The sequence below is a fragment of the Halobacillus dabanensis genome (genome assembly GCF_900114165.1).
In the GTDB taxonomy this organism is placed as follows: Bacteria; Bacillota; Bacilli; order Bacillales; family Halobacillaceae; genus Halobacillus; species Halobacillus dabanensis.
Genome location: NZ_FOSB01000011.1, coordinates 57,672 through 115,342, shown reverse-complemented (window position 1 = coordinate 115,342; position 57,671 = coordinate 57,672). Strand labels below are relative to the sequence as shown.

The 57,671-nt window shown below is 41.4% G+C and carries 58 protein-coding genes and 1 riboswitch (2 of these 59 cut by a window edge); of the genes, 13 read left to right on the top strand and 45 right to left on the bottom strand.

Features of this window, described 5'->3' with window-relative positions; genetic code table 11:
* The 9 genes from BMZ58_RS16985 to BMZ58_RS16945 form a co-directional block, all read right to left on the bottom strand.
* A protein-coding gene (locus BMZ58_RS16985; RefSeq protein ID WP_075037758.1) for a Ger(x)C family spore germination protein crosses the window boundary here: on the bottom strand, window positions 1-742 show its 5' portion. The gene continues 338 nt to the left of window position 1, outside the view; only the first 742 of its 1,080 coding nucleotides appear in the window; the start codon lies at window positions 740-742; the stop codon falls past the left edge of the window.
* Window positions 739-1,836 carry a GerAB/ArcD/ProY family transporter gene (locus BMZ58_RS16980; protein ID WP_075037757.1) on the bottom strand — a complete coding sequence of 366 codons (1,098 nt, stop codon included), beginning with the start codon at window positions 1,834-1,836 and terminating at the stop codon, window positions 739-741. Before BMZ58_RS16980 ends, BMZ58_RS16985 begins: the two co-directional genes overlap by 4 nt.
* Before the next feature lie 12 nt (window positions 1,837-1,848).
* The gene (locus tag BMZ58_RS16975; protein WP_075037756.1) at window positions 1,849-3,333 is read right to left on the bottom strand and encodes a spore germination protein; all 1,485 of its coding nucleotides are present in this window, start codon (window positions 3,331-3,333) and stop codon (window positions 1,849-1,851) included.
* 206 nt (window positions 3,334-3,539) lie between these two features.
* Window positions 3,540-6,128 (bottom strand): YfhO family protein, encoded by a 2,589-nt coding sequence (locus BMZ58_RS16970; RefSeq protein ID WP_075037755.1) that lies wholly within the window; start codon window positions 6,126-6,128, stop codon window positions 3,540-3,542.
* A gap of 13 nt (window positions 6,129-6,141) precedes the next feature.
* Window positions 6,142-6,516, bottom strand: coding sequence for a GtrA family protein (locus tag BMZ58_RS16965; RefSeq protein WP_208601435.1), 375 nt, complete (start codon window positions 6,514-6,516; stop codon window positions 6,142-6,144).
* Window positions 6,497-7,453, bottom strand: coding sequence for a glycosyltransferase family 2 protein (locus tag BMZ58_RS16960; protein ID WP_075037753.1), 957 nt, complete (start codon window positions 7,451-7,453; stop codon window positions 6,497-6,499). Before BMZ58_RS16960 ends, BMZ58_RS16965 begins: the two co-directional genes overlap by 20 nt.
* Before the next feature lie 223 nt (window positions 7,454-7,676).
* A complete protein-coding gene (locus tag BMZ58_RS16955; protein WP_075037752.1) occupies window positions 7,677-8,099 on the bottom strand; it encodes a cytidine deaminase in 423 nt (140 codons plus the stop codon).
* A gap of 415 nt (window positions 8,100-8,514) precedes the next feature.
* On the bottom strand, window positions 8,515-9,945 hold the full coding sequence (locus BMZ58_RS16950; RefSeq protein WP_075037751.1) for a DUF2254 domain-containing protein: 1,431 nt from the start codon (window positions 9,943-9,945) through the stop codon (window positions 8,515-8,517).
* Window positions 9,946-10,154: 209 nt separating this feature from the next.
* Window positions 10,155-11,774, bottom strand: a complete 1,620-nt coding sequence (locus BMZ58_RS16945; protein WP_075037750.1) for an amidohydrolase — start codon at window positions 11,772-11,774, stop codon at window positions 10,155-10,157.
* Window positions 11,775-12,269: 495 nt separating this feature from the next.
* On the opposite strand from BMZ58_RS16945, the gene BMZ58_RS16940 reads away from it, so the two are divergent.
* The 4 genes from BMZ58_RS16940 to BMZ58_RS16925 are packed head-to-tail and all read left to right on the top strand — an operon-like array spanning window position 12,270 to window position 16,519.
* Complete coding sequence (locus tag BMZ58_RS16940; protein ID WP_075037749.1) at window positions 12,270-14,024, top strand: alkaline phosphatase D family protein; 1,755 nt, start codon at window positions 12,270-12,272, stop codon at window positions 14,022-14,024.
* A 30-nt stretch (window positions 14,025-14,054) separates the two neighbouring features.
* The gene (tatC, locus tag BMZ58_RS16935) at window positions 14,055-14,789 is read left to right on the top strand and encodes a twin-arginine translocase subunit TatC (protein ID WP_075037748.1); all 735 of its coding nucleotides are present in this window, start codon (window positions 14,055-14,057) and stop codon (window positions 14,787-14,789) included.
* 37 nt (window positions 14,790-14,826) lie between these two features.
* On the top strand, window positions 14,827-16,260 hold the full coding sequence (locus BMZ58_RS16930; RefSeq protein ID WP_075037747.1) for an alkaline phosphatase PhoX: 1,434 nt from the start codon (window positions 14,827-14,829) through the stop codon (window positions 16,258-16,260).
* A 25-nt stretch (window positions 16,261-16,285) separates the two neighbouring features.
* Window positions 16,286-16,519: a twin-arginine translocase TatA/TatE family subunit gene (locus BMZ58_RS16925; protein ID WP_075037746.1), complete on the top strand. Its 234-nt coding sequence runs from the start codon at window positions 16,286-16,288 to the stop codon at window positions 16,517-16,519.
* Window positions 16,520-16,652: 133 nt separating this feature from the next.
* Here the strand turns inward: BMZ58_RS16925 and alsE are convergent, their stop codons facing one another.
* From alsE to BMZ58_RS16895, 6 genes are all read right to left on the bottom strand, one after another.
* On the bottom strand, window positions 16,653-17,348 hold the full coding sequence (gene alsE, locus BMZ58_RS16920) for a D-allulose 6-phosphate 3-epimerase (RefSeq protein ID WP_075037745.1): 696 nt from the start codon (window positions 17,346-17,348) through the stop codon (window positions 16,653-16,655).
* Between the two features lie 158 nt (window positions 17,349-17,506).
* The gene (locus BMZ58_RS16915; RefSeq protein ID WP_075037744.1) at window positions 17,507-18,616 is read right to left on the bottom strand and encodes a PTS fructose transporter subunit IIC; all 1,110 of its coding nucleotides are present in this window, start codon (window positions 18,614-18,616) and stop codon (window positions 17,507-17,509) included.
* Between the two features lie 201 nt (window positions 18,617-18,817).
* Entirely contained in the window at window positions 18,818-19,270 is a 453-nt protein-coding gene (locus BMZ58_RS16910) for a fructose PTS transporter subunit IIA (protein ID WP_075037743.1), read from the bottom strand.
* 27 nt (window positions 19,271-19,297) lie between these two features.
* Window positions 19,298-19,621: a PTS fructose transporter subunit IIB gene (locus BMZ58_RS16905; protein WP_075037742.1), complete on the bottom strand. Its 324-nt coding sequence runs from the start codon at window positions 19,619-19,621 to the stop codon at window positions 19,298-19,300.
* Complete coding sequence (locus BMZ58_RS16900; protein ID WP_075037741.1) at window positions 19,621-20,067, bottom strand: PTS sugar transporter subunit IIA; 447 nt, start codon at window positions 20,065-20,067, stop codon at window positions 19,621-19,623. Before BMZ58_RS16900 ends, BMZ58_RS16905 begins: the two co-directional genes overlap by 1 nt.
* A complete protein-coding gene (locus tag BMZ58_RS16895; protein WP_075037740.1) occupies window positions 20,057-21,550 on the bottom strand; it encodes a BglG family transcription antiterminator in 1,494 nt (497 codons plus the stop codon). The genes BMZ58_RS16900 and BMZ58_RS16895 overlap by 11 nt, the downstream gene beginning before the upstream one ends.
* 513 nt (window positions 21,551-22,063) lie before the next feature.
* Here BMZ58_RS16895 and BMZ58_RS16890 point away from each other — a divergent pair.
* A complete protein-coding gene (locus tag BMZ58_RS16890) occupies window positions 22,064-22,969 on the top strand; it encodes an EamA family transporter (RefSeq protein WP_075037739.1) in 906 nt (301 codons plus the stop codon).
* Window positions 22,970-23,067: 98 nt separating this feature from the next.
* On the opposite strand, the gene BMZ58_RS16885 is transcribed toward BMZ58_RS16890, so the two are convergent.
* From BMZ58_RS16885 to BMZ58_RS16870, 4 genes are all read right to left on the bottom strand, one after another.
* Window positions 23,068-23,247: a hypothetical protein gene (locus BMZ58_RS16885; RefSeq protein ID WP_208601434.1), complete on the bottom strand. Its 180-nt coding sequence runs from the start codon at window positions 23,245-23,247 to the stop codon at window positions 23,068-23,070.
* A 291-nt stretch (window positions 23,248-23,538) separates the two neighbouring features.
* Window positions 23,539-24,117, bottom strand: coding sequence for a GNAT family N-acetyltransferase (locus BMZ58_RS16880; RefSeq protein WP_075037737.1), 579 nt, complete (start codon window positions 24,115-24,117; stop codon window positions 23,539-23,541).
* 114 nt (window positions 24,118-24,231) lie between these two features.
* Complete coding sequence (locus BMZ58_RS16875; protein WP_075037736.1) at window positions 24,232-24,543, bottom strand: hypothetical protein; 312 nt, start codon at window positions 24,541-24,543, stop codon at window positions 24,232-24,234.
* 70 nt (window positions 24,544-24,613) lie between these two features.
* Window positions 24,614-25,288, bottom strand: coding sequence for a hypothetical protein (locus tag BMZ58_RS16870; protein WP_075037735.1), 675 nt, complete (start codon window positions 25,286-25,288; stop codon window positions 24,614-24,616).
* A gap of 700 nt (window positions 25,289-25,988) precedes the next feature.
* Between BMZ58_RS16870 and BMZ58_RS16860 the strand changes: the two genes are divergently transcribed.
* Both BMZ58_RS16860 and BMZ58_RS21480 read left to right on the top strand, forming a co-directional pair.
* Complete coding sequence (locus tag BMZ58_RS16860; protein ID WP_075037733.1) at window positions 25,989-26,834, top strand: protein-glutamine gamma-glutamyltransferase; 846 nt, start codon at window positions 25,989-25,991, stop codon at window positions 26,832-26,834.
* Between the two features lie 116 nt (window positions 26,835-26,950).
* Complete coding sequence (locus tag BMZ58_RS21480) at window positions 26,951-27,139, top strand: YjcZ family sporulation protein (protein WP_075037732.1); 189 nt, start codon at window positions 26,951-26,953, stop codon at window positions 27,137-27,139.
* Between the two features lie 296 nt (window positions 27,140-27,435).
* On the opposite strand, the gene BMZ58_RS16850 is transcribed toward BMZ58_RS21480, so the two are convergent.
* The 8 genes from BMZ58_RS16850 to BMZ58_RS16820 all read right to left on the bottom strand — a co-directional run bounded on the left by BMZ58_RS16850 (window position 27,436) and on the right by BMZ58_RS16820 (window position 33,181).
* Window positions 27,436-28,995, bottom strand: a complete 1,560-nt coding sequence (locus BMZ58_RS16850; RefSeq protein ID WP_075037731.1) for a sodium:solute symporter family protein — start codon at window positions 28,993-28,995, stop codon at window positions 27,436-27,438.
* Between the two features lie 86 nt (window positions 28,996-29,081).
* Entirely contained in the window at window positions 29,082-29,300 is a 219-nt protein-coding gene (locus tag BMZ58_RS21230) for a hypothetical protein (protein ID WP_208601433.1), read from the bottom strand.
* 4 nt (window positions 29,301-29,304) lie between these two features.
* Window positions 29,305-29,413: riboswitch (SAM riboswitch) on the bottom strand.
* A 250-nt stretch (window positions 29,414-29,663) separates the two neighbouring features.
* Complete coding sequence (gene fosB / locus BMZ58_RS16845; RefSeq protein WP_075037730.1) at window positions 29,664-30,086, bottom strand: metallothiol transferase FosB; 423 nt, start codon at window positions 30,084-30,086, stop codon at window positions 29,664-29,666.
* An 84-nt stretch (window positions 30,087-30,170) separates the two neighbouring features.
* Window positions 30,171-30,476: a DUF5316 family protein gene (locus tag BMZ58_RS16840; RefSeq protein WP_139207368.1), complete on the bottom strand. Its 306-nt coding sequence runs from the start codon at window positions 30,474-30,476 to the stop codon at window positions 30,171-30,173.
* 234 nt (window positions 30,477-30,710) lie between these two features.
* Window positions 30,711-30,977 (bottom strand): hypothetical protein, encoded by a 267-nt coding sequence (locus BMZ58_RS16835; protein WP_075037728.1) that lies wholly within the window; start codon window positions 30,975-30,977, stop codon window positions 30,711-30,713.
* A 446-nt stretch (window positions 30,978-31,423) separates the two neighbouring features.
* Complete coding sequence (locus tag BMZ58_RS16830) at window positions 31,424-31,867, bottom strand: SgcJ/EcaC family oxidoreductase (protein WP_075037727.1); 444 nt, start codon at window positions 31,865-31,867, stop codon at window positions 31,424-31,426.
* A 101-nt stretch (window positions 31,868-31,968) separates the two neighbouring features.
* On the bottom strand, window positions 31,969-32,319 hold the full coding sequence (locus tag BMZ58_RS16825) for a DUF2200 domain-containing protein (protein ID WP_075037726.1): 351 nt from the start codon (window positions 32,317-32,319) through the stop codon (window positions 31,969-31,971).
* 109 nt (window positions 32,320-32,428) lie between these two features.
* Window positions 32,429-33,181, bottom strand: a complete 753-nt coding sequence (locus BMZ58_RS16820; protein WP_244151628.1) for a hypothetical protein — start codon at window positions 33,179-33,181, stop codon at window positions 32,429-32,431.
* 126 nt (window positions 33,182-33,307) lie between these two features.
* Between BMZ58_RS16820 and BMZ58_RS16815 the strand changes: the two genes are divergently transcribed.
* Window positions 33,308-33,700, top strand: a complete 393-nt coding sequence (locus BMZ58_RS16815; protein WP_075037724.1) for a DUF1259 domain-containing protein — start codon at window positions 33,308-33,310, stop codon at window positions 33,698-33,700.
* A gap of 114 nt (window positions 33,701-33,814) precedes the next feature.
* Complete coding sequence (locus BMZ58_RS16810) at window positions 33,815-34,102, top strand: KGG domain-containing protein (protein WP_279626142.1); 288 nt, start codon at window positions 33,815-33,817, stop codon at window positions 34,100-34,102.
* A 616-nt stretch (window positions 34,103-34,718) separates the two neighbouring features.
* On the opposite strand, the gene BMZ58_RS16805 is transcribed toward BMZ58_RS16810, so the two are convergent.
* The 8 genes from BMZ58_RS16805 to BMZ58_RS21225 form a co-directional block, all read right to left on the bottom strand.
* Window positions 34,719-35,234, bottom strand: a complete 516-nt coding sequence (locus BMZ58_RS16805) for a pyridoxamine 5'-phosphate oxidase family protein (RefSeq protein ID WP_075037723.1) — start codon at window positions 35,232-35,234, stop codon at window positions 34,719-34,721.
* Between the two features lie 223 nt (window positions 35,235-35,457).
* A complete protein-coding gene (locus BMZ58_RS16800; RefSeq protein WP_075037722.1) occupies window positions 35,458-35,916 on the bottom strand; it encodes a DinB family protein in 459 nt (152 codons plus the stop codon).
* Between the two features lie 206 nt (window positions 35,917-36,122).
* Window positions 36,123-37,184, bottom strand: a complete 1,062-nt coding sequence (locus tag BMZ58_RS16795) for an NAD(P)H-dependent flavin oxidoreductase (RefSeq protein ID WP_075037721.1) — start codon at window positions 37,182-37,184, stop codon at window positions 36,123-36,125.
* 24 nt (window positions 37,185-37,208) lie between these two features.
* Window positions 37,209-37,586, bottom strand: coding sequence for a hotdog family protein (locus BMZ58_RS16790; protein WP_075037720.1), 378 nt, complete (start codon window positions 37,584-37,586; stop codon window positions 37,209-37,211).
* 187 nt (window positions 37,587-37,773) lie between these two features.
* Window positions 37,774-38,151, bottom strand: coding sequence for a DUF4440 domain-containing protein (locus tag BMZ58_RS16785; RefSeq protein WP_075037719.1), 378 nt, complete (start codon window positions 38,149-38,151; stop codon window positions 37,774-37,776).
* A gap of 199 nt (window positions 38,152-38,350) precedes the next feature.
* Window positions 38,351-38,782 carry an SRPBCC domain-containing protein gene (locus BMZ58_RS16780; protein WP_075037718.1) on the bottom strand — a complete coding sequence of 144 codons (432 nt, stop codon included), beginning with the start codon at window positions 38,780-38,782 and terminating at the stop codon, window positions 38,351-38,353.
* Between the two features lie 90 nt (window positions 38,783-38,872).
* Entirely contained in the window at window positions 38,873-40,807 is a 1,935-nt protein-coding gene (gene fbp, locus BMZ58_RS16775) for a fructose-1,6-bisphosphatase (RefSeq protein WP_075037717.1), read from the bottom strand.
* A 216-nt stretch (window positions 40,808-41,023) separates the two neighbouring features.
* Window positions 41,024-41,170 (bottom strand): hypothetical protein, encoded by a 147-nt coding sequence (locus BMZ58_RS21225; protein ID WP_167360104.1) that lies wholly within the window; start codon window positions 41,168-41,170, stop codon window positions 41,024-41,026.
* A gap of 165 nt (window positions 41,171-41,335) precedes the next feature.
* Between BMZ58_RS21225 and BMZ58_RS16770 the strand changes: the two genes are divergently transcribed.
* The 3 genes from BMZ58_RS16770 to BMZ58_RS16760 all read left to right on the top strand — a co-directional run bounded on the left by BMZ58_RS16770 (window position 41,336) and on the right by BMZ58_RS16760 (window position 44,088).
* The gene (locus BMZ58_RS16770) at window positions 41,336-41,515 is read left to right on the top strand and encodes a hypothetical protein (RefSeq protein WP_075037716.1); all 180 of its coding nucleotides are present in this window, start codon (window positions 41,336-41,338) and stop codon (window positions 41,513-41,515) included.
* A gap of 267 nt (window positions 41,516-41,782) precedes the next feature.
* Complete coding sequence (gene brnQ / locus BMZ58_RS16765) at window positions 41,783-43,165, top strand: branched-chain amino acid transport system II carrier protein (RefSeq protein WP_075037715.1); 1,383 nt, start codon at window positions 41,783-41,785, stop codon at window positions 43,163-43,165.
* Window positions 43,166-43,356: 191 nt separating this feature from the next.
* Window positions 43,357-44,088 (top strand): poly-gamma-glutamate hydrolase family protein, encoded by a 732-nt coding sequence (locus BMZ58_RS16760; RefSeq protein WP_075037714.1) that lies wholly within the window; start codon window positions 43,357-43,359, stop codon window positions 44,086-44,088.
* 176 nt (window positions 44,089-44,264) lie between these two features.
* Here the strand turns inward: BMZ58_RS16760 and BMZ58_RS16755 are convergent, their stop codons facing one another.
* From BMZ58_RS16755 to BMZ58_RS16725, 7 genes are all read right to left on the bottom strand, one after another.
* Window positions 44,265-44,699 carry a cell wall hydrolase gene (locus BMZ58_RS16755; protein WP_083412858.1) on the bottom strand — a complete coding sequence of 145 codons (435 nt, stop codon included), beginning with the start codon at window positions 44,697-44,699 and terminating at the stop codon, window positions 44,265-44,267.
* 187 nt (window positions 44,700-44,886) lie between these two features.
* Window positions 44,887-46,215 (bottom strand): 2-hydroxycarboxylate transporter family protein, encoded by a 1,329-nt coding sequence (locus BMZ58_RS16750; protein ID WP_075037712.1) that lies wholly within the window; start codon window positions 46,213-46,215, stop codon window positions 44,887-44,889.
* Window positions 46,216-46,254: 39 nt separating this feature from the next.
* Entirely contained in the window at window positions 46,255-47,436 is a 1,182-nt protein-coding gene (locus BMZ58_RS16745; RefSeq protein ID WP_075037711.1) for an NAD(P)-dependent malic enzyme, read from the bottom strand.
* A 134-nt stretch (window positions 47,437-47,570) separates the two neighbouring features.
* Entirely contained in the window at window positions 47,571-48,281 is a 711-nt protein-coding gene (locus BMZ58_RS16740) for a response regulator (protein WP_075037710.1), read from the bottom strand.
* Between the two features lie 2 nt (window positions 48,282-48,283).
* Window positions 48,284-49,882 (bottom strand): DcuS/MalK family sensor histidine kinase, encoded by a 1,599-nt coding sequence (gene dcuS, locus BMZ58_RS16735; RefSeq protein WP_075037709.1) that lies wholly within the window; start codon window positions 49,880-49,882, stop codon window positions 48,284-48,286.
* Between the two features lie 50 nt (window positions 49,883-49,932).
* Window positions 49,933-50,751, bottom strand: coding sequence for a DUF817 domain-containing protein (locus tag BMZ58_RS16730; RefSeq protein ID WP_083412854.1), 819 nt, complete (start codon window positions 50,749-50,751; stop codon window positions 49,933-49,935).
* Window positions 50,752-50,935: 184 nt separating this feature from the next.
* Window positions 50,936-52,057, bottom strand: coding sequence for a M14 family metallopeptidase (locus tag BMZ58_RS16725; RefSeq protein ID WP_083412852.1), 1,122 nt, complete (start codon window positions 52,055-52,057; stop codon window positions 50,936-50,938).
* Between the two features lie 286 nt (window positions 52,058-52,343).
* Here BMZ58_RS16725 and BMZ58_RS16720 point away from each other — a divergent pair, with 286 nt between their 5' ends.
* Window positions 52,344-52,976 carry a phosphatase PAP2 family protein gene (locus BMZ58_RS16720; protein ID WP_075037707.1) on the top strand — a complete coding sequence of 211 codons (633 nt, stop codon included), beginning with the start codon at window positions 52,344-52,346 and terminating at the stop codon, window positions 52,974-52,976.
* Window positions 52,977-53,076: 100 nt separating this feature from the next.
* On the opposite strand, the gene BMZ58_RS16715 is transcribed toward BMZ58_RS16720, so the two are convergent.
* From BMZ58_RS16715 to BMZ58_RS16705, 3 genes are all read right to left on the bottom strand, one after another.
* On the bottom strand, window positions 53,077-56,244 hold the full coding sequence (locus tag BMZ58_RS16715) for a bifunctional cytochrome P450/NADPH--P450 reductase (protein WP_075037706.1): 3,168 nt from the start codon (window positions 56,242-56,244) through the stop codon (window positions 53,077-53,079).
* An 80-nt stretch (window positions 56,245-56,324) separates the two neighbouring features.
* The gene (locus BMZ58_RS16710) at window positions 56,325-56,900 is read right to left on the bottom strand and encodes a TetR/AcrR family transcriptional regulator (RefSeq protein ID WP_075037705.1); all 576 of its coding nucleotides are present in this window, start codon (window positions 56,898-56,900) and stop codon (window positions 56,325-56,327) included.
* A gap of 175 nt (window positions 56,901-57,075) precedes the next feature.
* On the bottom strand, window positions 57,076-57,671 hold the 3' portion of the coding sequence (locus BMZ58_RS16705; protein WP_139207367.1) for a hypothetical protein. The gene runs 43 nt beyond the window's last position; only the last 596 of its 639 coding nucleotides appear in the window; its start codon lies beyond the right edge, outside the window — the gene reads right to left on this strand; it ends in the stop codon at window positions 57,076-57,078.

Below are 57,671 nucleotides of genomic sequence, written 5' to 3'. Positions count from 1 at the left end.
ATGATACATTTTGAATCGATGCCCACTCTTGATCTTTTGTCTCAAAAGTATAGGCGCCATGGCTAAAAGACTCTCTTAGCTGCCGAAATACCATTGTCTCGTACCCAAATTCTATTTCACCTTTGTATGTCGCACCCTTAAAGAAACTGATCCCCTTTACTTGATACTGCTCTTCATCTTTGGAAATGATCGGTAGAAAGGGATCTCTCCCTGGTTGGTAATAGTCATATAAAAATAGATGGAGATTTGTCTGGGGTAAAAAGTTCCTCTCAATATTGTTTCTGAACATTTTCCCTATCAGCACACCTATATCCTGGTTTATGGAGTTATTCCTAGCAATTAATGGGGCACTTTTATCTTCAGCAACCGCGACGAATAACCGAGTACTAATACTTGGGTCTCTTTGATAGGAATCCAGATAATCCATAAGGTTCTCTTCGGCTAACTCTTTGCTGAAAATCAACACTTCATTTTGGGCGATCACCATCGGAGTGTCCGATTTACTCGTTCCGATGTCTGTCGCATCCTTTGTGAAAACAGCTTCGGTTTGATATGTTTTATTTATGACTTCTATATTGGACTGATGAAAAGGGACATTTATGGTAGCCAATATTTTCTCTCCCTCCCCTTTATCAAATCCAATCACTGTCACCATACTTATGTCATCGACTATTTCTTCTTGTAAAAAACAGGAGGTTAAGAACAGAAGCGTGGAAATCGATAGTATAGCTAACCGTTTCATGATTTCCTCACTTCCTTCTTAACTAACATAATTATATATAGGAGAGGAATATAGAAGCCTAAAAAATAAAACCCCACCCGTGAGGAGAGGGTATTTAAAAAACTGATTTCCTCTCTTGTTTGAAACAATCCTGAACTCACTAAAATAACAGCTACCATAATATACAGTATTCTCTTTTGTTTTAATTTTGGAATCATGTGTTTCACTCCCCTGCTTGCTGCCCATAACCATAGACAAAGAATCGGGAGGATAATGAATAACCAGGTAGTCACCCCTATATATTCAAACCTTGCCAAAAAAGGTAATTCTACGACTTTCCAGAGGGTGAGCGTCGCCCATTCTGCTTCTTTTATGTACGGCTCAGCAAAATAAGCGAATGAAACAATACCTATAACCAGATATATGGATACGGTGACAAAATTACCCAGGTGGGCCCACTTTTGAGATTTCTCTCCATTCTTTATAAATGGGTAGAAGAAAAATAACAACTCAAACCCAAGATAACTCAAAACCATATTGCGAGTAGAAATCACCAACTCTTTCATTGTGAAATCTCCTATAGGCAATAAATTTCCGAAATGAGCAAATTGTAATGGAAAATAAAGAGTCAAGATTAAAAAAGAAGGTAATAGAACACTTAAAAAACATATCCCTACTACGGATCTGAATCCACCTTTTATTACGAAGAGCACCAGAAGTAGAATGAAAAAAGCAATGATCCAAGTGTTCAGATTCCTAAACATCCAAACTTGTACAACCTCTATATACGTCCTTAAAACAGTTAAGGAAAGAATAAGCAGATAGAGGATGAATACAAGGTTGATCAAGTTTCCAATCCACTTCCCAAATAAAACATGATTAAGCTCTATAATGTCCATGTCCGCTTTGCGCATGATAGAATAAATCATATAAATATACAGATGGACAATCAGCCCCGCTAAAATGATAGCCATCCAGGCGTCATAACCCATGCCTTCTACAATATATTTTTGGAACCCCAGTACCCCGACCCCTACTTGTGTGGATACGATGAGATAAAGAACTAGAAAAGGGGAAATCTTTGAACTGTCTTGAACGGTTGTCATTCCTTTCATGGCGAGGCCCCCTTATTCATATATATCTGTAGATTTATTGTCTTTTTCAGGCTCAGGGAAACGGATAGGCTTCTGTGTCCTTAAATAGACTGGACGGGTGTTACGCTCTCTTAACGTTAACCGGACGATCGCATCCCTGAAATCCCCAAAACGAAAAGGATAGATGGGTTCCATATAAGGTCTTCCCAGTGAAGTGAGTTGAATTAAGTGAGCTAATATGAACACCACACAAATCACTACTCCCAATAAACCGAAGAGACTGCCAAATATGAGTAACGGAAAACGTATCAAACGGATCGTATTACCGATATTATAAATCGGTGTAGTGAAGGAACCTAGTGCACTGAGGGCTACGATAATTAACAAAATATTACTCGTTAATCCCGCTTGGACCGCAGCTGTCCCGATTACGATACCTCCTACGATACCGATCGTCTGACCGATTTTTGTCGGAAGCCTTGCTCCAGCTTCCCGCAGTAATTCGATCGTCAATTCTAAAATGATGGCTTCTAAAATAGGTGGAAAAGGAACGTTTCTCCGGGAAGTCACTAATGTCCCTATTAAGTCTTGCGGAAGAACTTCATGATGATAAGTGAGGACAGCCACATAAATGGGAGTCGCCACAATGGAAAGAATGACGGCAACCAGACGGATCAAGCGAAACATGGAAGCCAAAATCCAATGAATATAATAATCCTCAAAGGAAGAAAAGAATTCAATTAAACTGGTCGGCCCCAATAAAACGTGTGGGGAGCGATCCATTAGGATGACCACCTTCCCTTCCGCTAATGCAGCGCATGTCCGGTCAGGCCTTTCTGTGTCCAATAGCTGAGGAAAAGGAGAAAGTTGGCTATCGCTGATTAATTCCGCGATATTAGAAATATCATTCAACATGTCAATATCGATATCTTCCAGTCTTTGATTTACTGTTTCGACATTCTCCTGGTTGGTTAATCCATCCATATACAAAAGTCCCACTTTTGAGCGGGACAGAGAACCAATTTTATATTGTTTCAATCTCAATTGAGAATCAGGCAAACGGCTCCTAATCAAGTTTAAGTTTACTTCGTAAGATTCCACAAAAGATTCTTTCGGCCCGATTACACTATACTCGACCTCTGGAATGGTGACATCCCTTACAGAATGCTTCTCCGCTCTGATTAATAACCCGTTACTTAAATCATTTTCCAACTGAACGAAAACAAATCCTCGGAAAATCTTATCCGTGATAAATTCAACGTCCGAAGTTTCCATCACTACTTCAATAGGCAATTCATTTTTTAACTCGCTTAGTTTTTTGGTTGTGCTTTTGGAGACATAACGAAGAATATCCCGGTGTAAAATATCTACGTCAATAAGACTTTTAAAATAATTGACGTAAAAACCAGGGTTCCCATCATTTTTATAGTGTATAAAATCCGCAGATTCTTTGAGTTTTTCCAGCCCTGGTAAGATGTTTATCTTATTATTTGAGCCCTTTCCTCTTTTTTTCAGCATTATGCATCAACCTTTTATATACTAATTATTGTTATTTTGTGTAAAAAAGGCTGATTTATTCTGTGGAGATTAATTTTAAGAAATTATGTTAAGGAATAGACAATAACGGTATGTGAATTTTTTTGGGATTTTTTAGATTTAACAGAATTCCCCCTCTGATCCCATCTGCTAAATTGGCACCAGAGGGTGGACAGGTAATGACACACCTATCTCTTTCCCTTTCTCTTTCTTACCCATATCATCGCTAGAATCAGTGACACCCCAGCGGTTATCAAAGTAATTCTGAAATATGGAGGATAATAGATGAATTCTACCCTTTCATCTCCTTGTTGGATTGAGGTACCGAGCATAGCGTAGTTGACTTGTTCCAAATCCCTTTTCTCTCCGTCTACCTTCACCTGCCAGCCTTTCTCATAAGGGACAGGAATGGTTAGGTAGCCCTCCGTATCAGCTGCGAGATGATCAATGGTAATCTGGTTTCCATCGATTGTTATATCCTGCTCCTGTTTATTTTCTGCTGCCTTTTCAAGAGCCTGATAATCTTCCGTATAAATCTCGAGATCTTTTAAGGTATAATCTCCTTCCCGCATCCGGATGGAGACTATTTCCTCTTTCGGAATGCGGATCGTAATATCATTTACATTCGTTTTATAAATCGATTCCCTGGATTTTCTACTCGTCCAGAAGTCATTTACGCTTAGAGCGAATAGTGGTGCGTCTTTTACGTTGTTCAACAGATAAAAAGAAACATAGATATCCTCGGCATCCGAATCCATCACAGATGCAGGAAGAGAGATGTCTATCCCTCCTTTTTCTTCTGTAATTACAAGCCTTTCATTGGAATAACTGCCGCCGACGCTTTCTACGCTTGCCTTATCCATCAAGTTTTCTTTTTGTGGAATCCCCTTCTCTTTCGTTTTCGGATTTTCTACGACAAGCCCCTGCAGCATCGCTTGCTCACGAGTGAGAGGATGATGATTTTTTAGGGACTCCTCGCTGTAGATTTGATCCGATATCCGAACGAATGGGAGAGGATTGGCATTTTCATAGATGATAAAATCTCCTTTTTCTCTATAAGGGGAGAAACCGTATGGAACATTCTTTTCTTCCCCTTTTTCATACATCACATAGTTGGCCTGCCATAAACTATGCAGATTGGCACGATCCCCGAATCCCGAGTACCGGCTGACACTTTCCCGCTTCATATCAATTTCCAGGTCATGATAATAGTAATTCAACAGATGCCCGTTAAGGATGCTGGAATAAGCACTTGTTCCAGGAAAACCCTGAATGATCGGTGTATTATATCTGCCACCTTCCTTCCATGTGATCCGGGAAAGAGGCCTGGTATCAGAATCCAGGACATCATCAATCAATGCTTGTTGTTCTTCTGCCATATATTTTTCACTCTTTATGTATTCCACCGTGCTCTCATGCACACTACCCCTTGAATATAGATTGTCATATTGGTAATGATTGATCACTACAAGCTGGGAAAGCACGATGATGGCGAACAGGCTATACAACGCTGGTTTCCCACCCTTGATGAGCAAGAAAGCGTTCAGCAGGACAAGCCCAGCAAAAATAAGGATAGCCATTGACCGTATACTGTCGATTTCTATGGTTGGATCTGTCCACTGAAAAACCGTATAAACAATGACGATCCCGATACTTGCAACCGTCATCTGTTTATACGTCACCTGCTTCAATGCGGGCAGTCCGGCCGCAACTGTAGCTCCAATCGTAAACGCCGCCAGGTATTCATAGCGGTGCTGTGGAGCAGACAGGCCATTGAAAAAACTGGCTGCCCACGGAATGAAATGCAGGGCGGTCAATATCAGGCTCAATAGGCTGAAAAACCGGAACTGTGGCTTCCTGTACAGATGTCGAAGGCCTAGCAATAGCACAAACACAGCAGGGACGATCAGATAATAGCTATCAAAAAGAATGTTGCTTGTATTAGCAACAAGCGGAATTTCCTGCTCATAGGGAGGCCGTATGTTTTGCTGAAAACTCCAGACAGCAGGAACGAATCCGACAGACCCGATCCCTAACGCAAGCAGGACAGAAGAACAATAAAATTTGAGTTGGATACGTTTGGGCGTTTCTTTTGCCTCCAAGGGAAATATCCATCTGGATAATATATACAGTCCGGTAAAAATGCCGTTGATGTAAGCGAAATAAAAATTGTCAAAAAAAGAAATTGCAGCAGCTGCAATCAGCCAGCCCGGCTTTTTCTCCCTGATGATTTTTTCGACTCCGAGGATCAAAAGCGGCAGCCAGAGAAAGGCATCCCCGAAGAATTCCCAATAAGTGACATGCAAAAAATACATGGCGGAGGTTCCGTAAAGGACAGCGCCAATGAAGGATGGGAGCAACCTTCCGTTCAGATAACGGAAAACATATGTAGTGATGACTAGAATAAACGTCATTCTTACAACACTGATGAAAACGGTAGCCTGTGCCCAGAACAACACATCCGGCTCGCTGATGACCGAAAGCGATTCCAGGATAAATAGCCCCATGACAGTCAGGAAGAAAAAGATATTGATACCGTAATAGTAGGCAAGCTGGCTGAGAGTACCTCCGCCGAGCCCGAATTCATAGGAATAGAAAAAATCCCCACTCGTGAATCGGTCGTAAAGCATCTCACGAAAAGGAACCATCTGGGATAGCCCGTCATTCGGCCCTGTCATATATACTCCCTGTGTCCATTGGTAAAGGAAAAAGGCATGCGCCAGAAGAGCAGTGAGAAGACTGCCACTGATAAGCAAAATCCATTGTTTCTTTGTCATGATTATTCACGCCTTACCTCTTCAAAATTTTACTAGTAACAAAAAAGGTGATCGGTACAGTGAAAACGACTGCAGCTAGTGGAGCAATATTGCCATTCCAATGCAATAGGTCGACGAACAGGTAGATTAAAAGGGAAGAAACCGACATATTGACAACTTGAGTGAATGGGAACATAAGGAATTTTCCCAACGTGGGCTTTACCTTATAAGTGAAATAGACATTCAGGAAAAAGGAAATGACCATGCTGATGAAAAAGGCAAGAATGTGGGAGAGAAGATAATACCACCCCAGCAAATTATAAAAAAGAACATAAAAAAAATAATAATTCGCTGTATTCAATCCGCCTACAATGACGAACCGGGTGAATTCATTGTTCCACTTTCTCATAGGAATCCCTTTCTACATTACTTTCCTGCACAAGATAGTGCGGCCGTTTCTTTGTTTCCATATAGATTCTTCCGACATATTCACCAATCACCCCGAGACTTACCAGTTGTACACCTCCAAGGAACAAGACAGAAGATATGATCGTGAAGTAGCCAGGCTCTCCCACTCCTCTCATTAGTGTCATCACGAAAATGAACGAGATGTAAAGGAGACTGAGGGCCATGATTACCAAACCCGTATACATCACGAAGCGGAGCGGCCGCTGGTTAAAGGAGACGATTCCTTCGATCCCATATTCCAGTAGCTGCTTCATCGACCATTGGGAATGGCCATTCTGCCGTTCGACATTGTCATAATGGACTGTCTTCTGCTCGAACCCTATCCAGGAAAACAATCCCTTGGAAAACCGGTTTCCCTCACTCATTGTCAAGATAGCCTCCAAAGCCCGTCTTCCCAAGAGGCGGAAATCTCCTTCCCCATCATGCAAGTCCACCTGAATGAGGCGATTGACAGCTTTATAGTATACGGAGGAAAGAAAGGATCGGGATTTAGCCTCCCCTTCCCGGTTTCGCTTGGCCACCACTTGTTGATAGCCTTCCTTGTAACCCTCCAGTAAATCAGGGATCAATTCAGGAGGATGCTGCAAATCAGCATCCATAATAATCACTGCATCACCTCTGGCGTGCTGAAGCCCCGCGAACAGAGCAGACTCTTTACCGAAATTGCGGCTGAAAGACACATACTTCACTTCTGGATATATATCTACCAATGTGTGGATATTATTCAGTGTATCATCACTGCTTCCATCGTTTACAAACACCACTTCCCAAGAACAGGAAAGCATTGCAAATTCTTTTTGCAGTGCTTCATGTAACAGCCCAATATTTTTGCCTTCATTAAAAGCAGGAATGACCACTGAAACCAATAAATTATTCATACTGCACCTCCGTGCAAGCGTCTTTACTATAACCTGATATCCCCATACCCTTCCGGAAAGAGATCGAAACTAAAAGCTCGGTGCAAGACCTCGTGCCGTTAATATGGTAACAGACAGAGGGTCAGGCACCGAAAAGGGCAATAAAAGGGACAAATCCACTTTTCCAGATTTGCCCCTTTATCCGAAAATTCACCCTAAGATATAGTAACCTCTTTCCCCACAACTAGTCGAATAACTCTTCGTTTTTGTAGGAATAAGACCAATGGTATGGCTGGACTTCATCCAATGTCTTAAAAATCAATGAACCATCCCCATGTAAGGAGGATATTCCAACCTTTACGTCTCCTCCCCAGTAAAACAGCCTCTCCTGACAAACCCCGCAAGGAGATAATATTTTAAATGGGTCATTTTCATCCTCTCTCACCACACAAATGGAATATGTAATTCGTGTATTTAGTTTATGGGCTTCCAGGATAGCACCTGTTTCTATACATAACTCTGTCGAAGCATTTATTACCTCTGGTGCAACACTTGTCAAGATATGACCATCACTTGTATGCATGGCTGCTGCCCCACCCCACCCATCAGGGTACCTTTCCTCTATAAGTTCCGTTGCTGCTTGATATAATTTCTGCTCGATATCCATCTCAATCACTCCTTTCGTTTTTTAAAAAAAGTCGATGATCTTCTAAAAGAAAATTACCATCGATTGTTGAAGATTTGAATCTAAGACAACTATCCCCACCATCTAACCCTTAAGCGGAAACTTAGAACCCCTTTCTGCAGTACTGACTATGGTCATTTGGTTAAAAGAACTTTTTGGATCATTTCAGTGGTTGGGGATGGCTTGTATCATCGGTATGACTCTATTACTAGCTTTTAATAAAAATGCATCCTGAATCGGTGCCTGCCCCTGATCTGCTAAAAGGCAAGCGCAGCGGGGATCAGGCACTGATATGGTAAAGTAAAAAAACAGGAGGCATGGGAAGATATAGATCTTACTATAAAAAAGAGACAGCATTAGTCCCACTTCAACAGAAAGATCCAGAGAGTGGAACTGTTTACTTTGTCTCACCTTTCGGATAAGCTACTGTTTTCGCCTCTTCTAATTCATCTTTATCAGAAATCTGGGATAACGTTTTTTCAACTAAATTATAGTAACCTGCTTTATTATCCGTGATAGAAGCAATTTCCCATAAGATATGATAAAACTGTTTACGATCCAAATCATGCAAATACTCCTGTTCAAAACCTTTTACCGTATAAACAACAAACTCCCAAACAGGATCATAATCTCTTTCACACACACCTTGTGCAATCGCATGGAGAACATTCAATATATCCATAGTTATCACAATATTCTTCCTCGAATAATGTCGGATAGAAGCAAAGCTGACATACAAATAATCCTCGAACTTTAAACTCTTTAATATAACTCTCAAATTATTCTGTTTATCTGCCAAGTAGGGAGTAAAGTGCGAATTCTGTGATATATTTATCAACAAGTCTCCAAGTTGGTAGATTGTACCAGACGCTGTTTTAGGATCATGGTTACCTAAAGCTCGTATGGCAATTTCCACAAATTTATTCAGACTGAATTCGATATCCTGAATTTCTGTTTGCCCTTTTCCAAAGTGAAACATACTCTTGTATTTTTCGATATCCACATTTCCACTTGATGAGTTGTTCTTCCAGTAGGTGAATAATGGGGTTGAATAATAAACGAAATTCCCCACTTTGTATTCTAACCTTAAGACTATGCCGTCCTTTTGTGCTTCCTCAAGAAGACCAATAAAATTAACCTTTTGCAAATATCCGGAACTTTGTATTCTCACCTGGTAACCTTCAGATTCTGGAAGATCCTCTTTCACTGCACTTTCGTTTTCGACGCGGTAAGGATTCAATTCTTTAATCAAAGAATCATCCATAATATTGATCGATTCTGTTTTCATATCTAATGTCATGTTTGTTATTTGTAACCATGTGATTATATGGTTGATGAAGACCACAAAAGCTCCGAGTGAAGTCACAGCTAGAAAAGTTGCAGAAGTAGGGATAAAGAAGTAACTTGCTTCTTTATTGAGAAATAGTAAGCTCAGTAGTACAAATAAGAAACTTCCAATAAAAATTCCTAAGGTGTGCTGTGTCTTCCTGGTAATCATAAAGTTCTTCAATATACGAGGGGAAAACTGACCGGAAAAGGTAGTAAGGGCAGTCAACACCCCGTAAAAAGTGAAAGAAGTCAGGGAAAGAAGCCCTGCCGTCAATGTAGCTAAGATATTGCGGGTTAAATCGTAACTTGGGTCCAAAAATGAAGGAACCACAGAGCCGAAATCCATCCAAAGATCTGCCCATGACGTGCAAAGAAATAGGGTGAAAGCCAATATTGAATAAATAAGGGGCGTCATCCAAAGGTTTGAAAACTTATAAATCCATCTTTCTCTTTTGGACATGCTGTAATATTTTTTTATTTCTTGTGTTATTGCTCCCATTATTACATTCCTCCCTATTGCGCATTCCTTAAATTAAATCAGGTAACTATGATACTTAGGCAAATTAAAGTTAGGGATTAAAATTATTCTAATTAAAAGGAAGATGGAATAGGAAGCGACTCTAAGACAGAAGGTATTTACATGGCTTTTCCTACGGTTCCCAATGCCAAGCTCCCAAAAAGATTATTATTTTTATTTTCTGTAATTCTCTATCTGGTTCCTTTTTGCTCCTTTGCATACACCTTTTCTCCCTGGCTCCATGTTTCCACCACTTCTAAATCCTTAATATCAAAAGCATTTATCTCTTTAGGATGATTGGAAAGCAAAATAAAGTCCGCTAAGAACCCTTCCTGTACTTTCCCTTTCACTTCTTCTCGGAATTCCAGTTGTGCTGGGATTACAGTATAAGCGTTATAAATGGTGTCGATACTGACTTTTTCTTCTGGCATCCATCCCCCAGATGGGTTGCCTTCCTTGTCTGTTCGATTTACTGCAGCAAACATTTCAACCATTGGAGACAACGGACCAATTGGACAATCGGAACTGCACGTATATGGAATCTCTTTTTGATTGACCGTGTTCCAAATATTGCAATAATTCACCCGATCTTCTCCCACCCATTTCGCTGTTTCTTTATATTCACTCATCATAAAGCCCGGTTGTATCTCTAAATATGGCTTAATTTCCGCCATCCTTTCGAGTAGATCCGGACCAAGAACCTGTGCATGGATGATTCGGTGACGCATATGTGTCTCGCCCACCTGTTCAATAGCATGAAGGGCTGCTTCTACTGCCCCATCCCCTATTGCATGCATCGTTACCTGAAGATCATTTTCATCTGCCAACTGTAAAATATCGTTCAATTCACTTTGAGAATAATTTAGGACGCCATACTTTTCAGGAGCATCTGTATATGGTTTCCTTAACGCACTTGTATGGAGACGCTGGGTCCCATCAAGAAATATCTTAATCGCTCCCACTTTCACCCGATGTGTTCCATCTCCGGTTCGCATATTTGATTCCTCAATAAAATTTTTCACATCTTCTATGCTGAAAATATAATGATGAAGGTGGACATCTATCGGCAGTTTTCCCTCTTTCTCGAGTTCTGTATAGGCATTCCATAAAGTCTGATATGAACCCACATAGTTTAAATCGTCGGTGTGAACGGAAGTGATCCCATGTTTCAGTAAATCCTGCACCCCATCTTCAACCGCTTCTTTCACTTCGACCTTTGATTTTTGCCTGAAGTGGAATTTAATGAAATGTACAACCGTATCCTTAAACCTTCCCGTCCAATTCCCTTCTTCATCTGTTTCGATGAACTCAGAAGGAAATCCACTTAAATCATCTTTCTCTTCAATGATTTTCATTGCTTCCTCATTCACGATACACTCGTGACCATCTTCATGGAGGAAGAACACCGGATTTTGATAATCCAGCTCTTCTAAATCTCTCGCATCCAGCATGTGGTCCAAATCTTCCAGCTGGGAATCATCTAATCCTCTTCCAACTATCCATTCATTCTCCTCCATTTTTTCATGATTGTATTTCTCCTTGACCAGCTTTTTCATTTCTTCCCAGGACGTAACTTCTCTAAAATCCAATTCCTTATCCATCAACCCAAACCTAAGTAAATGAAGATGGGAGTCATTAAATGAAGGAGCCAGTGTATTACCTTCTCCGTTAATTACTTCCGTGTGATTAGTTTCATCATAGAGACCTTTCTTAATTTCTTTGAACCTGCCATTTTCTATGACAGCATGATAAAGCCCATCGTCATGCTCGCTAAATGGTTTGTATAACCGGACATTATTCATTACCTTCATCTCTTTTTCCTCCTTATCATTCTATTCTGTTAACCATTTCCCCTTACCTAGTGGCATAAACGTAAACAGTAAAGTAATGAACACCAGAAGAAATAAAGGATAGGAACTTTAACCAATACCGTGCCTCTTTTTTATAGAAAAAAGAAAACCTTCTCCCAGCTACTTTGCATCCATCTACTTTCACCTGTTTCCTATCACCTTTTATAGGAATCGGGGTCAGACACCGAAATTAAGTTATAATCCAATATTTATTTATGAAGTTTTCATTTTCCAAATGTTAAAAAAAATGAGTCTCACCGACTGCTGAAAAATGGTGGAATCCGCAATAATATGTCCTATTTTTTTACTGTTAAGCCAATAAACATTCTTTTTTCCTAGTCATTTCCACCCCTATCTTCTATTCTCCGATTTACATCTATTTACAATAAATTAAAAGAGTCTCTCTATAATGAGGGATGTTTCATTTGATAAAGATCCAGAAAGGAGCATCCTTCCATGACAAAAGAAAAAGCATTGCAAGATTGGATTCAGAAACTCGATGAAGAAACCTTACATAAAGGTGTCGACCGGAGAGGGTTTCTTCAAGGTGCAGGTAAAATCGCCGGCCTTTCTTTAGGCTTGGCCATCACTCAATCGATGGACGGACTGGCTGTTCATGCGGATGAAGTCGAATTCCACAACTATCCGTTTTCCCTCGGGGTCGCTTCTGGAGACCCGCTTTCAGACAGCGTAGTGCTTTGGACGCGTCTGGCGACTGACCCACTGAATGGCGGTGGCATGGCGGACCGGAAGATCGCTGTTAAATGGGAAATAGCCAAAGATCAACACTTCCGCCACATCGTCCAGCGCGGGACGGAAAAGGCAAGCCCGTCCCTCGCCCATTCGGTTCATGCAGAAGTTTGGAATCTTGAAGCCAATACAGAGTATTACTACCGCTTCAAAGTCGGAAAAGATTTCAGCCCGATCGGGAAAACGAAAACGCTCCCTCATCCGGATGCGGAAGTTTCAAGTTTAGCTTTTGCTTTTGCTTCCTGCCAGCAGTATGAGCATGGCTACTATACTGCTTATAAACACATGGCCAATGAAGATCTTGATCTTGTTTTTCATCTAGGGGATTACATTTATGAATACGGCCCCGATGAGTACGTAGCGAGTACAGGTAACGTACGGACGCACAAGGGACCAGAAATCCAAACTCTGGAAGACTATCGTAACCGACATGCCCAATACCGCACGGATCAGGATTTGCAATCGGCCCATGCGGCATTTCCCTGGGTTGTTACATGGGATGACCACGAAGTAGAGAACAACTATGCAGACCGAATCCCTGAAAAAGGACAATCCGTTGAGGAGTTTGTCAAACGCCGGGTGGCCGCTTATCAAGCCTATTATGAACACATGCCTTTAAGGCAATCCTCCATGCCTCATGGAGCAGACATGCAGTTGTATCGTCAGTTTTCCTATGGAAATTTAGCTAATTTCTTAGTTTTGGACACACGCCAATATCGTTCGGACCAGGCGAATGGAGATAAGAGCTCGCCACAAACGGAAGAATCTCTATCCCCAGAGCGCACTCTATTGGGGGAGGAACAGGAAAAATGGCTGTACGACCACCTTGAACGTTCGAACTCATCCTGGAATGTACTCGCCCAGCAAATTTTCTTCGCCAAAAGAAATTATGGACCTAGTCCGGACCAGCCATTGTACAGCATGGACAGTTGGGATGGATACACACCTGCAAGAGAACGGGTCATTGATTTTATCCGTAATAAAAACCAAAATAACTTAATCGTATTGACAGGGGATGTACATGCCAACTGGGGATCCAATCTCCTTGCAGATTTTGATGAACTGACTTCTCAGGTACTGGGAGCTGAGTTTGTTGGAACGTCGATCACTTCAGGTGGAAACGGATCGGATAAACGCGCCGACACTGATCGCATCCTTGCCATGAATAATCATATTAAATTTTTCAATGATTACAGAGGATATGTCCGGTGTCATGTCACTCCCACCCAGTGGAAGACTGATTATCGAGTGGTTCCTTATGTAACCCAACCGGGAGCTGATATTTCCACACGAGCCTCTCTTGTCTATGAAAAAGATGCAGAAGGATTGAAAGAAGTAGCGGCAACCGTTATCCCCCAAGGGAGACAAAAATCTTCCGAGGTGGAAGAAGACCGTCATAAAGCTCACTCCCGAGCCCATGAGAAACAAGCCCAAAAAGGGAAAAAGAAACAACTCCACTAGCATGGTTCGCCGTCAAAGGAGGCTGATGAAATGGAAGATCGCCATGTGGAGATCATCGGTCATTTGGATGAACTGCGGGGACGTGCCATCAAAACGGCCCTCGCCTTTATCAGCTTTCTAATCGCGGGGCTCGCATTCGTCAAACCTATTTACGAGTGGCTGATCAGAGATTTAGAGATGAAGCTTGCAATTCTTGGGCCAAGTGACATTCTATGGGTCTATTTGATGATTGCTGCAGTATTTTCCTTAGCAGCAACCATCCCCGTCGCCGCCTATCAAATCTGGCGCTTCGTGTCACCAGGCTTGAGTCAAAAAGAAAGAACGATAACAATGCGGTTCATCCCGGCTTTATTCTTTTTGTTCCTTTTCGGAATTGCATTCGGGTATTTCTTACTGTTTCCGATTGTCCTTAACTTTTTGACTGCCCTGTCTGAAGGTCAATTCCAAATGATGTTCACAGCGGAAAAATACTTCCGCTTCCTATTGAATATGACCGTCCCTTTCGGTCTATTGTTTGAGATGCCTTTAGTTCTTGTATTCTTGACTGTACTCGGAATATTGAATCCAACCAATCTAAAAAAATCAAGGAAGATCTCTTATTTTCTTTTGATCGTGATTTCCGTATTGATTACACCACCAGATTTCCTTTCCGATGTACTCGTCATTGTTCCCTTACTCGTTTTATATGAAATCAGTGTCACCTGTTCCGTAATAGCGTATAAAAAGCGTCAGACATTACAGGACACTGATTCAAGTGTTGCGTAACCATCATTTTTCCGAACACCTGGAGGAGGTTGTAAGAATGAATAAAAATCCTATGAACCGAAGAGATTTCCTTAAAGCAAGCGGAATCAGCACTGCAGCTCTTGCCCTTAGCACTACTGGATTAATGTCATTTAGCGAAAGCAAAGCCTTTGCCGGCACAGCAGAAAACAATCATACAACAGGAGGTTATGGTCCCCTTGTCAAAGATCCAGGCGGCGTGATGGACCTCCCCCGCGGCTTTCAGTACCGCATCATTTCAGAAGAAGGCGGGAAACTTTCTGATGGCCGCCCGATCCCTGAGAAGTTCGATGGGATGGCTGCCTTTTCAGGGCCCGGCAATTCTACAGTCCTAGTAAGAAACCACGAATTGAGCGGGAACACCAAATACCCCGTCATCGGCAAAAACCCATATCGGAAGGAAGAGACGGGTGGTACGACATCCTTGGTGGTCGGTCCTGATCGTAAAGTTACCAAGGAATATGTCTCTTCATCCGGCACCATCCGAAACTGCGCAGGTGGCTCAACACCTTGGGGTACATGGCTTACTTGTGAAGAAACACTCGAAGAAGGGCATGGCTACGTGTTTGAAGTCGATCCGAAAGATCCTGAAAACAAAATTTCCAAAACTCCAATCCGGGATATGGGCGCTTTTTCCCATGAGGCGACAGCGATCGATCCCGCGACTGGCATCGTTTACCTGACAGAAGACGCTGGTCCGAGCTACCTGTACCGTTTCCTACCGAACGACCGCAGTCAAAGAATCGGTGCCTTGCAAAAAGGAGGTACACTGCAAGGTGCTGCCATCGAAGAATTGAGTACAGACGAAAGGAGTGAATTTTATACCGGACAAAAGTTCGGCATCGTTTGGAAAAATGTCGATCCTGAAAAGCCCACATTGGATGCTGGTAACAAAGGATGTATCGCCTTCAGCCGTTTGGAGGGAGCTTATTTTGAAGGCGGCGTTTTCTGGTTTGATGATACATCTGCCGGAGATAAAAACCTCGGCCGAGTCTACCGTTATATCCCGGCGTCCAATACTCTTGAATTATTCTATGAATCTACCTCTCAAAACGATTTGGAAATGCCGGATAACATTTGCATTACTCCATGGGGAGACTTATGGATTGCGGAAGATGGTGGTGGTGTCGACCGGGTGATCGGCATGACCCCTGAAGGAGAAACATATGTGTTTGCTGAAAACAAAGTGAACAGCTCAGAACTTGCAGGGCCTACGTTTTCTACCGATGGAAAAACCTTTTTCATCAACATCCAGTCTCCCGGTATGACATTTGCGATCTGGGGACCATTTGCAAGAAAGAATGCGAGGCGCAAGAGACTGATGGGACATGCCGCTCCCCCTGCCCCTTATGCACCGAAAGTGTCCGACAAGCTATCGGCCTTTGCGGAGGTTCAAGGGATGTCTGATTTAGAAGCAGCTGCGTTCGCACGTCACGGCATGCCAATCTTATAAAAAAGAGGAAAGAAGAGGTGAAGATATGTTATCGAATATAGGAATTCCAGGTTTGATACTTGTACTGGTGATCGCGTTGATCATTTTCGGACCATCCAAACTACCGGAAATCGGCCGCGCTTTTGGAAGCACATTAAAAGAATTCAAGAATGCCACTAGTGATTTGATGCATAGCAACGACCAGGAAAAGAGCCAGCCTGCTGAGCAAGACCAAAATCTGAAAGCGGAGGAAAAAGAAAAGCAGCATACAGGGAGTTAAAATCAGTCCCCCACTCAAATCGTCCCTGCCCTGTTAAAGCGGTAACGGAGCAGGGGTCAGGCACTTATTTCTTATTATTACCAAACCAAAGCCATGAGACATTGTCTCATGGCTTTAGTCACTCAGAAGTACATTAAGAGTATGAAATTACTTTCCCGGTCATTTCCTCGTAATCTTTATTCATGATCTCCCACGACTTTTCAATATCTTCCTCTAGACCGAACAAACCGCTGCGACCTACGATATAAATATCGGGACCTGCTGCATCAATCCTTTTAAATGATTTGCGATTGGAGGATCCGTCCATTTCAATGACGTATGGATACCCCTTTTCTTCTCGTAAATTTCTTAGGTCTACAATTTTATCCAATGTACTCTCGATAAAACGTTGCCCGGCGAACCCTGGATCAATTGTCATTATTGTAATTTTATCAACTAAATCAATATAAGGGAAAATCGTCTCAATAGGAGTTTCCGGATTTAAAACAACTCCTGCTTTTAACCCGGCGTCATGTATTTGATCGATCAACCGAAAAGCGAGGCCATCAAGTACCTCTGCATGCATGCAAATCCATTCGCATTTTATATCAATTAGTTTCTGGACCCATAAACTTGGATCCGTCACCATAAGATGAGCAGAAATAGGTAAGTCACTTATTTTTCTGACTTCTTCGATAAACCACGGAGATAAAGTAATATTGGGAACATAATGCCCATCCATAATATCTATATGATAAGAATCTACATGATTATTTAAAAAAGTAATCTGCTCTTTGAATTTATCTAAGTCCATTGTCATCAATGATGGGGAAAATTCTACTTTTCTCATAATTGTTTATTCTCCTTCTGTTTATTTCTGTCTTTCTGATTGTAAGTCGACATCACATCTATCAGCTCTAAATCGTTCATGAGATTAATGAGCTCTCCACTCCTCCATTTGCTGCTGTACCTCAGCAGGTTTTCATTTCATTGAACTCGCCATTGAACCTACATCACTTTAATATCATCTAAATCAATATCTTCTTCATCATCTTCATCATCTTCTGTAACCAAGCTGAGTTCCTCTTCAGACTTATGTTTCTTAATTAAAGCTAATGTAAATCCTGTTACAAGAATGTTCACTACTAGTGCTGCCACACCTGTCCATGGATTGGTCATCGTCGGTAACATTAATACGCCACCAAACGGTACAGTTGCATCCGCTCCAAGCACCATCGATACCGCTCCACCGGCAGCTCCACCAACAGCTGTTGCAATCAAACAACGGACGATATCATTCATTACGATTGGAATTACACCTTCTACAATGTTAATGAAGCCCATCGGTACAGCTGATTTCAATGCTTCCGTTTCTACCGGTGTATAGATATTCTTTCTGAACAGCTTTGCTATAAAGAAGGCTAAACCAAAACCGATCGGTGTCGCTGTATTTACTAACTGTAAAGCTGTGATTGGTCCATTGATACCTTCTGCCTGTAATGTCAACACAAAGGCAAACACCGTTTTGTTAATGGGGCCGCCATAGTCGATTCCACTTAATAGACCGACAACTCCACCGAACATTAACAAGGAAGAAGATCCTAAACTCTCTAATGCATTCGTTAATAATGAAGTAAAAGCAGCAATTGGAGCACCAATGATGTAGACCATGATTAAACCGCCAATTAAGGAAGTAAAAAATGGAATAACTAAAGTCGGCATGAGTCCTTTAGCCCATTTAGGGACTTTGAAGTATTTAATAAGAGATATAGCAAGATAACCGGATAAGAAACCTCCTAAAATTCCCCCAATGAAACCGGCACCGATTGCGTTAGCAGTTAAACCGATAATAAAACCTGGAGCTATCCCTGGTTTTCCTGCAATGGAGTAAGATATCCCTGTAGCTATAACGACAGGCAGTAAACCGAGTCCAGCGCCTCCCATTGTCGCTAAAACATCCCAGATAGAAAATTCACCTGGCACTAATTGATCCGTACTAGTACCGCCGAAGCCCATACCAATTGCAATTAAAAAACCGGCTCCGCAAACAATTGGAATTAAATAGGAAATCGCTGTCAATAAATGACCTTTAAGGTTTAATTCCTTAAGTTTATTCATTTTTCATCCCCCTACCCAGTTCTTATTTGTTGAATGAACAGCCATTGATCCAGCTGTTCATTCATTCATTGTTCCTTGTGGTGCTAGGCAATCCCGTTTGAATTATATAAATTTTCAATCATTTAAAAATATATGGCTGTGAGCCCTCAATAGTCTATACTGCGCATAACGCTATATTTTTCAGTGTTTTTTGCAATCCTGCTAATTACAAAAAGCTTTTTTTACGTCTTCCGTTTTTTCTGACTGTAACAATTTCTCTATCACTTCATCATTGCCTAACTTTCTTGCAAATAAGGATAATAATTTCAGATGGTTTTGCGCCCCTTCATTGTCATTACCGACAGCAAAAAGAATAATACCTTTGACTCCATTGCCATCCAGGGATTCCCATGGGATTTCGCTCTTATTTATCCCAATTGCAACTCCTATTTCTTTCACGAAATTACTTTTACCATGAGGGATAGCAATGTAATTTCCTATGCCTGTTTGTCCCTCCTCTTCCCTTGCATAAATATCCTTCATAAAACTTTTAACATCGGTGATATACTCATTTTCCAGAAGTAAATTCGCCAGCTCATTTAAAGCTTCATCTTTACTTTGGGCATCCATATTTGTTTTGATTGTATGATCATTCAAAATCTCACTTATCTCCATTGTTTGCACCTCGACATGGCTAGATTTTTATTGTGCCTGTTTCTGTTTCAGTACTTCTTCTGCTTTTTTGATCAGCTTATTAGGTGACTTCACCGCAACATCTGTTGGCACTTGGATGATACGCTTTCCTTCAAACCGTTCACGCCCTGCTATTTTCACATCCGCTGCCAGGATAACAATGTCGGCTTCCTGGATTTGCTGAGAAGAAAGTTCATTCTCTGTCCCGATCGTCCCTTGTGTTTCTATGGCAATCTCGTGACCTGCTTTTTTCCCTGCATTTTCCATTTTTTCCTGGGCAATGTACGTATGTGCTATTCCTACCGTGCATGCTGCAACTCCAACTATTTTCATTATGATTCCTCCCGAATTTTGATTATTTCCTTGTGAAATTCTATTTCTTCTACATTTAATAATCGCTCCACATAATCTTCATCTGCTAAAGACCTTGTAAATCCAGCCATTTTTTTCTTTATTGCTTCTTCTTCACCCTTCTTAAGTAAAATAGCAATAATCATTCGAATGTCTTCTATAGTCTCATCCCAATGCATGGGCTTTGCTAACCGGAACAAAATTATTTGGCTTTCTATTACATGCTCACTTTCGATATGTGGCAGCAAAACATGTTCCGCTATTAAGGGACTTCCAGCTTTTTCCCGTTCGTTAAGTTGATGGATAATATCCTGTTTTTGTTGAAAAGAAGCATGGGCACAAGCGATTTCTGAGATAAAGTCATATACTTGCTCTTTTGTTTCTAAATCGCTGTCAAAATAAATTTGAAATAAAGAATTATCGTTCATGATAAATCTCCTCTATCTTTCTCTGAAGTCTCTTCTGATCATCAATGGTGAACATGGCGCTCACTAATAAATATGGGATCGATATATTGTCTTCGATGTGAACAGTGCTCAGGATTAATTCAATATTTGAGTATTTTTCTTTATATGCCTGCATATTCCGTGATGCTACTACGTCCACAATTTCTAACTCAGGGAACTTTTTTGATGCCTTTGCTTTCAAAAGTTCTGATGTTCCAATCCCTGTCGTACACATGATAAGTGTTTTGATAGGGTGCTGATGCTGGCTCGTTTCAATCATTTTTGCGAAGTAGAGTGTAATGAAGCCATTCTCATCATCATTGATTGCTGGTAGATTAAATTCTTCACTAATAAACTCAGATACGTTTTTCACGCTGGAAAATATCTCTTCATAAGTCACCTTGATTTGGCTTAACAAACTGTTTTTAACTCGAATGCTATGTTCTAATCTATTGAGCATCGGTTTAATGTGGTTGGCCAAATCGACAAAAATAGATTGATTGTCTATATTTATTCCTATTCTTGTGCTCATCCCATTAATGTAAGCTTTAGTCACCTGGATCACTCTTGAAGATAAGGTCGAAGTTGTATCAAGAGTTCCTTGCATCCTTGAGGACACTAAGTATTGATAAAGAAAATAAATCTCAATTTCTGGTAATGCATTATTTAAATATTTCTCTATATTATGGATGGTAGATTTAGCAACCTGATAGAAATCAAAGTCTTTTTTCATATTCTCCGTTTTTTCATTAGACACTTTATCTGTAAATATAAAAGCTGGATTTTTCCTCGAACGACTTAACAATATATACAAGTGGGAAAAGATGTTTACGTTATACGGATAAGGAATCGTTATATTTAAATCTTTTTCAATGTTTCTTAATTGATCCAATATAACCAAAACATCATACTTATTGAAATTAAGCTCTTGATTCGATTTCAAATCGTCAATATCGATGATGTTAAATATTTCTATTATTTCTTTGATTGCCTTCCTGATATTAACCTCTTCACCCAATATAGCCAGTGTTCGCTTTTTTCTCTCCAGAATTAAATTATGCTTTTTAAGCTCTTCGCTCATGAGCTGCTCGTCCTTAAAAATAACGGACTCCCCTACATAATAGTCATTGAATAAGTAATGGATATTCATAGGTTTAGGTGAGGATAACAATAATTCTTCCATGATTCTTTTACGTCTCTCATCAGGAGAAAAATCGTCTTCTTTGTATTTCTTATTGCTTTTTTGATAGTGAATAAATTTTTCGTAATCTAGTTTGTAACCCCGTCCTTTTTCAGAGACAATCAGTGAGTCATCTAGACTCTCATCGTTAATTTTCTTTATTAACCGGTATACTGTCTTTTTAGAAGTTTGGAGTATTTCTGCTAAATCCTCTGCTGTAACATAATCTTGATTTTTTGAAAGAAACAGTAGCAGCTTCTGTTCACGATTATCTTTGGAACTCACATCATCCCTCCTTGCTATTTCTATATTAACTCAGGTTTAAGAAAGCGCTTCCCTTATAAATGTCCGTTGCAACGGACATTTTTTTGATATTTTATACTATTTCTCTAAAGGGAACCAACAAAATCGGTGCCTGCCCCCCTCCCTCTGCAATAGAGGTTACGAAATAGGGGGCAGGCACCTGCATAAGTTCTATCACAGAGAGATACAACTAATATTCTTATTTAGTATATAGTAAAGCAACATTAATTGGCCTACTGATCTAAAAGTATTATTTTCCAATCGGTGCCTTACCCCCACTCTGTTAAAGCGGTAACGGAGCGGAAGATCTGGCACCGATTATGTCCACTCTTGCACACTATATGGTTATATGTAAAAATAAAAACGTACATAAACAGCCACATAACACAAAATTCCTGTATGGAACGTGGATTTTTGTAGAGGAAACTCTATTTTCGCCACACAATTGTCACTCGACAATTGTGTGGCTTTTTGTTTTTAGAAAGGAGAATGAGAATGAAGACTTGGCAATATGCATGGATCGTTTTTTTGGGCGGAGGATGTCTTGGAGTCCTATCTACTGTTGTAAAACTCGGGTACTCGGCAGGTTTTTCAGCAGCTGAAGTTACAGGGAGTCAGTTTTTATTTGGTGCAGCCCTTATATGGATGGTTGTTCTCTTTACAAAAAAGAAAAAAACAGAGCCTATTCAAGCTCTGAAGATTTCGTTATCCGGTATTCCTATGGGGATGACGGGAATCTTTTATTATAAGTCCTTACAAACACTAGATGTATCACTAGCTATTATTTTTCTATTCCAATTCATCTGGATCGGTACCTTGTTTGAATGGATGCTATATAAAAAGAAACCGACAAGGAACAAAGTCGTTTCCATAACGGTTCTATTAGTAGGATCTATTCTTGCTGTGGGAACTATAACCAATGGTATGGCGGTTATAACATGGCAGGGGGCCATTTGGGGAATGCTGGCTGCTTTTACCTTTTCAACTTTCCTATTTTTCAGTGGTACAGTCGGAAAGCATACCCCTCCTATCTTAAAGAGTGCGCTCATCTCCATAGGAAGTTTGTTCATCGCTTTTTTATTGTTTCCTCCTGTCTTCTTGTTCCATGGGCCTGCGTTCGCAGGGATCGCTCCTTATGGATTGCTTTTAGGGTTGTTCGGTGTAGCTTTACCACCTTTGTTATTTTCAATCGGAATGCCTCATGTGGGTACGGGATATGGAACGATTCTAGCAGCTTCTGAATTACCGGTTGCTATAATCCTATCCGCTCTGATATTGAAGGAAAGTGTTACGATTATCCAATGGTTTGGAGTCATCCTTATTTTAGGAGGGATTATCATTGGTAATCTCACCTTCGCCAGGCACAAAATAAGCAAGAAGACGGAAACGATGATTTCATGAGAAAATTTATGAACTCAAAAAAAGCCAATAGGTTTATTCGAAACTCCATCAAAAAAAGGGAGAAAATCAAATGTTTTTTCTCCCTTTTTCACGAACAGCTAAACATGGCTTTTCACATTTTCCAAGGCCATAAAATAATTGAGGACAAATTGCCTGACTTCCCATTCCTGCACTTCTTTGACCCCATCCGTAAAAGCTGATTCATGATAAGAAAAATTACCGAAGTGGGAGCGTTTGCCTGAAACCAAATCTGCCATCACTTTATTCGTCTTTTCCATGTAATGCATGCTCTTCACCCTTTCTATCACTAGGATAGACAGAATGATAGATTTCTATACGTATGAGGGACATACACCGTGACTTTTCTTAATAGGATTCCTTGATTATCGTTCCTTTAACTGCTCTGATTCTTTTAATTTTTCTTCTAGCTCATCAATTCTTTTCTCTAATCGTTTGAATTTCTCGGAAAAAATCCCTATAACTAATAGGAAAAGAAATACAAAAGCAACGAGTGCCTGGATAATGGCCCCCTCCTCTACAACGGACTTGAAAGCTGATAAAGCCCTATCTTACAAAACAAAGGATAACTTGGAAAACTCACTGGCTAATATCGAATACATTTGGGTATCTCGGAATTCTCCTTTGATCCATTCATTTTTCCTCAACGTTCCTTCATATCTCATCCCCAATTTTTTCATCACCTTTTGAGAACCTATATTATCTGTATCACATCTGCCTTCGATTCTATTACAATCCAGTTCATGAAACCCGTATGTAATAAGGTTCTTCAATGCTTCTGGAGCTATCCCTCTTCCCCAGTAATCCTCAGAAAGAAAATATCCGATTTCCAAACATTTATGTTTATTGCTCCAATCCAGAAAAGATACAATCCCAATGACCTTTCCTGTTTCTTTCCACTGTATCGCCCATTCTGCAGACTCTCCTTTGGCATAACCTGCAATGACAGACTGGAGGAATTCATTTGTCATTTCTTTTGAATCATTGACTTCCCATGTCATCGGATGTGCTACTTTCGGGTTCGAACAAAACGCGTATACATCGTCTAAGTCAGAAAGAGTCAATTTTCTCAGCACTAATCGTTCTGTTTCAAATACGGGGATATTCTTTAAATGTTTTTCAAAACCCATCGTTATCGCTCCAATTTCCCAACATTATTTAAGTATAGAAGGCATTCCGAGGATGGCTTTTCTCTCCACTTCATGCCAGTTATGATATTCTTTGAAGTGCAAATCAAATACGTTCTACACTGTTTTGCCCCGATAAACAATCAATGTTATAGCGTTCAATAGAATCGTAACGATCACGAGAACAGATGACACAGATGCAACCGCTCTCGTAGTGTCCATAAGGGCGCTCCAATCCTCAATCATTACCAGGTGGTAGGTATAAAAAATCTGGAGACAAAGGGAAATAGCACAAGCACTGATGCTCATGATCGAAAAAACTACCCATTTCCTATACTCAGGAATTTTATAGCGCAGCAGATAAACAATAGGAAGACTCCAGGCCATCACACCGAGCACAAGGCTGCCAATATTAAGCCAACCAGCCATACATACACCCTCCCCTCTCACACTAATAATCTACTTTTATAACCTAACGATGAATATTCCATTCATGCATTCACATTCCTTCTATATCTTTCGTCATGGAGTGGACAAACTGTACACATGTTTTATATTCTTCATATGCCAGACTGAAGGTATAAAAGGTCTCTTTCTCATAAATTTCTATTGCCACTAATTTTTCCCTCAATCTTTCTATTTGGTCATTAATAGACTCATCATCAATCAAATCATTGGCATCCTGTAAAATCACGGAAATTTGCTTAATGCTGGTCGCCAATTCATTATCCTTCAGCTCCATCAATCCTCTTAATTGGTCATCTGTAGGTGGATTTATATTAGGCTCTTCCTTTCCTGGAGGCAATACCCACTCCCCATTGGAATTGATGTATTTTTTCGCTTCTATAAGCAATCCGGCAGCCACTTGCTTGTGTCTTTCCTCTGGTATTTCTTCTGTTTTAATGCTTACACCCTCGGATCCTTCTAAATTGATTTCTTCAGCTTCCACTCCTGAAAAATACTCCTCGAAAGCTCCAGGGTCGATGATGCTTGCGGTACGACTGGAACTCTCGTCTTCCTGATCAGTAACTTCAGGTTCAGTTTCCTCCTGGTTGGTAGCTGCTGGTTCTGCTTCCTTTTGAGTATTCGGGGAACCGTCGTCTTTCGTATAAAAAATAGTCACAAGGAAAATAACACTGATCAAGGCGATTATGGACAAGTATAATTTGTGCATAAAATCCTCCTTATCATAAATCAATGTTTGACCTTCTTTCGTCTGTTAAAAAAAGCTGATAACCAGTAAGTAAGTTGTCAGAACTTTTCGACCTTAAACCAATTATTTCAAATTCCCACAGAATACTCAACATCATTTAATACAAATATAGTACCTGATCTCTAAACGTCTTTAAGGAATGAACTCTAACAACGAGCCTAATAGAATAAATCATTAAAGTCCGAATACTATTCCCAGGAGGAGACTTGAAACCATAGCAGAAATAATGAAAGCAGGGATAGAAAGTAAAAGCTTTTTCTTTGTGGAGAGGACGTCAAATCGCTTAAACAACCGAGTTAAAAGATAAAATATCAACCCTAGGATAGGTAAAAAAATGACACTGGCTATCACATCCACTCTATTAAATGGTGGACGGAGGTAGCTGTCGTAAAAGTAATTAACGATGATGGCGGAACCAAATAATAAACATTCATAAAAAAGAAACGTAAGATAAAGCAATGAAAGCCATACCTCCTTCCTTATAAAGGATCCTCTCTTTTCGACATGCGCCGATTTCCACCTCTCTCAAAAATGATCGTATACATTTACTCTCTTCTGCATTCCATAGGGAAGAAAAACTGTGGTAAATAACATGAAGCTAACTTCCCATGAATACGATAGATACCATAGCAGAGGTTTTACTTTGGAAAGGAGGAACCGAATGATCGAAGTAGCTGGTCGACCTTTTCAACCGAATGAATCATGGAAAACAACGCAAACCGAAACTCACATTATCCAAGCTCTGCAAGATGTTCCGAACATCTATTCTTTTTCATCCGAAAAGGAGCTTTTGTTTGAAATCAAAGCGAGACAAAATATCATCATTAGTGCCAAAGAGATGGAGAAAGGGAATTCAGCTTTTGCTACTTTCCGTGGGTCCCAATGCAACCGTGAATATTGGAATTTGACCAGGACAGGTGGATTCCTCTTGAGACGTCAAGTACGGCCGGCAGAGGCAGTTCTCGACATTTTCAAAAACAGTGCTCTCTATAAATTTGAATGTGCGACTGCTTGTATCATCAATTTTTACCATGGCCTATTATTGACGATGGGCAGCACGCCTTTTAACAGCTTTTTCCCTAACCTTTACTTATATAGCTGGCATGCAGACGATGACCTTGGGATGCATTCGTTTTATGCCAATCATTATATCCCCGGGGATGTCGTCTATTTCAATAACCCGGACGTCGATCCACAGACCCCCTGGTTTCGTGGGGTCAATGCCATAACGATGGGGGATGATCGCTTTTTCGGCCATGGTTTTCAAATCAGGACCGATGAAGAGATGGTTGAAGGACTGAACAAAAAAAGAAAAGCAGATAGTCAGCAATCGGCTTATTTGACAAGCTTGATTACAAGACCTTCTTACCGACCATTAGCAAGATTCTCTACTATTCCAGAAGCCAGGACTGTCCATAAAACAAACCCATTCCTCGTCCATCATAACAAGACATCAGTATCTCACAGACAGTATTTGTTCGAGCTCAGTTATACGCGGAAGCACTGAAAACTCCCGCTTTGTGTATTCGTGACACTTACCCATTTTTAAGGTTGACGGGCTCAACTTTGCGGTAGGCGAGTACTATATAGTGACGAACACACAAAAAGAAAGGAAGTTTTCAAATGGAAAATGTAAACTCACCTTATATGGGTGCAAATGTGAACGCGCCGTATATGGGGGCCAATATGCCTCACATGCCTGTCGCTGGTGCTCAAATGCATAGATGCCCTCCTCAGAAAAACAACTTTATATTGATTGTTGTGCTGTTTATCTTATTGATCATTGTCGGCGCCACCGTTTGTAAATGGTAAAGAGTATGGATAATGGTGAAATAGTAATAAAATGGCATTTCAAGAAATATGGGTCTACTAATTAGCTAATAACCTGACAGTTCTAAACTGAAACAGCGATAGTATCAGGTTAGAGACCCTACTTTCGCTCTGTCTCCAAACATCAAACCAGCCTCCGTTTTCTTTGGGGGCTGGTTTATGATTAGGAAGTGCATATGTTTTTCAATGAATTTCTCGTCATTTCCCTAATTGAATAGGAAGATACCGAAACTACTTTCAATCTATTCAATCTTCTCCTTGAAGTAGAACTCCCGTAACTAACCTATGTCAGAATGCTTATCCCTAACTTGAACTTCTTCTGGTGAGGTGCTTCTCATCTTTTCCAGCACCTGGTGAGTAGAATCACTGATTTCTGCCTCAAAATATGGCTCATAAGCTTCAAGTGGGGCTCTTTTCGTGAAATATACGGCTAGTAATACCCCTAATAATGAAGCAGCAACTGCGATTACAAATGGCATTTCATACCCCATAGCTTTTGCTGCCACATAAACGACGGAGCCGATGATGATCCCTGCATAGGCGCCTGCCCTGTTCATTCTCTTCCAATAAAGCCCCAAGAATACAACTAGGAAAAATGCCGCGCCGAAGCCTCCATACACATAGACAAAGCCCATAGCCAAGAACCATGGTGGATTAATAGCTAGTAGTACTGCAACAGTGGCAATCCCGAATATACTTAATCGAAGCCAGTTCTTGAACTTCTTTTCACTGATCCTTTTGGAAGATATATTCAAGTACACATCATAATAGAGGGAAGTAGCACAGTGCAGGAGCATCGAATTCGCAGTTGAAATAGCTGCTGCGCAAATAGCTACCAGCGTGATTCCCCCAATAATAGGGGGCGTGTACTCCTGAATCACTAACGGAATAATGTAATCTGTCGTTTTTCCTACAGGTATGCTAGGTACAAGAACTTTTGCCCCTAATCCGATAATGATCAGTGGACCCATAATAAAAATTAACACAAGGATGGTCCCCATGACCTGCAATATCGCAACTTTAACATTTTGAGGAGCTAACATCCTCGTAACCCAATGTGGGGAAGAAGGAGTTCCTAATGAATTTGAAATAAAAATAGAAAACAATGCTCCAAGACCAAATGTCCCTAAAGGAGACAGCAAAACCCCTTCCTCCAGAGGCGGCCCACCAACATTTGTCGGTGCAGTAGTTGTCGCAAGCGTTTCTAGTATATTTCCAATACCACCTGTTAACGACCATACAACACCACTCGCCAATAATACTCCAACAGTTATCAGAATAGTATTTAATGTATCTGTTGCCGCAACAGACCAAAAACCCCCCACACTTGTTATTAAAATAAATAATAAGAAGCCGAAAATTGCTATTTTATAATCAATACCAGTGATGCTTGAAAATACAATACCGAAGCCAGTCACCTGAATATTTACTAAAAGCAAATAACCAATAAACATTAATATACCAACGATCGCCTGCAATGTACTCTTGTTCTGAAATGGTTCAAACCGATGGCGGATGAATTCAGGGAAAGTCCTGGCAGGCTTCTCCGGTCGTCTTATTTTGTATGCAACAATAGGTATTAGAGCACCACCGAAACACCAACCTGCTACCCAGCCAATGACAGCCGATACGCCTGAACTATACAAATATCCAGGGACCCCGATGACAGAAGCTACACTAACCCATGTAGCTGCCGTTGTACCGATTCCCATCAGTAAACCCATTCTATGTCCACCAGTTGTATAATCATCGATAGATTCTGCTTTTTTAAGACTTTGGATATTAGCCCAAATTAGAAAAAGGATATAAAAAATAAATACAATCAAATACCATATCATCTGTCAATAACTTCCTTCCTAACTCTTATTTATACTTAAATAGCCGACCGGTGGCTCCCCACCGTTTAACACCTGACTTCTCGATTTTATAACAGAGAAATGTGCCTAACAGGAAGGAAAAAATCATGGTTCCCACCCACACCATCATCGATATCAACATTAGAATCCCCCTCTCCCGTTTGAATTTCCACTTCTATTCTTTGTGTTTTAATTAACTTTTTCACCAGCCCTTCTTTTACAAAAATAAAAAGCCCTTCACTCACGAAGAGAGAAGGGCCGCATGCAACAAGTCTTAGTGTTGCCAAACCTTCCTCATCTCCGGAATAGCTCTCGCCTTCCTCTGAAATTGGCACCGTACGTGGTTATGCCGGTTGCCGAGGCTTCATAGGGTCAGTCCCTCTACCTCTCTAGATAAGAAAATTTAAAATATTCAAATGTTAATAGATTTCATTCTATCATACAAAACTGTTCCGTCAATTCTTTTTAGGAAACAATTCTAATATCCAAACGATTAGGTTAGTTGGAACTGTAACCCTAATCGTCACTGCAAGTAAATAACTAACTGATTCCTATACTGACTAGTTACAGGACGTTATACTCCCTTAACCCGACAGATATCAAAATCAGGACGACTATTAATAGAGAGTACTCGTTATTTATAAAATCCTTCATCGATAAAACTTCATATGAGGTTTCGCCTCTTCATAGTAATCCAATCGATCATTTAACGTCCCTGTGTGAAGCTCAAACTTATGACCATCTGGATCCGTAAAATAAACGGAGCGCTTATCTCTTTCATCCCGCTCCCTGCCTGGTAAGATGTTGACATTATAATCCACCAGCCGCTGGTATGCTTCTTCAAAATCATTTTCCGCAACACTAAAAGCCGTATGGGTATAAGACTCAGAAATTTCGTTTCTCGGAATCTCTTTTTCTTCATTTAAAGCAAGCCACAATCCATTCAGGTCGAAATAAGCGGTCTTTCTGCCTTTCACCAATAACTCTGCACCTAATACATTCTGGTAAAAGGAGATGGATCGATCTAAGTCAGAAACAGAGAACAAAAAATGGTTGATTCCTTTGATATCCATATCTATCCCCCTTACATCCGTCCTGCATTTATAAAGGTTCCCGTCATCACCGAAACCTAATGTTTAAGGCTCCTCACAATAATTTCAATACCTGACCATCGTAACGATAAATAATACAACAATAAAACCCGCATTCGGAAGGCTCATAAATAACAATCCGGCCAGCCACCTGTTTTTCCTGTCCTTCCCTTCCTTAACCTCCGTGTAAGCATTGGCTCTACTCCTGTCTCCATCCACTAATGCTCCCGTCATGATACCTGCGATAAGCAAAGGAAGAAGAGCACTGATTGCCAGTACTTTCACTGCCAGTTCCCAGTCCTCAGTGAATAATCCATAGAACACGGACGAAACCATGATCAATAATCCGATTCCAAAACATTTAGCCTTCACTGCACCACCCCCATTCACTCCTGTTCCTTCCTCACTAAAGTATGTATCTTAAAACAGAATTTGAATCAGCTCTGCTTTCAGCTCCTCCCGAAAGAAGGGAGGGACTTGGATTTAATCAAAGGTTCTCTAACGGAAAGTCACAAAAATTTCTGTGCGGGTAAATGGGAGAGCAAGAACAAATACAAAAAGAGCATTGCACAGATAGGTACAACGCTTTTTAAATCATACTTATTATCAGGCTTCGTGACCCGTGTATTTAACATTTTTATAGTAACGCCCTAACGAGTTGGAGAGCCTTTGGGAAATGTTTTCAGCTTTCTCTAAAGACGTCTCGGTTTTTACCACGATGGTTTCGAAGCTCTTTTTTACATTCTTGTTAGGCCATACGTTTACAAACACATCAAAGAGCTCGTCATTTTCTTCATTTGTTTCTATATAGGATATCGTGATCGCATTTGCTCCTATGGCATCGATTCTATTTTTTATTTCATTAAAATCCATGTTCTCACCTCTACATTTAGTATACTGAATTGCTGTTCGTGCATTCAAAAGACACGTTACATACTATACATCATTCCTGAGAGTAAAGATACCATGTTTAATCCTTCCTGTTGATTTACGATTCTTATAAATATTCATGTAAATATAATCAAAACCCTCATGCCTGCATACCATTGCTGTAATACTTTAGCATGGCGTCCGACACTTTTCATTTTCCATACCTGATTTATATATCCATCCAATCTAATGAAACCTTTCTTCGGGCCGAACGTACGTTAAGTATAGCTATCTTATTTCAAAGGAGGGGAAAAGATGTTTTTCCGTATCTTCCACAAAGCCAACCGTCCTGTTCGAATTGCTCTGCTATCTGGATCTGTCCTTTTGTTGCTTGCTGGTCTTTTTAAACTCATTTACTGATTAGCTCAATGGCTCTTGTCCTTCTTCAGTCAGCTCAATAGTTGCCTCAATTCGTTTGTCATTTCTTCTACTAATTCCGGCCTCCCATGAAATTGTGCAGGTGTATTTTGAAATAATTCTATCCCCCATCCACTTCCTTCATTCTCCAAAACCAAGGTATGATGGGTGTTTACATCGGCTTTGATATCTGATTCACCAGGCGGGATCATACCAGCAATCGCTCTAACAATGGCTGTTTGACCTCCAAGGAATTTCACTTCCTTCACTTTAGTTACAAAAGGAGCCGTAGGATGGTCTTTAAAGATAGGATGCAAGTGAGAAAAAATCTCTTTCCGACCTTTTGAAAGGCTCCCATCAAACCCAATGCTCTCGCCACTTTCCGTAAATAGACTTGCCATTTTTTCCGCATCACGATCGTTCCATGCTTTTATTAATTGTTCATACGTTTTCTTTACAGCCATTTCCTGATCCATGAAAAAACTCCTTTGATCATTAGTAAAACTGGTTATTATAAACCCCAAATAAAACACCGTTTCCTTAATATTTTAGTGGGGCAGTTTTTCTTCGCTTTTCATTATTTCCGGAGGATCTTCTCCATCGCTTTTCCCTTCGCTAACTCATCGATCAGCTTATCCAAATAGCGGATTTCCTGCATGATCGGTTCTTCGATGTCCTCTACTCTTACACCACAGATGACACCTTTGATCAAACTCCGTGAAGGATTCAGTCGGGGAGCTTCCGCAAAAAAAGTCTCAAAGTCTTTTTGTTCCTCCAGTTGTGCTTCCAACCCTTCCTGGCTATACCCTGTCAACCAACGGATGATTTCATCGACTTCTGCTTTCGTGCGTCCTTTCTTCTCCGCTTTCGTCACATAATGGGGGTAGACTTTTGCGACACTCATTGTATAGATCTTATGTTCAGCCATCCTGCATTCTCCCTTTCCTGTCATTTATTATCCAATTATACCATCTAAAAGTTATCTTTCATTTTCTTGGTCGGATAGTTTCCAATATCTCACCAACCATAAAAGTCACTTAAATAAACAACAGGAGTATCGTATAAATCCCACCGCCTAAGGAGAATGCCAGGAAGCTGCTTTGTCTCTCTTCCGGCAGTTCTTCTTTCATTACATTCAGCAACACACTACCGGCAAGAAAAGAGAACAACAATGCGATAGCCAACTCATTAATATCCACAAACTCACCGATCAGACCCCCGATAAGTATTCCACCAGCCAACACCCACCTGCCGTAATGATCATAAATATTTTTATGGTTCTCCCGCAATGCATGGTCGTTGGTAATAAAGTGGACAGCCATTGCGACAAAGAACAGGAATATCTGAACGAGGTCTTTTCCCTCTCCTCTGATCAATAAATAAGCAATCAGAGAGTTATATAGGAAAAAGGAAAGCATATGGATCCAGAATGCTCGCACTCCTGCCTCATCCTTGCCTGATACTTCTGCCAACTTCACCATTCGTTCAAGGCCATAAAATACTGCCAGACCAACCAGTGCCATGACGTAAACATGATATCCGGATAAAATCGTCTCCTCATGTGACATAGCGAAATGTTGCTGGTGATGGTTCAACTCCGGAAGAATATGAACAAAAACATAGGCGACGGAAATTCCTCCTGCCGCTGATAACAGTTTACTTCTAGGGACAAAGTTAAAAAACGTCATATATTTAGAGGAAAGATGAATGGCTATAAAGCCGGCAAGGCAGATAATTGTCCATAAATAATACATCTTCTCATCCCCCTTCTCTAATTCTACAAACCCCATTCCCAAATCTAAGGGGGATTATGTTTTTTTCTGCCTCTTATAAGAAGAAACTCCTCCTCTAGAAGATGTTTACCACTAACACTTGAAGAGGAAAGGATTAATGAGTCTTAAAAAGGAGCTGATAAAATGGCTGATCTAGAAAGTATTGCGCAAAGATTCGGAGAAATCCTTGATGCAGAAGTTTCCACCGAGGACGGTATGGGAGCTGTAGAGAAGGAAAGAGATTTGGATGTAACGGTTCAAGGTCGTCCGTTCAAAAGTGAATTAAGCATGGAAATCCATTTTGAAGCCCTGGAAGAAGATGGGACCGCACTCAACCATGCGGAAATCGTCCTGTTGCCAGAAGAGGTTCCTGATTTCACAAGAGCACTTGGAAAAAATGATCTAACCATAACGGCCTTGCATAATCATTGGTTGTTTGCCGAGCCGAATATCAAATACCTGCACGTTCAATCCGTAGAAAAACCGGAAGGGTTCGCCCAAAAACTAGCGGATTCCATCAAAGTCCTGGAAGTTTAGAAAAGTAAGAGGGGGATCCCTCGACCAAACAACTTTTATCAAAAATTATTTTGTATGTTTAATGATAAAAGCATGTGGTAATTAATTTATATAACTTTAAAGGAGGTTTTTGAATTGGCTAACAATAGTAAAAATAACAATAATAACCGTAAAATGACCGTAGAGGAAGCAGGCAAAAAAGGCGGAGAGAAAGTTAGCGAAAAGTACAGTCAAGAACACTTTGAAGAGATCGGAAAAAAAGGCGGAGAAACAACAAGCCAGGAACATGACAAAGAGTTCTATCAGGAAATCGGTCAAAAAGGTGGAGAAACGACCAGCCAGAACCATGGAGAAGAATTTTATGAGGAGATTGGCGAAAAGGGCGGAAAAGAAAGAGCTCGCCAAAACAACTCCAACCGTTAATTCAACCTGCATGATGGATTATCTTCACTTTTTAAGGCAAGGGGCTCAGTAGAAGCCGCCTTGCCTTTTTACAGGGATTCTGATCCTGCATCCTTTCCTTCACCGATCTTTAACTGGTCCCCGTTCCTTCGTACATTAAAGCATGCTCTATTTTCCAATCAGATTAAAAAGCGCTATTTAGGAAGACTTACATGCAAAGTAACCTTAACGGGTAATCCAACTACCCTACACTTTAATTGTTTAAAGCTTGTTTACATTAAAGAAGTATTGTATTACAATTTGTATTGTCTTAAGTCCTCACATTTTCAACCAATTTTGTGAGCACAGGTAGAAAATGACCATCCTTTGGTTATAGCCTCCCCTCCTATAGGGGAGGCATTATTATTTTTTATGGATCAGTTAACCCTTTCATGTCGATATTACTTGAAAAATAGGACTTACAATTTTCCAAGTAAATAAACAGCTTGTCGGCGACAAGCTGTTTATTTATCTTAGTTATCCAAATTTTTTCTACATACCGCTGAACCCTAATAACCATGAAATCCCGTTCAAGAAAGGCTTTCCTGTAGAACCTGCTCTTTATCCAGGGCGGGTGCAGAACATACCCAGCAATTAGTCATCTCGTGTTTTCATTGAATTTAACTGTATCTTTTAAATCATTGCCTTCCTCTAAGGAATTACTGCTGGTCATCTTTTTCACAAATTCCTTGACGGTCTTGACGCTCAAGCCGGACTCCCAGAATTCGGCAACTTCTGGTGTTACTTTGACCAATACGACATTGGGGTCATCGGCAGAAGCGTTCAGGACTTTTTCGATAATCTTATTCCAGTAGCGTTCCTTCTTTTTTTCATCCTGGACAAATTCCGCAGTGCCGCTTATCGATACATAGGAGTTGCCTGCATAGGCCAGGTTTACGGCAGGATTACGGTTGATATCCCTATATTTCTCTGTATCTTTTTCTGTAATGAACCATATCTCTTCCTTATCCATCTCTACTTCCTGCGTATGCATCGGCCGGGACATCAGTTTTCCTTCCGGGGATACCGTGGTAAGCATCGCAACCTTCTCATCTTTAATCAAGTCTTTAATTTTCTTGACCGTTTCTTCGTTTTCTGAGTTTTGGTTAACCATTTATGTTCCCCTCCTTCTTGATTCTCCAATTTCTTCTCACATTTTTTCTCAAGGAGTAAATCGTTTCTTATTCTTCCTTTTCCCGGATAGACACAAAATTACACCTTTCACATATATCAAGCGGTGTCGGCATCTCACTTCGCTCTACTAAAAAGCGAGGTAGCTGTTTCTTTATTCAGGCATCAAAAAAAGCCGACTGACACGTGTAGTCGGCTTTTCCGTTTTACTCTGCTGTATTTGCTTTCAATGCTTTAATCATCCCCGTATGTACCCCTTCATGGTACAACGTGAAAGTAAGAATCTCTCCTACTGTCGGCAACGATAAGAAGGCTTCGGCTGCTTCATCATCCAGCTGGCCGGAGAGCGCTTCTTTCAATCTGAGTGGTTGTTCCTCAAGCTCCTTCTTCAACTCGGAAAGGGATGGGACGTCTCCCTGCCAATCAGCCGGTTTTGTTCCTGGTGCGAACAATTCGAGGTAACGGGACGGCGTTTCGACTGGTTTACCGCCGAACTTTGCAATCAATGAATTTTGTACCACGTAAATATGGCCGAGGTTCCACCTGATGGTGTTTTTAAAACCGTCCGGCTGTTTATCCGCCTGTCCTTCTGTAAGATTATCCATTTGTTTCAAGGTCGCTTTTCGTACCAGGTTGATCTGTTGAAAAATCTGTTCTTCGTTCATGTAATCGTCTCCCTTCTTAACTATTATTCTAGCTTTCCACCTTATCGTGCTCAACCATTCCGCTCGAACCTCTTTCCTATCAGTCTGAAAATAGTAATGAAGTATCAAACGCTAGAGTGACAATAATCATAAGACAAACCTTCTGGATTTGTTTCCGTTGAAGTATTTTATTAAGTATGCCCTCTCCTTACGTTGATCACCTTATCTTAGCTATTGATTCTCTCGGCCTGTGAAACGATGGATTGGAAAATTTCGGTGGCGGATCCAGTTCGACTTAACCGCGGGCTCTGTCCAGACCAGAGGGACATAAATTCAGGTCGGTCTTGGATTGCCGCTTCCTTTCGAATCCCCTTAGTCAGAGAGTTTTGCAAGGGATAGTCTAATAGTTCGCTCTCATGGCCTTCCATTTTTTCCATGAAGGTGTTACGAATCCCTCTGGCTGGTTTACCGCTGAAGGAAGGAGTCAGCACCGTTTCTGTCTCTTTCGTATGTAAAATGGCTGCTTTATGTTGAGGTTTGGCTCCACTTTCTTCACAAGTAACAAACGCTGTACCCAGCTGTGCCCCTTCTGCACCAAGCACCATGGAAGCCCGTACCCCTCTCCCGTCCATAATTCCACCCGCAGCGATCACTGGAATATTTACTTGATCTGTGACTTGGGGGATAAGTGACATAGTACCGATCGTAGATTCACTGTATGGGTTTAAAAATGTCCCGCGATGGCCTCCAGCTTCGCTTCCCTGTGCGACAACGGCATCCATTCCATATTGTTCATTGAGAATTGCTTCCTCCACTGTTGTAGCGGTTCCAATTAGAACGATTCCTTCCTTTTTAAGGTCTTGGACGACATCTTTGTCCGGAATGCCGAAAGTGAAACTGCATACAGGAACTTGTTGTTCTTTAATCACCATAATCTGCTTTTCGAAAAGTGATTCGTCTATCTGCGGTTTCGTTACATCCTTTATTCCGAGTTCATTTCGAAAAGGTTGCAGTAATTGGTTCACCCTGCTTATTTCTTCTTCGGTCGCGTTAGGAAATTCAGGGATGAATACATTCACACCAAAAGGCTTTCGGGTCGAGTTCTTGATTTCTTGAAGGTTCTCTCTTATCACCTCAGGTTCCATATATCCAGCCCCTAAAGTACCAAGTCCTCCTGCATTAGAAACAGCAGCAACGAGTGCTGGAGTGGTAACCCCACCAGCCATTCCAGCTTGTATGATAGGATGACTGATATTCAGCAGCTCTAGTAATCGGCTATGATTCCACATGTGTCCTGCTCCTTTCGTAATAGACTATACTATGACCCCTGCAAAACTGCCTCTCAACACTTCTTTTTCCCTTTGATTCGTGCATAGGAATGTGGCCATAATGGATGTTCGCTGATTTTCCTGCTGATCCAGCTTTTCAATTGTAACTTCACATTTTATTGTATCTTCCGTGAAAACGGGTCTTAAAAATTCAAAGTCCATGGTTCTAGCAAGCACGTTATTTTCTCCGCCAATTTTGGTAGGGAGCGTAGCCGTCAGCAGCCCCTGGATGACAAGTCTTCCTTCTTCATCCGGTATCATATGATGTTCTCCCTCATCCCAGGAAACCTCTGTAAATATTTCCACATCCTTTTTAGTGAATGTTCGTTCAAAAATAATCACATCTCCAACGTTTATTCCCAATGATAACTCCTCCTATGGTGGGAAGATCGCCAGGATCATAGCTAACTGTGAACCTCCAAAGAAACATTGTTTCCGGAATTTGAACGGCCTTCATTTTTGGAATTGGAAAAGCGGAAGAAATATGAATCCAAGCTTCCTATCGTTCAGCAGCCAGACACTTCCTGATTCAGCGTCTAGCATGTTGAACTTACTTTTCTAATTCTATGTACTCTTTCAACAGTTTCCACCCATCTCCTTCATATCTCCAAACAAACATACACTGGGCGGTGAATGGCTTTCCATTAATGTGATTTGTCTCTTTTCCTAAGACTAAAAATTCTTCGCCTTCTTTTCTCGGGTTGATAGAAACCGCTTCGAACGATTTTTCTGCATGGTCCATTTGCTTCAATACAGCTTCAAGGTCATAATCATAATAATAAGGATCTGGTTCAACGATGCCTGAATGGGACCAATACCCAACAAACTCCCGGGACATAAAACTTCGGATTCCATCTGCACTTTTGGTAGTGAACCCTTGATTCCATTTATCAAAATACTCATCTAATACTTCTTCGATCTTTTGCATCTTCCTACCTCCCGTTCCTTTGAATAAACACAGGAAAAATAATCCTGCCATTCTATCACTCTGATTATCTCGAAATTTTCAGTCTTCTACAACTACGTCCAATTGGGCCCAATATTTAACCCCCACTTTCCTTTATTAAAGGAAAGATGGGGGTAGAGATGTAGAGATAGCTATTACAGTGGAAACGGAGTAATCAAACTTATTCTGTTGTTTTCTCTCGTAATACATTCAATTGACTTTCCCAGCCCTCTGCATTTCCTTGCCGGTATTTCCTTTGCTTTTCGCCCGAGACGGGGAGGCTTGCAAATCCACTTTCGATGACACGCACCCAGGTGCCCCCGTCCACTTCCTCCAGGTTAAATTCTACCAGGGTAGAATTCCCTTTTTCAGGTTCTTCCCCTGGAAAAGAACTTGACCACCGGCATACAAGATAGTTTGGCGGTTCTTCTCGTTCGATGAGGACAGGAAACTTTCCGTACTTCGTATCTGCCACGATACGGGATCCGGTAACCTCTACGTTGTCGGGGCCAGGCGCATCTCCGACCCACCAGGCTGGTCGGCTGATTGCTTCCCATACATTTTTTATAGACGAATGGATAAAAATCTCGCGGCGAATAACATCATTATTCATAACTGTTCCTCCCGGGTTTTGGTTTTATAATCCCCAATAATCAGTCGGGTTCAGGGCCGTAAAAGTATGCGTGGGGGTATAGAGCACAAGTCAATTCATATAACGATATTCCATCAAACTGTTCAATATATAAATCTCCTGTAAGAGCTCTTCCCCAACATTCGTTTCCAAAACCTTTTTGCGCTCAAGCTCTTTATCCACCAACCTTTTGACTGATAAAACGTCGGTTCCATCCCTTAGCACTTCTTCTTTGGAGTTGAAGTGTTTATGAGCGACAAGCTGCATGCCGTAGGAGTTGTATAATAACGTGTAACCTGCGATTCCTGTTGTCCTTTGATACGCTTTAGAAAAACCTCCATCAATGACGACCATCTTCCCATTTGCCTTGATCGGGTTTTCCCCTTCAATTTCTTTGACCGGAGTATGACCATTGATGATGTGACCCTGGTCAGGATTCATATCGAATTCCTCAAGGATTTTACGGCATATATCCTCCTTTTCACGCAGGTAAAAATAAGGATTCTTTCGCTCTTTGTGTGTTGCTTTATCTTTGATGAAATATCTTTCAAAAGTGGTCATTTCTCTTTTTCCGAAAAGAGAGGAATATTCTCCTGTCCATAAATACCAAACCATATCTGTCGCAAGATCATCGGTTTCCTCTGGATGTGCGAACGAATGACGTAAATAATGTTCAAAGATGTCCAGTAACTCACGGCCAGCATACTCTTTATTTTCAATCGTCATTGTTTCCATGTTTCCTTCTTCATCGATAGGAATACATCCATGGATCAATAGGTTGCCATTATATTTTAAGTAAAGACTGCCTTTTTTCATAAGGAATTTCATGTGTCTAGCCAGTTTTTCTGAATGCTGGATAGAAAATAACAGTTTGTCGATCACTTGCTCTTCTTCCTCCAGGAGCTGATTCGGGTGCTCCTTGTCCACCGTTCGAAAACACGTGTTTTCCAGAGGATACGTTTTTCCATGAATCGTCAGTTCCTCGTTCTCCATGTCCATCTTTTCAAGTAAAAGCCGATCTGTCATGTTAAAGTACGGACGTCTCTTAATAATCGAGCTCTCCAGCTTGAACTGAATCATGGCGATCGCTTGATGCATTTTTGTGATTTGTTCCAGTTCTTCCGGGTTCGATGGATTTTCATCGGCCTGTATTTTCGGTCGGAATGCTGGATTGTCTTCATAGTATTTCTCAGCGAGGTTGAGTAGTGGTCGCAGATTAATTCCATACACGTCTTCAATAATCTCTAAATTATTGTACCTGGCACAGATACGCAGAATATTCGCAAGACATACCTTCGACCCGGCAAACGCCCCTATCCACAGAACATCATGATTCCCCCACTGAATATCGACAGATGGATAATGGATGAGTGTTTCCATGATTTTATCAGGCTCAGGGCCCCGATCATAAATATCTCCGACCACATGGAGGTGGTCCACCACTAATTTTTGCGTAGCGTACGCCAGGCCAATAATGAGCTTATCTGCTTGTCCAAGGGAAATGATCTGCTGGACAATTTTCTTATAATAGGATTCTTTATTTGTAATATCTTCGGTTTTGTAAAGCAGTTCTTCGGTAATGTAAACGAACTGGGCAGGCAATGCTTTGCGTAACTTGGAACGCGTATACTTGGATGAGGCATAGGATACGAGCTTGATCATCCGGTCGATCGTCAAGGTGTACCATTCGTTCAATTCTTCTTTATTATCAAAACGGTTTTTGATTAACTTTATTTTTTCTTCCGGATAATAAACCAGTGTCGCAAATTCATTCAATTCTTCCTCTGGCAGCACACCTTCGAATAGATCCCTGATTTTCTCTTTCACTCTTCCAGATCCGTTTCTCAATACATGTTGAAAAGCTTGATATTCTCCGTGCAAATCACTGACAAAATGCTCTGTCCCTTTCGGAAGATTGAGGATTGCTTTAAGATTAATAATTTCGGTGACCACTTTTTCTTCACTATCATACTTTTGCGCTAATAAATCTAAGTATTTTGTGTTCAATTATGTATCCCCTTTCAACATTAACCACAGTGTTCGAGCAAATGGCATTCCCTTCAAAGTGTTATTACCATTATTATAAAGGATAAAACCAGCGGCATCTTCCCATTTTTTCAATTTTTTCAAAGTATTCGGCCTGGATCACCAGCCGATGAGGAATCCTTCTCCAAGAACTCCTGCACCGTCTGTCAGGTAAATAAAATAAGCCCTTGTATCGATTCATCGGGTATTGTTAGATTTAATAAGTATTTTCAAAAGAGACTTGATCTCCTCCTGGTCTGCTTGTTGTTTTTTAAGCACTCTGTCTATATTAATTACTTTATAAATAAGATAAAGAAACACAGCAATTGAAACGATGTAGTACAACTTCTTTCCCCCTCACTTTCCTATGGTTCCCCCCTTCTATTCTATAAGTTATAGCGGAAATGAAAAGAGAACAGTTAAATCTTTGACTCTGCTAGAAAGAAAAGTTATACTGAAAAACTATTGAGATCCGTTACTCATTTGAAAAAAGCAATCAGGGGTGAGATGATGCAAAAATATGAAGTAGGTCAGACGATTAAAGAAAGATGCACTAGCTGCCTCCATAACAACCTCAAAGTGATCAAAGTCGTTCCTAAAGAGTTTGAAGACAAAGTGGCTTATGTCGTCTGGACCCAATGTCCGGAATGCGGAAACAATGATCATATACTAACACCACAAGATCTATAAAACGACACGGGATGAACGATCCGCATGCCAAAGTAATGCAAACAGTATCGTCTCGTCTCTTCAAGGACTTCCTGAAAAAGGAAGTCCTTTTTCATTGGCTCTGAACGGAATCCCCCCCATTATAAGGAAATGTAATCGTTCTCAATCGTCAATAATCAAACATTTTCGACTAATTTCATAAAGTCTATTGTTCCTCTCCGAGATTCTTGTTAGGATTATCTTTATTCCTTTAAGGAACACCTAATACAATGAGAAAGGACCACATCTATGAAACAGAAAACATCATTCTCTATCTATGCAGGAATCGGGACAATGCTTTTCGGATTATTTTTCGGCGCCGGAAATTTAATCTTTCCGATTCAACTGGGACAGCTTGCCGGGACTTCCTTTTGGCCAGCATTAATTGGCTTTTTAGTGACCGCGATCGGGCTGCCATTGTTGGGGATCTTGGCCATTGGTCTGTCTGGCAGTCAAGGGTTACAGGATTTAGCTAGCCGGGTTCACCCTTTATTCGGAATATTATTCGCTCTCATTCTTTATTTAACGATCGGACCATTCTTCGCGATTCCAAGAACAGCTACCGTACCTTTTGTCGTTGGATTTGAACCATTTATCCCATCAGATCAAAGCAGTTTGTGGCTGGCACTATTCACTTTCTTATTTTTTGCCCTTGTTTATTATTTTTCACTGAACTCGGCTAAAGTGATGGATATCGTCGGAAAATACTTAACCCCTGCTTTTTTACTATTCTTATCGATTTTAATCATCACGGCCATCGTTAAACCAATGGGCGGCTTCGGAGCACCAACAGGTGATTATAGCACCATGCCGTTTATGACCGGTTTTAAAGAAGGATATAACACGATGGATGCGCTCGGTGCGCTCGCTTTCGGGATTGTCGTCATCCATGCCATCAAGAACTTGGGGATTACCGATAAAAAGGCGATCGCCAGTACGACATGGAAATCAGGGTTATTTGCGATGGGTCTGATGATGCTTATTTACGGTTTAATCACGTATATGGGTGCATCAAGCGTTTCAACCATCGGAACACTTGAAAATGGCGGACTGACCTTTGCTGCTGTTTCGCAGCATTATTTCGGTTCATTCGGTTCGATTTTATTGGCGTTGATTATCGTCCTCGCTTGTTTAAAAACGAGTATTGGACTGATTGTCGCCTGCAGCGAATTTTTCCATTCTATTTATCCTAAAATCAGCTACAAATCATTCGTATTGATTCTATCTTTAATGTCATTAATGGTGGCGAACTTTGGGCTTACGAACATTATTCAATATGCGGTTCCTGTATTGATGTTCCTGTACCCACTAGCTATTGTCCTGATCTTATTAGGCCTTAGCTCGAGTCTCTTCAACCATAAACGCAGTGTTTATGCCGGCGCTATGATCTTGACGTTTTTCGTAAGTACCATTGATGGCTACAATGCGTTAGTAGGAACGATCCCAACTGCTCTTCTTCCGTGGCTGGAGGACATCAGCCAATTTTATTATTCCTATTTGCCACTGTACGATATCGGGCTTGGCTGGATTCTTCCGGCTCTACTGGGTGCCGTCATCGGTTACTTATGGAGGATCGGAAATCAAACAGAAGCTCCGTATTTACAAAGGAATGCCGAACACCTATCTTCTTAATGAATACAGAAAAAAGACCAACCTGCGAGGATTTGGTCTTTTTCTCTATTTATCTAGAATTTTACTATTATTAAAACGACAAGCCTTACACAAAATACACCCTGTGCCAGCCTGATAAAATGTTTCAGTATTTTAGTAGCCTTCTGAAATAATTATGGATATGGTACTTTTATAAGAAAGGTGGCGGGACCATGTATATAAAAATCATCATAGCTGCGATTGTTTCTGTAGCGGCACTTCTATGGTTTTTAAATGATGAGGCCGAGGAAGGAACAAGTACAACGGAAGACGACTGCTCAGACCGTTTTTGCTCATTCGAAGAGTTAAAAGAAGTCTATGATGAAGGGGAAGACTGGGAGATAGTAAAAAATACAGAAGGGGATGAGTCTTGGCTTGTAAGCGCGATCCACGGTGGCGGTATTGAAGAAACCACTTCTTCACTTACTGAAGCGATTGCCGGAACATCCTATCCCTTCTATGCCTTTAAAGGAAGATTACCAACGGATAATTTCAGCAATTTACATATCACGTCCACAAGATTTGATGAGCCGCAAGCGTTGGAAATGGTCGCAAATGCCGAACATCACATTGCGATTCATGGGGCAAGTGGAGAAAAGCCAGAGACGTTGCTCGGAGGACGGGATAAAGAGCTGAAAAAAATCGTAAGGAAACACTTAGAGGAAAGTGGATTCCTCGTAACAGAAGCTCCCGAACACCTCGATGGCGATAGTCCTGATAATTTCGTCAACAAGACCAAGACAGAAAAAGGTGTCCAGCTCGAGATTACAAGGGCGCAGAGAAAAGCATTTTACAAAAACGGGGATATCAGCTTTTCCTCCAGAAGCGATACCGCCAACGAAACAGAAGCATTCAAAGCCTATGTAGAAGCCATAAAAAGCGCGATGAGAGAATATAAAGGTTAATGAGTTCAGCGGCTCATTCTTTCGGAAAGCTTACCCTATACGAAGATGGAAAACCGTTGACATCTTTTCAAATAAGGAAGGACGAACCCTTTATCAGGCAATCGTCCTTCTTTTAATAATCCATTATCTGCTAACTCATCCGTTCTCTTTTAAGCAAGCAATCCCGCAAACTACCCTCAGCGATACACACTGGCACATGTTCCAGCCACCGGTTCATAATAGCAGTGTTGTTTATATTGACCAGTAAAAGGCTGACCGTACCATGTTGACGGGCACTCTCCATATGGATTAAAATACCAGAGGCTGTATTTAGCCGGATGCTGTCTCCAATACTTCAAGTTTTTTTCTGCTAATCTCTTCTCCGTAGACCTCGCTCTGTTATAAAAGACATTTCCTTTCTGAACAGCTTCAAAAGAGTAATTTCCTCCCTGAACTTGATAAATGACATCATTAATGTTCCTTACATCTTGAAAATCCAGACAATCCGCAACAGCACGGTTCACAATGACATTTCCGACATACAACATTCCCTGTTTCCCTTCCCCTACTGCTTCTGCTCTCATCATCCTTGCCATTAAGGCAACGTCTGAATCGGTGTATTTCACTCTCATTTTTTCACCCCAAAATATTGTATGAAAAAAGTCTGCTTTCATGTCACGTTTTAGAAATCACCGTCAACTTTCCTTAAAAAAACTTTCCTTTGTGACCATCCCAGGGGCTTTATCACCGCTCCAAATCTCCTTATCCAATACAAAAGGCCTGCCCCATAAATATGGAGGCAGACCTTTCGCTTCTTTATTACATCAGTAGTGGTATGAGTAAACCGGCTAGAAGCAGGATGAGAGCCCCTCCTAAACGAGAGGAAATCTGCGCAAACGGCATAAGTTCCATTCTTCTGGAAGATGATAGGACAGCTACATCTCCTGTTCCACCCATGTTAGCCATACACAATCCAGCAGTGATCGCTGATTCGATTGGATAAAAGCCGACCAGCTTACCGAGGAGACCAGCTCCGATCACAGCTCCCACAACAACACCCAGCACAGTTACAATGTATTGAAGGGTCAATGCTTCAAGGACTGTACCTAAGTCTGTATAAGCAATTCCGATACCGAACAGAAGAGCAAGCGTCCAGTTTTTAGCTACGAACTTATACCACTGATTCGCTCCATCTAAGACACTCTCTGGTATAATACCTGCAATTTTAGCTGCAGCAACGATAATGATCATCAGTGCATAAGCGTGAAGCGGGATGAATCCAGCTAATAATGTTCCAACAGTAAAGAACAGAACCGCTGCCATCAACCCTACTCCCATTTTTCCAATGTCAAAGGATGGTTTCTCTTCTTTGTATTCAAACCCTTTCAACAACTGACCATTCCCTGTCAAGGAAGGTACTTTTTTCCCGAGGATATTGAGCATACTTGCAAGGATGATTGCAAAAACATTACCCAAAGCTAACGCTGGAACAAGCATGGAAATATAGTAGCTTGGATCATTCCCCATTAATTCACTATAAATCTGACTCATAGGAACGGCTCCTGCGCCCATTCCGCCACCCATGATAGGCATCGTAATGACAAGTACTGCATCTCTTATGGAAAATCCGACGATTGCACCAAACAAACCTGCGACAGCCATCGCACCGATCACCGCACCGAAAATCGGTAAAAAGTACTTGAGACCGACTTTAATCAAAATCTGTTTGTTCATCCCTAAAATGCTTCCCGTAATCAAAGCGGCGATATAGAAGTTCAAAAAGGCTCCGTCTTTCATGAAGGTATCGATCATTGTGACCGTTTCACTTGGAATAAGACCAGCATAAACCATATATGCCGCACCAAAGATGGCAAGTATGGCACCGCCTCCCAGATACGTCTTCAATACAGGAGTATGGTCTCCGACCCAACCAAAGAGCTCACCGAGAACCATCATGACGAGAAGGCTGCCTAGCATTCCTCCTGGTAAATTCCCTGTGTACATGCTCGCTAAAGTAATAACCGTAATCCCAATGAACCACATAAGAGGAAGTCCAAATATTGTAATCGCTTTCTTTTGATTGTTGATTGAAGTGACATTTTGCTCCGCTGGCTGAACTGCTTGTACTCTTTCAGCTGAACTGGACATATAATCTCTCCTTTATTTAATGATGGAGAATGCTTAGTATTACACTAAGCATTCTTCTTTTTTGTTGACTGTCTGCCCTATCGAATCGGCCACGGTCTGTGCAACGGTCCGGTCAAGTGCACTAGGAATCACGTATTCCGGGGAAAGTTCTTCATCAGATACGACTTTGGCAATTCCTTCTGCCGCCGCTACCTTCATATCAATCGTTATATCTCTCACTCTACTATGAAGAGCTCCTTTAAAGATGCCGGGAAAAGCAAGCAGGTTATTAATCTGATTAGGATAGTCCGAACGGCCAGTCCCGACTACCGCAGCCCCTGCTTCCAATGCATCTTCCGGATAAATTTCCGGTACAGGATTCGCTAAGGCAAAAATAATCGCATCCGCCTGCATCCTCTGTACCTGTTCTTTACTCAACACTCCTGGTGCAGACACTCCTATAAAGATATCGGCTCCTGTGATGACATCATCCAACCCGCCTTCTATTCCGTACAGATTGGTTTTTTCCGCCATAGAAGCTTGTCTTGGATTCATCCAGGATGCTCCTTTTCTCACGATACCCTCCAGGCTGACGAGTGTCACATCCGTAAACCCTGCATATAAAAGTAAGTCAGAAATCGCGATCCCGGCAGCCCCTGCCCCGTTAATCACAACCTTCGTATTCTGCCTGGACTTATTCACAACCTTTAAAGCATTGATTAAAGCAGCTAACACGACAATAGCCGTTCCATGTTGATCATCGTGAAAAACAGGAATGTCAAGCTCCTTCTTTAATCTCTCTTCGATTTCAAAACACCTTGGGGCGGAAATGTCTTCAAGATTCACTCCTGAAAATGTCGGAGCAAGAGCTTTTATTATAGAAACAATTTCATCCGGGTCTTGTGTATCCAGGCATAAAGGAAAAGCATCAATCCCGGCGAATTTCTTAAACAAAAGACTCTTTCCTTCCATAACCGGCATTGCCGCTTTCGGACCAATGTCCCCTAATCCCAATACGGCTGTCCCGTCTGTCACTATGGCCACCATATTTCCTTTGGACGTCAATTCATCCGCTTCATCCGGGTTATCCGCAATCGCCTTGCAAATATCTGCAACTCCTGGAGTATAGATTAAACTCAAATCTGTTCCTGTATTGACAGGCACTTTACTAGCTACCTCGATTTTTCCTCTAAACGCACGATGCAAATTTATGGTTTCTTCACTCAGACTCTCTCTGCTCATTTGCTGAACCTCCAATCTCGAAAAATTCGAACATCTTCTTGTGTTTCACCTTAATTGAAAACGCTTTACTTGCCCATCATATGAAAATAAAAATTTTATTGTAATTAAAAAAAGCAGCTGAAACAGCTGCTTTCTTAATGATAGAACTCGAGGTCCAGATCTCTATTGTCTTTGATTCTATACTGATAAACAGGGCGCCCCACCCCATAAACGAGCGTTTCCTCCAGAAAATCTATTTCCCTTAAAAACTTTAAATATTTGCGGACAGAAACCCTGGAAACTTCCGTATCCTGTGCTATTTCATCAGTGGAAAAAGCGTCGTTCTCTTTCGTCCGGATGGTGCGGATGATGAGTTCCAGCGTATTTTGGGTCAGCCCTTTCGGCACCTGGATCCGTTTTTTTCCTTGAGGATTTTCCTGTGCGATAAAAATTTGATCAATCTCTTCCTGACTTACGCTCTCCTTATCCTGAAAAACAGAATAATTCTCTTTGTATTTATTCAATGAACCCTGAAATCGCTCGAATTCAAAAGGTTTAACTAAATAGTCCACCGCTCCAAGCCGTAGCGACTTCTGGATTTGTTCTTTTTCGGACGCAGCCGTTATCAGGATGACATCGACGTGTACTTCCCTTTTACGTAATTCTTTAAGCAGCTGCAATCCATTCCTGCCAGGCATATAAACGTCAAGAAGGATTAAGTCCACATGATAGTCATCTAAGCATTGGAACGCTTCCTCCTCATTGGCAGCCATCGCCGCGATATGAAAGCCATCCATCTGCTCCACATATTTTTTATTCAAGTCAGCGACCATCGGATCGTCTTCTACAATCAGCACGTGAATCATACCTATTCCCCCTCCCCTTCATAAGGGATGATGAGGTTGAAGGTTGTTCCTTCATTTACGGCCGACTCGATTTCAAGCGAGCCTTCAAGAGAATCTACACTTGCTTTTACAAGGTAAAGACCGTATCCCCTGTCATTTCCTTTTGTCGATATCCCTTTTTGAAAAATTTCTTTCTGCTGTTCTTCACTGATCCCGATTCCAGTGTCCCTTATCTCAAACTCCAGTAATTCATCTACATAAGACAGAATAAGAGAAATACGCTTCTCTTCCCTTCCATCAAGGCTTTCTATCGCATTATCGATTAGGTTTCCAATGATCGTCACTAATTCATGAGTCACAGCTTCATCTTTTGATGCCGGGATCACTGTTTCACAACTCACCGTTAAACGGATGTTCTGTTCACGGGCATAACTCAGCTTACCAATCATGAACCCAGCGAGAACAGGGTCCTCCATTTTGTTCGTGATGATATCCGCTTCATGAACCTGGTGATCCACCAGCCGCTTGATATAGGATTTGACCTCATCGAACGAATCCAACTCGACCATGCCCAACAGGACATGCAGCTTATTTTTAAATTCATGGGACTGAGCACGAAGCGATTCCGCATATAACCGTACACCTGTCAGCTGTTCGGCCAGATGATTCACTTCGGTTTTATCACGGAATGTAGAAATCGCACCGACCACCTCATCATTTACGACCAGAGGCACCCGGTTCACGATAATCGATGAGCCGTTGATGACCTGCTCTTCATCCGTCTCTGCCTCTCCTGTCTCGAGTACTCTCTCAAGCATCGAATGAGGAAGGTACTCAGAAATCTTCAGGCCGACGGGATCTTCATCCTGAATCCCGGCTTTTTTAAAAATATTCCTTGCCGACTTATTGACAAGCGTAATTCTTGCATCCGCATCCACAGCAATGATACCTTCACGGACAGAATGGAGCATGCGGTTCCGTTCTTCATGGATTCTGGCAATCGCAACAGGTTCGAGTCCAAACAAGCTCTTCTTAATATAACGCGCCAGTAGGTAGGCACCGATGACCCCTACGAGAGCACCGATCAAGGAGCCGATCAATATATTCCGGTGACTGCTTTGCAAGGATGCTTCCAACGCATCGAGTGAAATTCCGACAGACACAGCCCCTACCTGTTCTCCGTCGTCCGCGATAATCGGGGTGAAGGCTCGAACCGATTGCCCTAAAGTTCCTTCGGCTATCGATATGTACTCTTCCCCGGCTAACACCCTCGACTCATCATCACCGACGAACCGTTTGCCGATCAAATCAGGATTCGGGTGAGAATGACGGACCCCGTCCATATTCATGATAACAACAAACAGAACACCGGACGCCTCCTGGATACTCATGGCATAATCCTGAATGGCTTCATCGTCTGAAGGGGTTTGAAGTTCATCCTGAACGAGCTCCGATTTGGAGACCGTCCGCGAAACAATCAAGGCTTTCTCTTCAAGCTGATCACGTATATTATCCCCCGTGGTTTCTGTTATGAGAAGATCGGTGATTAATAAAGAAAATAAGACCACTAATAGTACATAAAAGATAATCATCGTGCTCAGTTTAAACCGCATTTTGTTCATGGTATTTCTCCTCAGGTGAGATTGTTTCCCCAAGTTTATCATATTGAAGTCTAAAGAGCCTTCCTCCTATTTTTGTGCCGATCCTCCGCGCTCAATCCCCTGCTTTTTCGTTCTTTTCCCTTCACCTGCTTCAATGTCGCTACGATGAGGAAGCTGACGATCACCAATAAGAGCCAGGAACTCACCTTCCCTACATGAACGAGATTCCAGGCATCGGTTTGATTCGGATATTCCCATGCACCAAGATAAGTAGCAATATTCTCAGCAAGCCATATAAAAAAACCGATGAGTACAAAAGCAAGAACGAGTGGCATCCGGTAACGTACTCCCCCTACCTCGTAGGTGACCGAGGCCCGCCAAAAAACGATCAAAACAAGTCCAGCTAACCACCAGCGAACATCCATCCAATAATGATGGGTGAAAAAATTCAAATAAATCGCTGTTGCCAAAGGAACAACAGACCAAAAAGACGGCCAACGAACCAAATCAACCTTCAGCCTCCTCCATGCCTGGCAAAGATAACTGGCAACACTTGCATACATGAAGCCACTATACAAAGGCACACCAAAAACTTTAAAATAACCTTCTTCGGGATAAGACCAGGAGCCCATATGTACTTTGAAAATTTCCAGAGTAAGGCCAATGATATGAAATAACGAAATCACCTTCAGTTCATCAATCGTTTCCAACCCTGATCGCACCATCCCCCACTGCATCCATAAACAAATGAAGAGCAGCAGATCATACCTTGGCAGAAAGGGGACGGATACCCATTGCGTCAGAGCCAGGGAGGCAAAAATAACGACAGGAAACAAACAGGATAACGCCTGCTCCCACCCAAAACCAAATAGTTGTTTTATTACTCTCAAGTTTTTTCCTCCCCCATTCCTTTTCCTTGCTTTCATTTCCTAATGTGACTTGATTATATACTTACATTTATCGTTTTTCAATAAATAAATAACCGTATTTGATAAATAATTGTTGAAAATAAAAAGGCGCCTGACCCCCACTGTTATCATAGCGGGGATCAGGCACCCTTTATAGCAGCACCAGTTATACTATTTTTTCTTTGCCCAGGACGGATTTTATTGCTACACCTGCTTCCTTCAAGACTGCTTCTTTCCATTCTTCATCTTGAGGGTAAAACATATTCATCAGTTCTTCTTGAATCCATTCTCGACTCTCAGGATATTCCGTCCCTTCCCAATATAGTTGATTTTCTAAAATAATTGTGGTGAATTCTCGTAATTCCGCTTCCCGGCTTGTCCCAAAGGTTCCAAATTCGAATAAAGCAGAGAAAAGACGCTTGGTAGGGTATTCATCCTCTCTCAGTTCATAAAAATGATTCGTCGAATCCCCTTTAACAGTATCTGGGGAAAAGACTTGAATATTTTCCCACCCATAGGTATCCTTCAATCCTTCTTCACTTTCCCCGATTTTTTCAGAAACAACCATTGTCACTTCGTTTGTCGGACCTAAGGCTGTATGCCAATCCATATGGATCACAGTGCTAAAATTGTCCAGCAGTTGTCTTTGCCAGGATTTTATATAGGTAGAGGAGGGCTCTTCCTCAAAGCCACCGAAGTATACCCCTCGTTCAAATTCAAATTGGCCCATCCCTTTTGCTTTCTTTATACCTTTATATCCTTCATTCATCATCCCTTTGCTTAAGGCTTCGTAGAGCTTCGTCTTTTCTTTCCCTATCTCCTCTACAGGCTTTGTAGGAAGGAAAATTTGGCTTTCTTTCTCATAATTTCGATTTATATCCATAGGAATGTCCTGTTTTTCTAAAAAATAATTCCGATTCAAGTCCACATTATTTTCCGTAACCCTGCGAAAATGCTTCATTCCCCATGGGTTGATGCCATGAATAAGACAAATGCCTGTAGTAGATGGATCGATGGATTCCATATAATCCTCTACAAATAATTGAATGACTGCAGCCCCTGCATAACCTTCTATGCCATGTTCGCCAGAAGTAAAGAAAACGACTTTATCATTTGAAGTGGCAGCTTCTGCATAAATGACATCAATCGTGTTATCTTCACTATCACCAATGGCTTTTTGATACAACTCTGCGTTGGGCCACTTATTTTGTACCCTGGTCAATAAATTTCTGAATGTCTCTCTAGACTCTTCATAATTACTATGGAAATATTTGTTCATAGCGATCATTCTCTCCTCCCGTTTAAATGACAGATCCTAAATTTTTTTACAGCTAACCTATCCAAAAGAAGCTTTCTGTCTTTTTTACCTTTTCTTGTTATCTTGAAACCTAAGGACGACCCCGATATCATCTGTAACTAGTTTTGTAAGTTCCTGAACAACTAAAAAAATCCCACAGTGACGTGAGATTTTTTTAGTTTTCGATTTCATTGTATTTTCTTATACAGCCCCGTGATCGAATCGGGTATAGATTATATCCCCACTTTCTATAATAATAAGAAAAAGGAGTTCATCTATGCATAGACGCTCTTTGTGGCTTCTTGTGCTAAATCTCTCTCTTTTCTTATTCATCGTTTGGGCATGGAATACAGAGCAGACTTTCCTTTCTATGTTGGACGAATGGGGAATGAATGCAATCACTGCGCAAGAGGAAAGCAACTTTACCAGGGTCGCCCGTTTCTTTTCCGCCTTTAGCAGTTATGCTATATGTCTAGGATTCGGTTTCATTCTTTCCTTCGCCTTCCTATATATAAAAAAATATTGGGTTAGTGCTTTGGTTTTAATAGGGGCAGCAGGCACGAGACTGATCAGCTCAACATTAAAAAACCTCTTCGATCGAAACCGCCCACCCCTGGATTCCCTGATCACCACCCACGGTGACGCTTTCCCAAGTGGTCATGTCATATACGCGGTGTTCCTATCAGGTGCTCTATTCCTTTTTATCACCTGCCGCTATAGATCAATGAATCGGTTTTTATTCCTACTTTGCGGAATTCTATTCATCGCATTGGTAGGATGGTCCCGGGTACATCTCGGTGCCCATTATATCAGCGATGTGCTCGGCGGCTTATTTATAGGCGCAATATGGCTGCAAGCGATATGGATTTTAGCTCTAATAAAAAAGAGCCCCGATTCTGCTGGTGCCTGACTCCAGCCGTACTAAATCACTAACGTAACGGGCGGGGGCAAAGTTACCAGTAAAAAAACTCCGCAAGGGTTCCAGCCCAAACGGAGTTTTTGTTAAATCATCAGTTACCTGCCCACACGTCTTTAGCTAAACGTCCTTCATTTTCAAGCATATCCAGCCAATCCATTGCTTCCTGCTCAGAAGTTTTCTGAATGAGCTGGTAGTTTTTAATTAATGTCTTCGTTACTTCCGGGGCCATTTTGCTGCCATCCCCACAAATGTACACATGCCCTCCATCATTTAAAAGCGGAACAAGCTGTTCTGCATCTTGTTCCATCAAGTGCTGGACATAGGTTTTCTCGCTTCCCTCTTGACGAGAGAAAGCGGTGTGCAATGTAATCAGTCCTTCCTGCTCAGCCTCCCTCAATTCCTTTTCATATAGAAAGTCCTGTTCGGGATGCCGACATCCAAAGTATACATGCGTCTCTCCTAACACGTGTCCCTCTTCTTTCCGTACACGTAACGTTTGTATGAAGCCGCGAAAAGGTGCAATACCCGTACCTGGTCCAATTAAAACCATTGGGATAGCAGGATTTTCCGGAATTTGAAAATTAGATTGTGGCGTCTTAAGGAAGCAAGCTATCTTATCGCCTTCTTTCCTGCCTGCTAAATAATTGGATCCAACCCCAAGATATTCTCCATTCCCACTCCATGCCGCTCCTTGGACCACACTGACCGTTACACTCACTCGATTTTCCTGTACTCGTGGAGAACTGGATATAGAATAGTATCGAGCTTTCAATGCAGGCAATAATGCCAGGAATCGCTCAAATTCCAACTCACAAGAAGCATATTCTTCAACCATTTCGAGCATGGATTTCCGCTTTTCTAAAATCTCTTGTTTGTATATCTCATCTTCCAGAAGTTTTTCCAATTCCTTTTTATGTGGGGGACAAGGATTACTTGCAGCCAACTCACGAATTTGCTTCCTCGTCGCAGGTTCTTGCAGCTCTACATAAGACATCAGTAGTTCCTTGAGCTGAATAGGTTGTTGAGTGGGTAAATGGTTTGTTTTCCCTGCCTCTTCTCCAAGCAGCACATAATCTTCTCCTTTTAACGAAAAACGAGCCAACACACGAGAGACGAGTTCTTGACTGTTTTGTGGCAATACGCCAAGATGATCTCCTTCCTGGTATGTCATACCGGATGGTAGTTGTAATTCGATATGTCGTGTACTTCTGTTTGTGGAAGATAACAACTCTTTGTTTTGGGTAACTATGCCCGTAAATGCATGATGCTCGCGGGCTACTGGTGTATGAGTTGTCGCGCTTACAAATTCCATGGATATATGATTGGAATCATGATCCGGTTCTTCCAGCTTAAGATTAAACGTTTCTGCTAAGCGATCCCATAACATTTCTTCCCATTTATCAAGGTCACCTTCAAAGTCTTCATCGGCATCCCCTTCGCCACGGGACATGATCCTTGTTGCTCCCCTCGCTTCAAGTCCTTTATCAATCCGTGCAGGAATTTTTTGGTACGTATTGGCCCAGTTGCGGTCTCCGCAGCCAAAGACAGTGTATTGGACACCTTTTAAGTCTTGCTGTTCCGACGATTCTAACCAATCAACAAACGACGCTGCATTATCCGGCGAATGCCCATTATAAGAAGCCGACACAATAATCGTTGCACCCTCTCCCGGCAACTCTCCGGTATAGTCATTTAAAGGAGATACCTCCACTTGAAAACCTTGTTGTCTCCCTTTTTCCGCAAGTTCACGAGCCACTCCCTCTGCGGTCCCTAAGTTAGATCCGTATAATAAGAGCAATGGTGTTCCATGGGTGTTCACCATCGAGGTTCGGACGTCCCTTTTGTTTTCTTCTTTCTTTTCATCCTGGACTGGAACTTGAATAAAAGCAGCTTCTTTTCTCGATCTCACTCTCATCGTCAATTCATCAGGCTTTAATGTTAAGGTTTCTTTAACATCCAATTCATAATTCGAGTGATCCTCAAGTTCAAAGTGCTGCAGGACCATCCCTAATACAAGGGTGGCTTCGTGCAGGGCAAATTGTTGACCGATACAAGCACGCTGACCATTTCCGAACGGTTTGTACACATGGGATGGAATTAAGGATGGGTCTTTAAAACGATCCGGTTTAAACATTTCTGCATCTTCTCCCCACACGGACTTATCCCGATGAAGTTCTGGAATAAGAAGCGTAAAGGTTTCCCCTGCTTCTACCTCATACCTACCTTCTAATGTTGTATTTTCCTTGGCATAAACAGAAAATGCAGGAGCCGTTGGCCATAACCTTAACGCCTCATTCAAAACCATTCGGACATATTTCAATTTTTTCACTTGTTTATAGGTGGGGGTTTCTTCTCCTATCACTTCGTCCACTTCTTTATATGCTTTTGCAAGCTTATCTGGGTTCTTTAATAAGTAATAGATCGCAAAGGAGAGTAGCCCACTGGTTGTTTCGTGCCCTGCAATTAGGAAGGTGATGATTTGAAAGCGAATATTTTCATCATCCAGCACTTCCCCTGTCTCTGGGTCTTTTCCTTTCAACATATGGGCAAGCAAGTCATCTTCCCCTTGATCACCTGCTTCTTTGCGTTCCTTGATTAATTCATCGACGAGGTTGAACATATAGTCAATATCCTCTTTATATTGCCGTTTAGACCTGACCATCAGTTTATCTTGAATTCCAAGGCGTTGAGTTTGACTCATTGATTCATCAAGGGCTCGGACCATTTTTTGAACGAACGGATGGGAGGATTCACGGTAGAAGCTGTTAAACCGATAATTGAATCCACATAAACCGATGGTGTCAAGCGTAAGACGTGTCATATCTTCTGGTACATCGATGGCTTCTTTAGGATTCAGTCGCGCCCATTTTTGAACCAACTGTGCAGCAAGGTCTACCATCTTATCATGATAGCCTTTCATTGCTTGTTGGCTGAAGCTTGGCAAAAGAATATTGTGAGCTTTCTTCCAGTTTGGCTCCTCTGTTTCACTGGTGAACAACCCATCGCCTCCGAACGAGCGGACTTTTTGGAGCGCAGGCCCTACTTTCTTATCAAACTTCGATTCATCACAAATTTCAGCAGCCAGACTTGCACTAGAAACAAATTGAGCGGTTCTGCCTGGAAACTGGAATTGATAAATCGGGCCAAACTCTCTCGCAAGCTTCATAAAGGACTGGACCGGTTTTTCTTTATCGATCAACGGAAGGTTCCCGAGTGGTCCATATGATTTCGGTTGAGGAAGTTGTTGTGTTTTCATCATAAAAATTCACCTCTGTAAAATAATAGGTAAAAACGGAATGAATATTCATTCCGAAATAAAAGAGAAGGAACGAGGTCCCTTCACTTATGGGTGCGGACCGCATCCCAGCAGCTTTCTTCTACACCTTCAAGCAATTCTTCTGAGGCTTCAATTTCCCCAGCACGAATTAATTTGTGTAATTCTAAAAAACCACCAAAAATAATGGCAATCAACGCGGTAGAAGGGAGGTCACGAATCTTCTCTTCTTCCCTTCCCTGATCAAGGAAGTTACGAAGAATCGCCAATAATTTCTCAAATTGCTTCCGGCTTGTTTCATCCAAAAAATAAGCCGCGTTATGTGTTTTAATGAAATAAAGCGCATGCTCATGTTCATTTGTAAAGCGGACCATTCCTTGAAATAAGTGGTGGAATTGATCCCGGAGGCTGTGATCACTTGGATACTCCTCCACTAGTGTATTCGTAAACAATTCAACATAGTGCTGAAAAAGGGTATTGACTAACACTTCTTTGTTTTCAAAATAACGATAAATCGTTCCTGCTCCTACTTTCGCATCATTGGCAATCATCGGAATCGTTGTAGCGTCAAACCCTCGTTCGGCAAAAAAGGCTAAAGCGCTTTGCAAAATATTTTCTCGCTTATTTACTGAAGTAGACATACCTGGCTCTCCTCCATATCCGGAATGAATATTCATTCCTTGTCATCTTAAAACATTCCTCGGGAAACTTCAATGGAACCATCGTCCCATGCCTCCCCTTTTTAAATGGACAGTCTTTATATTCTCCCTTGATCCACTGTATACTCTCCCATCCATAAGAAAGGGAGAGTTTCTATTAACCACACTGTTCATTATATTCTTCTTCAAAAAAACCTGAACTGTCGAGAAAATGGTAATCATCACGAAATGCATAAGTTGCTTCCTCGTAATCTCGTAATTTACTCTCCCACTCTATGAAAACATCTTCCTTATCCATTTCTTTGACAGCTACTTTTTCAATATGGTTTGCGAAGTCCTCCGCTTCTATAGTTGTCGTATCATTGTACCCGGATTCTTCACTTGGACCTTGACGACGAAAATGATTACAATATTTTTTCGCTTGTCGTGCCGTTTGTTCCAACGTAGGGGCTTCACCATCATCCCTAAGCATCCTTCCAACCAACTGCTGATTTTTTTCAGCCTCTCTTTTAATCTTATGGAATCCTTCTATCAAAGCGGTTTTCTGCTCTTCATCCAATTCTCTTTGCCCGACCACTTCATCCAGAATTTCACTAACACTTAAAACAGCATCATCAAGGTCCGAGAGGGAAGCAGAAGCCACCCCATCCACATACCCCTGATACCTTGCTGATTCTGACGATTCTTCTACATACAGATAAAGCAAACCACATGCTAGTAATAACAAAACACCAATCATGCCTGCGAGTATGC

Coding starts and splice junctions, on each gene's coding strand:
- BMZ58_RS16815 (WP_075037724.1), top strand. CDS start 33,308: ATGGCTGATCTAGAAAGTATTGCGCAAAGATTCGGAGAAATCCTTGAT.
- BMZ58_RS16750 (WP_075037712.1), bottom strand. CDS start 46,215: ATGTCCAGTTCAGCTGAAAGAGTACAAGCAGTTCAGCCAGCGGAGCAA.
- BMZ58_RS16965 (WP_208601435.1), bottom strand. CDS start 6,516: ATGAGAAAGTGGAACAATGAATTCACCCGGTTCGTCATTGTAGGCGGA.
- BMZ58_RS16770 (WP_075037716.1), top strand. CDS start 41,336: ATGCAAAAATATGAAGTAGGTCAGACGATTAAAGAAAGATGCACTAGC.
- BMZ58_RS16835 (WP_075037728.1), bottom strand. CDS start 30,977: ATGGATTTTAATGAAATAAAAAATAGAATCGATGCCATAGGAGCAAAT.
- BMZ58_RS16870 (WP_075037735.1), bottom strand. CDS start 25,288: ATGCACAAATTATACTTGTCCATAATCGCCTTGATCAGTGTTATTTTC.
- BMZ58_RS16800 (WP_075037722.1), bottom strand. CDS start 35,916: ATGAACGAAGAACAGATTTTTCAACAGATCAACCTGGTACGAAAAGCG.
- BMZ58_RS21480 (WP_075037732.1), top strand. CDS start 26,951: ATGGAAAATGTAAACTCACCTTATATGGGTGCAAATGTGAACGCGCCG.
- BMZ58_RS16785 (WP_075037719.1), bottom strand. CDS start 38,151: ATGCAAAAGATCGAAGAAGTATTAGATGAGTATTTTGATAAATGGAAT.
- BMZ58_RS16715 (WP_075037706.1), bottom strand. CDS start 56,244: ATGATGAAAACACAACAACTTCCTCAACCGAAATCATATGGACCACTC.
- BMZ58_RS16975 (WP_075037756.1), bottom strand. CDS start 3,333: ATGCTGAAAAAAAGAGGAAAGGGCTCAAATAATAAGATAAACATCTTA.
- BMZ58_RS16760 (WP_075037714.1), top strand. CDS start 43,357: ATGTATATAAAAATCATCATAGCTGCGATTGTTTCTGTAGCGGCACTT.
- BMZ58_RS16930 (WP_075037747.1), top strand. CDS start 14,827: ATGAATAAAAATCCTATGAACCGAAGAGATTTCCTTAAAGCAAGCGGA.
- BMZ58_RS16805 (WP_075037723.1), bottom strand. CDS start 35,234: ATGGTTAACCAAAACTCAGAAAACGAAGAAACGGTCAAGAAAATTAAA.
- BMZ58_RS16740 (WP_075037710.1), bottom strand. CDS start 48,281: ATGATTCACGTGCTGATTGTAGAAGACGATCCGATGGTCGCTGACTTG.
- BMZ58_RS16900 (WP_075037741.1), bottom strand. CDS start 20,067: ATGAACGATAATTCTTTATTTCAAATTTATTTTGACAGCGATTTAGAA.
- BMZ58_RS16745 (WP_075037711.1), bottom strand. CDS start 47,436: ATGAGCAGAGAGAGTCTGAGTGAAGAAACCATAAATTTGCATCGTGCG.
- BMZ58_RS16720 (WP_075037707.1), top strand. CDS start 52,344: ATGCATAGACGCTCTTTGTGGCTTCTTGTGCTAAATCTCTCTCTTTTC.
- BMZ58_RS16945 (WP_075037750.1), bottom strand. CDS start 11,774: ATGAAGGTAATGAATAATGTCCGGTTATACAAACCATTTAGCGAGCAT.
- dcuS (WP_075037709.1), bottom strand. CDS start 49,882: ATGAACAAAATGCGGTTTAAACTGAGCACGATGATTATCTTTTATGTA.
- BMZ58_RS16925 (WP_075037746.1), top strand. CDS start 16,286: ATGTTATCGAATATAGGAATTCCAGGTTTGATACTTGTACTGGTGATC.
- fosB (WP_075037730.1), bottom strand. CDS start 30,086: ATGGATATCAAAGGAATCAACCATTTTTTGTTCTCTGTTTCTGACTTA.
- BMZ58_RS16780 (WP_075037718.1), bottom strand. CDS start 38,782: ATGAATAATGATGTTATTCGCCGCGAGATTTTTATCCATTCGTCTATA.
- BMZ58_RS16860 (WP_075037733.1), top strand. CDS start 25,989: ATGATCGAAGTAGCTGGTCGACCTTTTCAACCGAATGAATCATGGAAA.
- BMZ58_RS16850 (WP_075037731.1), bottom strand. CDS start 28,995: ATGATATGGTATTTGATTGTATTTATTTTTTATATCCTTTTTCTAATT.
- BMZ58_RS16890 (WP_075037739.1), top strand. CDS start 22,064: ATGAAGACTTGGCAATATGCATGGATCGTTTTTTTGGGCGGAGGATGT.
- BMZ58_RS16825 (WP_075037726.1), bottom strand. CDS start 32,319: ATGGCTGAACATAAGATCTATACAATGAGTGTCGCAAAAGTCTACCCC.
- BMZ58_RS16910 (WP_075037743.1), bottom strand. CDS start 19,270: ATGGAGATAAGTGAGATTTTGAATGATCATACAATCAAAACAAATATG.
- BMZ58_RS16940 (WP_075037749.1), top strand. CDS start 12,270: ATGACAAAAGAAAAAGCATTGCAAGATTGGATTCAGAAACTCGATGAA.
- BMZ58_RS16970 (WP_075037755.1), bottom strand. CDS start 6,128: ATGACAAAGAAACAATGGATTTTGCTTATCAGTGGCAGTCTTCTCACT.
- BMZ58_RS16755 (WP_083412858.1), bottom strand. CDS start 44,699: ATGAGAGTGAAATACACCGATTCAGACGTTGCCTTAATGGCAAGGATG.
- BMZ58_RS16710 (WP_075037705.1), bottom strand. CDS start 56,900: ATGTCTACTTCAGTAAATAAGCGAGAAAATATTTTGCAAAGCGCTTTA.
- BMZ58_RS16830 (WP_075037727.1), bottom strand. CDS start 31,867: ATGGATCAGGAAATGGCTGTAAAGAAAACGTATGAACAATTAATAAAA.
- BMZ58_RS16795 (WP_075037721.1), bottom strand. CDS start 37,184: ATGTGGAATCATAGCCGATTACTAGAGCTGCTGAATATCAGTCATCCT.
- BMZ58_RS16725 (WP_083412852.1), bottom strand. CDS start 52,057: ATGATCGCTATGAACAAATATTTCCATAGTAATTATGAAGAGTCTAGA.
- BMZ58_RS16880 (WP_075037737.1), bottom strand. CDS start 24,117: ATGGGTTTTGAAAAACATTTAAAGAATATCCCCGTATTTGAAACAGAA.
- brnQ (WP_075037715.1), top strand. CDS start 41,783: ATGAAACAGAAAACATCATTCTCTATCTATGCAGGAATCGGGACAATG.
- BMZ58_RS16960 (WP_075037753.1), bottom strand. CDS start 7,453: ATGAATAATTTATTGGTTTCAGTGGTCATTCCTGCTTTTAATGAAGGC.
- BMZ58_RS16950 (WP_075037751.1), bottom strand. CDS start 9,945: ATGGGAGCAATAACACAAGAAATAAAAAAATATTACAGCATGTCCAAA.
- BMZ58_RS16885 (WP_208601434.1), bottom strand. CDS start 23,247: ATGGAAAAGACGAATAAAGTGATGGCAGATTTGGTTTCAGGCAAACGC.
- BMZ58_RS16905 (WP_075037742.1), bottom strand. CDS start 19,621: ATGAAAATAGTTGGAGTTGCAGCATGCACGGTAGGAATAGCACATACG.
- BMZ58_RS16980 (WP_075037757.1), bottom strand. CDS start 1,836: ATGAAAGGAATGACAACCGTTCAAGACAGTTCAAAGATTTCCCCTTTT.
- BMZ58_RS16955 (WP_075037752.1), bottom strand. CDS start 8,099: ATGGATATCGAGCAGAAATTATATCAAGCAGCAACGGAACTTATAGAG.
- tatC (WP_075037748.1), top strand. CDS start 14,055: ATGGAAGATCGCCATGTGGAGATCATCGGTCATTTGGATGAACTGCGG.
- alsE (WP_075037745.1), bottom strand. CDS start 17,348: ATGAGAAAAGTAGAATTTTCCCCATCATTGATGACAATGGACTTAGAT.
- BMZ58_RS16875 (WP_075037736.1), bottom strand. CDS start 24,543: ATGGCTGGTTGGCTTAATATTGGCAGCCTTGTGCTCGGTGTGATGGCC.
- BMZ58_RS16820 (WP_244151628.1), bottom strand. CDS start 33,181: ATGGGGTTTGTAGAATTAGAGAAGGGGGATGAGAAGATGTATTATTTA.
- BMZ58_RS16915 (WP_075037744.1), bottom strand. CDS start 18,616: ATGAATAAACTTAAGGAATTAAACCTTAAAGGTCATTTATTGACAGCG.